Source organism: Mesorhizobium sp. WSM3626, assembly GCF_000513935.1.
Taxonomy (GTDB): Bacteria; Pseudomonadota; Alphaproteobacteria; order Rhizobiales; family Rhizobiaceae; genus Mesorhizobium; species Mesorhizobium salmacidum.
In genome coordinates, this window is record NZ_AZUY01000010.1 from 111,859 (window position 1) to 167,526 (window position 55,668).

A 55,668-nucleotide genomic window follows, 5' to 3' on the forward strand; every position below is an offset into this window, starting at 1 on the left:
GCCTACATCACCCACGGCGTGCTGTCGGGCGGCGCGGTCGCTCGCATCAGCGGCTCGAAGCTGCAGGAACTGGTGATCACCGATTCCATCCAGCCGACGCAGGGCGTGCTCGACGCCCCCAACATCCGCGTCATCTCGATCGCCGACCTGATGGGCGAAGCCATCTCGCGCACGGCGACCGAGGAATCGGTGTCGAGCCTGTTCGACTGAAAGATCAGTCACCCCTGCGGCAGGGCCGATGGCGTCGGGGTTTCTAACCGGGCCGGGGCTCGCCGCATGCCTTCGCCGGCATCGCGCGCGCCACGCATATAACCGCGCGGCGAAGAACCCAGCATGCGCTTGAACATGGTGATGAACGCCGGCACGCTGTCATAGCCGAGATCGAGCGCCACCCGGGTGATCGGCTCGCCATCGGCGAGCCTCGGCAGCGCCGCGAACAGGCAGGCCTGCTGGCGCCATGTCGACAGCGACAGGCCGGTCTGGCGCTGGAAGGCGCGCGTGAAGGAGCGCCGGCTCATGCCGACCGTATCGGCCCATTCGTCGATCGTCGCGTGCGGTGAGGGTGCGGCGACGAAACGCCGGCAGAGCGCCGCCAGTTTGGGATCCGACGGGAACGGCAGGCCGAGCGGCCGCTCCGGCAATTGCGGGATCTCATGCAGGAGAAGGTTCATGATCAACCCGCCGCGCCCTTCAAGCTCGCCGCCTTGCGGCAGCTTCTCGGATTCCACGATCAGGCTGTGCATCAGGTCGGTGATGCCGACGACGCGCATGCCCTCCGGCAGGCCCGGAATCGCCTGCGGCATGACATAGACCGAGCGCATCGAGACATCGCCCAGCATCTCGACGGAATGTTCGATGCCGGCCGGGATCCACATCGCATGGTCCGGCGGCACCATCCACCGGCCATGCCGCGTCGTCACCAGCACGACGCCGACCAGCGCATGCAGCAACTGGCTGCGGCTGTGGTGGTGGTGCGGCACGTGGTAGCCGTCCGGATATTCGGTCGGCAACACCACCGCCGGCCCGACCGCCTGCTCGAGCCACTGCCAGCGCAGCCCGTGCAATTGCTCGAGATCGGTGTGGCCGGCGCCGAAAATCTCCCTGGTTTTTGGCATTCGGTATGGCCCACTTGCGAAACTATTGGACCAAACCACGAAAGAAGTCGCTTGGCAACCGGACTATAAGGCTGCCTGCGGGAAGCGCCCGCCACACCGCCTGCGGGAAACACCGCCAAAAAGACTACGGAGCCTATCTTGACCGATACGACAGCCACCAGCGTCGCGCCGCCTGCGACCGCCAGTCACGCTTCAGCCCAGGCGACGGCCTTCACCGTCATCCTGGCGGTGAGCCTCTGCCACTCCATCAACGACATCATGCAGTCGCTGCTATCGGCCATCTATCCGCTTCTGAAAGACAATTACGGCCTCGACTTCTGGCAGATCGGCCTGTTGACCTTCACCTTCCAGGTGACGGCATCCCTGCTGCAGCCCATCATCGGCGCGGTTACCGACAAGCGGCCGATGCCTTATTCGCTGCCCTGGGGCATGGCGTCTTCGCTGATCGGCCTGGTCGTGCTGGCCTATGCCGGGCACTACTACCTCCTCCTGATCGGCGCCTCGCTGATCGGCATCGGCTCGGCGATCTTCCACCCGGAATCCTCGCGCATCGCCCGCTTCGCATCCGGCGGCCGGTTTGGCCTGGCGCAGTCGCTGTTCCAGGTCGGCGGCAATTTCGGCCAGTCCATGGGCCCATTGCTGGCCGCCTTCATCGTCGTGCCCTTCGGCCAGACCAGCATCGCGTGGTTCGCCGTCGGCTCGCTGATCGGCATCGTCATCCTGTGGCAGGTCGGCGGCTGGTACAGCCGCCTGCGCGCCGCGCAAGGCAATCGCAAGACGGTAAGCTTCGTCTCGCCCTTCCCGCGCCGCAAGGTGATGTGGGCCTTGGCGGTGCTGACCTTGCTGGTGCTGACCAAGAACGCCTACATCGCCAGCCTGGCCAGCTACTACACCTTCTATTCCATCCATAAGTTCGGCGTTTCGGTGCAGATGTCGCAGGTCATGCTGTTCCTCTTCCTCGGCTCGTCGGCGCTGGGCATCCTGCTTGGCGGTCCGTTCGGGGACCGCTATGGACAAAAGGCGATGATCTGGTTCTCGATCGTCGGCGTCCTGCCCTTCACGCTGGCGCTCCCCTACGCCAACATGGAATGGACGATGGTGCTGACCGTGCTGATCGGCCTCATCCTGTCGTCGGCTTTCTCCAACATCGTCGTCTTCGCGCAGGAACTGGTGCCGGGCCGCGTCGGCACGATCGCCGGCATCTTCTTCGGCTTCGCCTTCGGCGTCGGCGGCATCGCGGCCGCCGTGCTTGGCGTCGTCGCCGACATGAAGGGCATCGATTTCGTCTTCCAGATCTGCTCCTACCTGCCGTTCCTGGGACTGCTGACGGTGTTCCTGCCCAACATGAAGGAAGCCCGCAAGGCGCAGGCAGCCGCATAAATCATCCGAGCTGTATCCAGGCAAAGGCACCCGCCATATGGCGGGTGCCTTTGCCATTCAGGCGGGAAGGATTCAGGCCTTGAAGAAGGCCAGCAGGTCGGCGTTGATGATTTCGGCGTGGGTCGTGGCCATGCCGTGCGGAAAGCCCTTGTAGACCTTGAGCTCGCCCTTCTTGAGCAGCTTGATGGCCAACAGCGCCGAGTCGGCAATGGGGACGATCTGGTCGTCGTCGCCATGCATGACCAGCACCGGCACGTCGATCTTCTTCAGGTCTTCGGTGAAGTCCGTCTCCGAGAAGGCCTTGATGCAGTCATAGTGCGCCTTGGTGCCACCCATCATGCCCTGGCGGTACCAGTTGTCGATCACACCCTGCGAAACCTGCGCATCCGGGCGATTGAAGCCGTAGAACGGGCCGGCGGGAACATCCACGTAAAGCTGCGCGCGGTTGGCGGCGACGCCGGCGCGGAAGCCGTCGAAGACCTCGATCGGCAGGCCGCCGGGATTGGCTGGGGTCTTGAGCATGATCGGCGGCACCGCGCCGAGCAACGCTGCCTTGGCGACACGGCCGCCCGCACCATACCGGGCGACATAGCGCGCCACCTCGCCGCCGCCGGTCGAATGGCCGACATGGATGGCATCCCTGAGGTCGAGATGCGCGACAAGTTCAGCCACATCGGCGGCATAGGTGTCCATCTCGTTGCCGATATCCGTCTGCGTCGACCGGCCATGGCCGCGGCGGTCATGGGCGATGACGCGGTAGCCTTGTGACAGGAAGAACAGCATCTGGGCGTCCCAGTCGTCGCTGCTCAACGGCCAGCCGTGATGGAAGACGATGGGCTGGCCGGTTCCCCAGTCCTTGTAATAGATCTGCGTGCCGTCCTTGGTGGTGATCGTGCCGCTGCCTGAGCCTGATTTGGTCTGCGAGGTCATCTCAAATCTCCGTTTTTATCTGTATCGCGATAAACAATATCGCGATACAGATATCGCTAGCGCAGCTTGATCCCCATGTCTACAAAAATATGTATCGCGATATCATTTTTCGTAGTACATATTTTAGGCGTTTAATCGGCAAGGGAATGCGTCGTGCCTCTCCCATTGGACAATCAGCTGTGCTTCACGCTCTACGCCACCAGCATGGCGATCAATCGCACCTACAAGCCGATGCTGGACGGGATGGGCATCACCTATCCGCAATATCTCGTGCTCAACGCGCTGGGCGAGGCCGACGGCATGTCGGTCGGCACGATCGCGCACAGGCTCGCTCTGGAATCGAGCACGGTCACGCCGCTGGTCAAGCGCATGGAACAATCCGGCCTGGTGACCCGCCGGCGCAGCCAGACCGACGAGCGCCAGGTACAGGTCGACCTGACATCAGCCGGCCGCAAGCTGCTCGTCCAGTGCAATTGCCTGAACGAGACCCTGGTTGAGCGCTCGGGCATGACGCTGGCCGAGCTCGACGCCCTGAACCGGCAGGTCCAGGCACTGCGCGATGCCTTGAGCGGCGACCGTTAACGACGGCCTTCCCACCTCCGCTTGCACGCCTGCCCGCCTTCCGCTATAGAGCCGCCACCCGCGTAGACACCCTTGGAGGCAACGCGGCGGAAGGCTGCCTTCCCCTTGTGATCCCGAACAAAGATCCGCTCGCTGCGGTTTCCGGCATTCGGGCATCGAGGTCTGGCGGCTTTCGACGTTTACGGCCTGGCACATCGCCAACCGTAGGCGCTCCATAACACGCGAAAGGAAAAGCCATGAGCCACGATACTTACGAGCTCAAGGCCGAAGCGCGCGAACAGGTCGGTAAGGGGTCCGCCCGTGCAGTTCGCCGCAACGGTAAAGTGCCTGCAGTAATCTACGGTGACAGACAGCCTCCCCTGGCGATCGCGCTCACCTACAAGGACATCTACTACAAGATCCATGGCGGCGGGTTCCTGACCACGGTCGCCACGATCGATGTCGACGGCAAGAAGATCCAGGTCCTGCCGAAGGACTTCCAGCTCGACCCGGTCAAGGATTTCCCTGTCCATGTCGACTTCCTGCGCATCGGCAAGGACACCGAAGTCAACGTCGACGTTCCCGTGCACTTCATCAATGAAGACAAGTCGCCCGGCATCAAGCGCGGCGGCGTGCTCAACATCGTGCGTCACGAAGTCGAGTTCCACTGCCCGGCCAATGCGATCCCGGAATTCATCACCGTCGATCTCACCGGTGCCGACATCGGCGATTCGATCCACATCTCGGCGGTCAAGCTGCCGGCTGGCGTCAAGCCGGTCATCTCCGACCGCGACTTCACCATCGCGACCGTTGCCGGTTCGTCGGCGATGAAGCCGGAGACGGAAGAGACGGTTGAGGTTGCGGCTCCCGAAGCGGCTCCCGCCGCCGAAGAGAAGTAACTCTTTTCACGCCCGGAGGCGACGATGCTTGTCTTTGCAGGCCTCGGCAATCCGGGCGCGAAATACGCTGAAAACCGGCACAATGTCGGCTTCATGGCGGCGGACGCTATCGCCCGCCGCCACTCCTTTTCGCCCTGGTCGAAGAAGTTCCAGGGACTGATTTCCGAAGGCACGCTCGGCGGCGAAAAGATTATCCTGATCAAGCCGCAGACCTTCATGAACCTGTCCGGCCAGTCCGTCGGCGAAGCGCTGCGCTTCTACAAGCTCGACCTTTCCGCCCTCACCGTCTTCTATGACGAGATCGATCTTGCCGAAGGCAAGCTGCGTATCAAGACCGGCGGTGGCGCCGGCGGCCACAACGGCATCCGCTCGATCGACGGCCATGTCGGCAACGCCTATCGGCGCGTGCGCATCGGCGTCGGCCATCCCGGCGTCAAGGAAATGGTCCAGCATCATGTGCTCGGCGACTTCGCCAAGACCGACCGCGACTGGCTCGACCCGCTGCTCGACGCGATCGCCGACAATGCGGCGATGATCGTCAAGGGCGACGAGTCCGGCTTCATGAACAAGGCCGCCCTTGCCGTCCAGGGTAAGGCAGGCGTCGAACCGGAAAAGCCGGCGCAGAAGCAGTCGAGCCCGAAACAGCAAAGCCCGAAACAGCAAAGCCATGTCCGCCAGGCCCGCCCCCAGCAGGCGCCCGCCAAACTGCCCGAGACCGGCCCGATGGCCGCCATGCTGAAGAAACTCTTCGGCAACAAGGACTGAAGCGTAGGCGCATGTGGCCTTACAGGGCTTGACGTTGCTAACCCCTATCGCCCATAGCCCTCATCAAATTTCGCTTTTTCCCGATAGGACCGGACAAAATGGGTTTCAAATGCGGCATCGTTGGCTTGCCCAATGTCGGCAAGTCGACGCTTTTCAACGCGCTGACGAGGACGGCCGCCGCGCAGGCCGCCAACTATCCCTTCTGCACCATAGAACCGAACACCGGCGAGGTGGCGGTGCCCGATCCGCGCCTGCAGAAGATCGCCGAGGTCGCCAAGTCGAAGGAGACCATCCCGACGCGCATCTCCTTCGTCGACATTGCCGGCCTGGTGCGCGGCGCCTCCAAGGGCGAAGGGCTGGGCAACCAGTTCCTCGCCAACATCCGCGAGGTCGACGCCATCGTGCATGTGCTGCGCTGCTTCGAGGATGACGACATCACTCATGTCGAGGGCCGCATCGACCCTGTCGCCGACGCCGAGACGGTCGAGACCGAGCTTATGCTCGCCGACCTCGACAGCATCGAGCGCCGCATCGTCCAGATCCGCAAGCGCGCGGGCAGCAAGGACAAGGAAGCGACGACCATATTGCCGATGATGGAGGCGGCACTCGGGCTGCTGCAGGCCGGCAAGCCGACCCGCATCCTGCTCAACGGGATTTCGGCGGAGGACCTGCGCATCCTGCAGGGCCTGAACCTCTTGACCTCGCATCCCGTGCTCTATGTCTGCAACGTCGCCGAGGCCGATGCCGCGACCGGCAACGAGCACACCAGGGCCGTGGAGAAGATGGCCACCGCGCAGGGCGCCGGCACCGTGGTGATCTCGGCCGCGATCGAGGCCGAAGTCGCCCAGCTCTCGGACGAGGAAGAGATGGAGTTCCTGTCCTCGCTCGGGCTCGACGAGCCTGGCCTGAACAAGGTCATCCGCGCCGGCTACGACCTGTTGCATTTGATCACCTATTTCACCGCCGGGCCGAAGGAAACGCGCGCCTGGACCATCCACAAGGGCGACAAGGCCCCACAGGCCGCCGGCGTCATCCACACCGACTTCGAACGCGGCTTCATCCGCGCCCAGACCATCGCCTACAACGACTTCGTCACGCTGGGCGGCGAAGTGGCGGCCAAGGAAGCCGGCAAGGCACGCGATGAAGGCAAGGAATACGTCGTCCAGGACGGCGACGTCATGATGTTCAAGTTCAACACCTGAGGAGGTCGCCATAGAGCGACCCGCCCCTCGGTTGGACGGCACCATCCCTGCCGCATCGTGGTTGCGGGCTGGGCTGGCTCAGCAGAAAGGGCTTGACCAAAAGCCGCCCGGCCTGCATCCGGGTTTGCCGATCCAAAGGGATCGCGCATTCTACAACCGGATTTGCAGACCATGACCGGAAAGACATGGGCGTATGAGGACTTCGTCAAGGGGGCTTCGTTCGAGCTCGGCACCAAACAGGTGAGCGCGGCCGAGATCATCGAGTTCGCCAGCGAGTTCGACGCCCAGCCGATGCATCTCGACGAGGAAGCCGGCAAGGCCAGCATTCTCGGTGGCCTCTCGGCTTCGGGGTGGCACACCTGCGCCATGTTCATGCGCATGCTATGCGATGCCTTCCTGCTGGACTCCACCTGCCAGGGCGCGCCCGGCGTCGATCAAGTCAAATGGAAGAAGCCGGTGCTCGCCGGCGATACGCTGCGGGGCAACCTCGTGGTTCTGGCCAGCCGCCTGTCGAAGTCGAAGCCGCAGCTCGGCTTCGTGACCATGCGCAGCGAACTCGTCAACCAGCGCGGCGAAAGCGTCTTCGAGCTTGAGAATTCCGTCATGTTCCTGACGCGTGATGCCGCGGGAAGCCTATCATGACACTGGATGAATTCTTCCGCATCGGCACGTCCGTCACACTCGGTTCGCACACATTCGAACCCGAGGCGATCAAGGCGTTCGCCCGCAAATACGACCCGCAGATTTTTCATATCGACGAGGAGGCGGCGAGAAAGAGCGTGCTTGGCGGGCTCTGCGCCTCCGGCTGGCACACCGCGGCCACCTGGATGAAACTGAATCTGGAGACCCGCCTGGACGCCGAAGGCTGGGACGGCCCGGTGCCCGAATTCGGCCCCTCGCCCGGATTCAAGAACCTGAAATGGCTGAAGCCCGTCTACGCCGGGCAAACCATCACCTTCACGCGCACGGCGCTTTCCCACCGCCCCATCGCGTCCCGCCCCGGCTGGCGGTTGCTGGCGCTGCTCTGCGAGGCCTCCGATTCGACCGGCGGCAAGGTGCTGGAATTCGAAAGTGCGGTGCTGGTGAGGGTTGGGTGAGGCGTCTCTTCCTTTTCCCCTTATGGGAGAAGGAACAGACTCGACCCCTCAATGTCCCTCGAAGCCGATCAGCGTCCGCACCGGCACGCCGAGCGCCTCGAGCTTGGCGCGCCCGCCCAGATCCGGCAGGTCGATGACAAAGCAGGCGGCGAGAATATCCGCCCCGATCTGGCGCAGCAGCTTGACCGCCGCTTCCGCCGTGCCGCCGGTGGCGATCAGATCATCGACCAGGATCACCTTCTCGCCGGGCGCGACGCCGTCCTTGTGCATTTCCATCTCGTCCAGCCCGTATTCCAGGCTGTAGGCGACGCGCACGGTCTCATAAGGCAGCTTGCCCTTCTTGCGGATCGGTACGAAGCCGGCCGAGAGCTGGTGGGCGACGGCGCCGCCCAGGATGAAGCCGCGCGCTTCGATGCCGGCGATCTTGTCGATCTTCTGCCCGGCATAGGGATGCACCAGCTCGTCGATGGCGCGGCGGAAAGCGCGTGCGTTGCCGAGCAGCGTGGTGATGTCGCGAAACAGGATGCCGGGCCTGGGATAGTCCGGGATGGTGCGGATCGACGCCAGTAGCGTGTCTTCGAGCGAGGATTTCATGAAGCGGCTCCGGATGATCCAGCTGACAGAAGCGAAACGGCGCGGGGCCGATCGTAACCCGGCGCGACCGACAACGGCTAGCGCGATGTGACGGTCGAGACAAGCGCATCCGGCAAAGGATTTGGCGGCAAATGCCAGGCAATTTCCTTGCCGTGGGCGCAGGCCCTGGCCGACACGAAAAGGGGCGCCCGAAGGCGCCCCGCTCGAACAGATGGCTATCCGCCAGTCTTACATGCCGAGATCGGAACGAAGCTCCGCCCTGGCCACTTCGTACTCGGCCTTGAAGTCATCGCGGTTGAGCAGGACCGCGGCGATGACGCTGCCGGAAATCTTGCCCATCTCGACGTCCGACGGATAGTGGATGCCGCCGACGATGCGGTTATGGGCGAACTCGGCCGCGCGCGCCATGATCTGGGCACGCCTTTCCGGAACCATGTCGGACAGGATGATGCCCATCATCGTGCCGACGGTCGCATGGCCCGACGGCCAGGAACCGGAGCTCGACAGCTTCACCACCGGCTTCACGAGGTCGCTGAGCTGGTGCGGACGCGGGCGCTTCCAGACGTCCTTCGCCGGATCGACGACGGCGCCTTCGGTCTCCACCACGCGATCGAAGAAGGCGCTGAATTTCGGCAGCTTGTCCTTGTTGAAATTCGGTCCCATGACGTCGGCGAAACGCCAGACGTTTTCCTCGGCATCGGCGATGGCGCGGGCTTCCATTTCAGGTGTGCGCGTGACTTGCATGGTCAGCACCTCGCCAAGCTCGGCCTTGGTCTCGGCCGAATCATTTGCTGGCGGCGGCGGCAGGATCATCGTCAGGTCGACGTCCTTGTTGGTGATGAAGGGCTTTGCGTCTTCGGCGCGGGCCGTGGAACCAACGACGAGCAGCAGCAGGCCTGCCGCTAGCGGTGCGTATCTTTTCATGGGCGTGATCCTTTGATGAGAGCGCCGCAGGATCGCGATGTGTGGTGACGGCTATGTGACACCGCCGAGACGTGGCGGCGCAATCCACCCCAAAAGCGGAAAAGGACGCCTCGCGGCGCCCTTTTCTGGAATTTCTGCGGCATCGCTCAATGCGCGACGGCTTCCCACACCTTGCGCTTGGTCATGTAGACCAGGGCGCCGAACAGAAGCAGGAACACCAGCACGCGGAAGCCCATCTTCTTGCGGTCTTCCATGTGCGGCTCGGCCGCCCATGTCAGGAAGGCAGCCACGTCGCGGGAATACTGGTCGATGGTCTGCGGCGAGCCGTCGTCATAGGTCACCTGGCCGTCGGAAAGCGGCTTGGGCATCTTCAGCGACACGCCCGACATGAAATACGGGTTGTAGTGCGTGCCTTCCGGGATGACCATTCCGGCCGGGGGCGTCTGGTCATAGCCGGTCAGCAGCGAATGGATGTAGTCGGGACCACCGGCATCATACTGGGTGAAGATGTCGAAGACGAACTGCGGGAAGCCGCGCTCGACGCCGCGCGCCTTGGCCAGCAGCGACATGTCCGGCGGCGCCGCGCCGCCATTGGAGGCAGCGGCGGCTTCCTCATTGGCGAACGGCGCCGGGAAATGATCGGACGGCTTGCCGGGACGGTCGAACATGTCCCCGGCATCGTTGGGACCGTCGTGGATGGTGTATTCGGCTGACAGCGTCTTGATCTGCGCGTCGCTATAGCCGAGGTCCGACAGCGTGCGGAACGCCACCAGGTTCATCGAATGGCAGGCCGAGCAGACCTCCTTGTAGACCTTCAGGCCGCGCTGCAGCTGCGCCTTGTCATAGGTGCCTAACGGGCCGGTGAAGCTCCAGCTCATTTCCTTCGGCTCGTTGATCGGGAAATGCGTCGGTGCCGCCGCGTTGTGGGCCTCTTCGGCCGCGAACGCCCAAGTGCCTGCTACTCCGGTGCCGGCGGCCACAAGGCCGATCAGCGCCAGCGAGGTGAGAATCTTCTTCATGCCAAATCCCCTTAGATTCTCTACCGCTCAGCCCTTGGTCTCAGGTGCTGCGGTGGCGCCCACCGGATGTCCGCTGCCACCCTTGTTCTTTTCCAGCACCGCCTCGGTGATCGAGTTCGGCAGCCTGCGCGGTGTCTCGATCAGGCCAAGAACCGGCAGGATGATGAGAAAGAAGGCGAAGTAGAACAGCGTCGCCATTTGCGCCATGAACACATAGCTGCCTTCCGCCGGCTGCGAGCCCAGCCAGCCCAGCAGGACGGCATCGGCCACGAACAGCCAGAAGAACAGCTTGTACCAGGGCCGGTAGACCGCCGAGCGCACCTTGGACGTATCGAGCCACGGCACCAGGAACAGCATGACGATGGCGCCGAACATGCACAGCACGCCGCCGAGCTTGGAATTGATCGGCCCGACATTGAAGGTGATGGCGCGCAGGATCGCGTAGAACGGCAGGAAGTACCATTCCGGGACGATATGGGCCGGAGTCTTCAGCGGGTTGGCGACCGTGTAGTTGTCCGGATGGCCGAGGTAGTTCGGCAGGTAGAAGACGAAATAGGCGAAGACGAACAGGAACACGATCATGCCGAACGCGTCCTTGATGGTCGCGTAGGGGGTGAAGGCGACGGTGTCGGTCTTCGATTTGACCTCGATGCCGGTCGGGTTCGACTGGCCGACGACGTGCAGGGCCCAGACGTGCAGCACCACGACGCCGGCGATCATGAACGGCAGCAGGTAATGCAGCGCGAAGAAGCGGTTCAGCGTCGGATTGTCGACGGCGAAGCCGCCGAGCAGCAGCTGCTGGATCCAGTCGCCGACCAGCGGAATGGCGCTGAAGAAGCCGGTGATGACGGTGGCGCCCCAGAAGCTCATCTGCCCCCATGGCAGCACATAGCCCATGAAGCCGGTCGCCATCATCAGAAGGTAGATGATGCAGCCGAGGATCCACAGAAGTTCGCGCGGCGCCTTGTAGGAGCCGTAATAAAGACCGCGGAAGATGTGCAGGTAGACGGCGATGAAGAAGAACGAGGCGCCGTTGGCATGCATGTAGCGCAACAGCCATCCCGAATTCACGTCGCGCATGATCTTCTCGACCGAACCGAAGGCGAGATTGGTGTCGGCCGTATAGTGCATGGCCAGCACGATGCCGGTCAGGATCTGCGCCACCAGCATGATCGCCAGGATGCCGCCGAAGGTCCACATATAGTTCAGGTTGCGCGGCACCGGATAGGCGATGAAGCTGTCATAGACCATCCTGGGCAGCGGCATGCGGGCGTCGAACCAGCGTTCGATACCGGTCTTCGGCGTATAGGTCGAGTGTCCCTCGCTCATCGAAATATCCCCTGCCTCAACCGATAAGGAGTTTGGTGTCGGAAACGAACTTGAATACCGGAATCGCCATGTTCTCCGGCGCCGGGCCTTTGCGGATGCGGCCGGCAGTGTCGTATTGCGAGCCATGGCACGGGCAGAACCAGCCGCCGAAATCGCCTTCCTGGCCGAGCGGAATACAGCCCAGATGGGTGCAGACCTGAACCATCACCATCCAGGCTTCCTTGCCGGGCGTGGTGCGGTTGGCGTCGGTCGCCGGCGCATCGGACGGCAAATTGGCGTTGCGCGCGATCGGATCCTTGAGATCGGAGAGGCTGGCGGCCTCGCCGTCCTTCATTTCCTTCTCGGTGCGGTTGCGCACCACGACCGGCTTGCCGCGCCACTTGACGATCAGCGAGCTGCCAGGCGTCAGCGAGGAGACATCGACCTCGACCGAAGCGAGCGCCAGCGTCGAGGCGTCGGGGCGCATCTGGTCGATGAACGGCCAGGCGACGGCACCGGCGCCAACCACGGCGGCCATGCCGGTGGCGACGTAGAGAAAATCTCGACGGTTGGGATCGTGGATGTCGGTTGCGCTCACGGGTGCCTGATCCTTTCGCCTCTTCCGCGCCGGTGGCCGAGCCTTGTCCCCGCTCAATCACGCCAACCCGACAGCGCATGGCGAACAGGCTAGCGAATTCCTCCGGCATTTGGACTTCGGTTTATGCGTGAAGCCCGTTTTTGTCCAGACGGGTGAAGGCACAAGGGCAGATTGTCGCGGGGACGAAATACCCTGTCGCCGGGCGGGACGGCCAGGCGCGGCGAAAGGCGGCTAAACAGCCGGGAAACAACCGCAAATCCGATGCCTGGCTTCGCCTCGACACGGAGCATCGGCGTGATCTATCCTTGGCCGCATGGCGCATGTCATCGATCGCGAGGAATGGGCTGTTCGTTCCAACCACTGGAAGGGCGAACTGCAATGCGGCGCCTACGGCTCGAACTCCTGCCTGATCTTCAACTACCTGCCCGACGTCGGCGGCGGCCCGCGGCTGCACGCTCATCCTTATGCGGAGATCTTCATCATCCGCCAGGGTACCGCCTTGTTCACGGTCGGCGACCAGGAAATCGAGGCCACCGCCGGTCAGATCGTCATCGTGCCGCCGCACACGCCGCACAAATTCACCAATCTCGGCCCGGGTCCGCTGGAAACGACCGACATCCACGAGAACGGCAGCTTCATAACCGAATGGCTGGAGTGACCCCTGCATAGCCCTGGCGGCTTCCCGGTCGGCGCCTAGATCTACGGCATGGGAGCCAACCGGAAAGCCGCCAGGGCCAGGACATGCAAACCTCGACCATCGAAATCGAAGGACTGAGCCTTACCCTACGCGAGGCAGGCCCTGCCGGAGCACCGGCTTTCCTCCTGTTGCACGGATGGCCGCAAAGCTCCTACGCCTTCGAGCGGGTGATCGGCCGGTTGGCGGCCGACTACCGGGTCGTCGCCCCTGACCTGCCCTGCATCGGCGGCTCGCAAGGCCTGCCCGGGGCTGGCGACAAGAGAACCCTGGCGAGACTGATGAGAGGCGTCGCAGAGACTTGCGGACTACGCCAGCTCGTGGCCGCCGGCCATGATGTCGGCGGCCAGATCGTGTTTGCCTTGTTGAGAGACCATCCGGACATCCTTTCCGGCGCGGCGATCATGGATGTCGTCATTCCAGGCGTCGCGCCGTGGGAGAAGGTCATTCGCGATCCGCGGATCTGGCACTTCGCCTTCCATGCCGTCCCGGCCTTGCCGGAAACGCTGGTCAGCGGCCATCAGAGCGCTTATTTCGACTTCTTCTTCAATGTGCTTTCGAAGGATCGAGCCTCGATCCCTGACGACGCTAGGGAAATCTACGCCAAGGCCTATTCACGGCCGGAAAGCCTCCAGGCGGGGTTCGACTGGTATCGTGCTTTTCCCGAGGATGCCAAGGTCAATGCCGCGCGGCCCGCGAAACCGATTGCGGTTCCGGTGCTGTATCTGAGGGGTGCGGCCGAGTCCGGCGCCATCGGCGACTATGTCGATGGCCTGCGCGCAGCCGGGCTCTCAAATGTCGAGGGCGACATCATAGCCGGCAGCGGACACTTCGTTGCCGATGAAAATCCCGAAGCGCTTGCCGCCCGCCTGGCGCGCTTCCACAGGGAAATCAGCTCGGCAAACTCCAACTCTACATGGCGCCAAGCCTGACCAGCACGGCTTTCGGGATGTTGTATTCGCGGATCACGGCGTCATGCTTGCGAAAGCCGCACAGTTCGCGCTGGATGAAATAGCCATGCACCGCGGCGGCCGCCTCCTTGAGCAGACGGGGGCGCAACTCGTCGTCGCCATTGTCGCGCAGCCGGGCCAAGGTGTCTTCCACGCGATGCCCCGCGCGACCGAGTGCCGCCGCCTTCTCGGCGAGGATTTCATGGCCAAGGGCGTCGAAGGCCGCTTGGGCGGCCGACGCGGCGGCAAGATGAGATGGCGGACGCAAGGACATTTCAGTTCTCCTTCCCGAACACCATGCGGTGGGTGACGAATTCTTCGCCTTCCACGCGCTGAAAACCAAGCCGTTCATAAAAACCGAAGGCTTCCGGCGGCGCGCGGGTGTTCAACACAGCGAAATATTGGCCGGCCCGGCCGATCACGGTCTCGACCAGCATGCGGCCAAGGCCGTTGCGGCGGTGGCGCGCACTGACGAACAGGTGCCGGACCCGGCCCTGGTCCCTGCCCTCGAAATAGGGATCGATGTTCAGCCCGCACACGCCGGCGAGTTCCCGGCCATGCCACATCCCGAACAGTCCCTCGCCCCGCTTCAGGAACTTGTTGCGGCCGCTTGCCCAGCCATCCCCCAGGCGCACCAGCATCCAGTAGCCTTCCAGCCGGCTCTCTTCCTTCAACGCGTCGAAGGCCGCCACGGTTGGTCGCAAACGCTTGAGGACATAGCCGATCTCTGGGCCGATCTGCGGGCCTTCCTCCGGCGATCCACCCATGCGCCTACTCCGCCGGCCGCGTCTCTTCCAGCACGCTTTCCTCGTGATAGAGGAAGCCGCCGGACTGGCGCTTCCACAGCCGGGCATAGAGCCCGTCGAGCGCCACCAGTTCGTCATGCGTGCCTTGCTCGACGATGCGGCCGCCGTCGAGTACCACAAGGCGATCCAAGGCCGCGATCGTCGACAGCCGGTGCGCGATGGCGATCACGGTCTTGTTCTCCATCAGCCGCGTCAGATTCTCCTGGATCGCCGCCTCGATGTCGGAATCGAGCGCCGACGTCGCCTCGTCGAGAATCAGGATCGGCGCGTCCTTGAGGAAGACGCGGGCGATCGCCACGCGCTGGCGCTGGCCGCCCGACAGTTTGACGCCGCGCTCGCCGACGAAGGCCTCGTAGCCCTGGCGATCCCTGTTGTCGCGCAAGGTCAGGATGAATTCATGGGCCTCGGCCTTCCTGGCCGCCGCGATCACCTGCGCGTCGGTCGCATCGGGCATGCCGAGCTTGATGTTGTCGCGCAGCGACCGATGGAACAGAGCGGTGTCCTGGCTGACGACGCCGATATTGGCGCGCAGCGAATTCTGCGTCACACCGGAGACGTCCTGGCCGTCGATGGTGATCCGGCCGCTTTCGAGATCGTAGAGGCGCAGGATCAGGTTGGCCAGCGTCGTCTTGCCGGCGCCCGAAGGCCCGACCAGCCCGACCTTCTCGCCCGGCTTGACGACAAGGTCGATGCCGTTCAGCACGCCAAACCCCTTGCCGTAGTGGAATTCGACATTCTTCACGTCGATGCGTCCGCCCGTCACCACCAGCTCTTTCGCGCCCGGTGCGTCAGTCAGGCCGAGCGGCTGCGAGATCAGCGCCTTGGAGTTCTCCAGCACGCCAAGGTTTCGCAAGATACCGTTCATCTGCATCATCAGCCGGCCGAGCAGCATGTTGAGGCGAAGCACCAGCGACAGCGTGAAGGCGACGGCGCCGACGGTGATCGAGCCCTCGACCCAGAGATAGACGGCAAAGCAGCCGATCGCCGTGATCATGATGCCCGACAGCGTCGTCAACGCCATGCGCACGCCAGTCAACCGGCGGGTGAAGGGACGCAATGCGTCGAGATAGATGTCAAAGCCGTTCCTGATGTAGCGGTCGTCGCCGTCGGCCGCGAACAGTTTCAGTGTCTGTACATTGGAATAGGAATCGACGATGCGGCCATTGATCATCGAGCCCGCCTCGGCCGTCGCTTCGGCGTGCCTGCGGATAGCCGGCAGATAGAGCTTGGCCAGAAATCCGAAGGCGGTGATCCAGATCACCACCAGCACCGCGAGCCTGAGGTCGAGCCCCGCGACCAGCGCCAGCGTCGTCACCGTATAGACGATCATGAACCAGACGACCTCGATGAAGCTTTCCATCAGGTCGCCGGTCGCCTGCCCGGCCTGCCAGACTTTCGTCGCGATCCGGCCGGCGAAATCGTTCTGGAAGAAGGCATAGGACTGGCGCGAGACGTGCCGGTGCGCCTGCCAGCGCACCAGATTGTAGAAGCCGGGCGTGATCGTCTGTTCGTCGACCAGCGCCGACAGCCCGACGACCACGGTGCGGATGACCAGCACCACCGCGACCATGAACATAAGTTCGGGGCCGGCGGCGGTCCACAGCGCGTGCCAGCTCCGCTCGCCGGGCAACTGGTCGAGAATATCGACCAGCCGTCCGACGAAATAGAACAGGCCGGCCTCGACCAGCGGCGCGATGCCGCCGATGACCAGCATGGCGAAGAAGGCGAACTTCGCCTGCCCGACATAGTGCCGGAGGAAGCCGGCGACGCTGGCCGGTGGCCGAAGATTCGCCGGCTCCCTGAACGGGTAGACCCAGGTCTCGAACCAGCGGTAGACGGCTGTCATCATGCGGCGGCCATCATTCTGCGGCTTGTCCCTTTACAACTGCGTCGTTGGCGGCGTCGATGGGGCCGTCTTCGAGCAGGAATCCACCCGACTGGCGCTGCCAGAGCTGCGCGTAGAGCGCGCCCCTGGCGACCAGTTCCTCGTGCGAACCCTCCTCGATGACGCGGCCCTGGTCCATCACGACGAGCCTGTCCATCGCCGCGATGGTCGACAGCCGGTGCGCGATGGCGATGACGGTCTTGCCCTGCATAAGCCTGTAGAGATTCTCCTGGATGGCGGCTTCCGCTTCGGAATCGAGCGCCGACGTCGCCTCGTCAAGGATAAGTATGGGCGCGTCCTTCAACATAACGCGAGCAATGGCGATGCGTTGCCGCTGGCCGCCGGACAGTTTGACGCCACGGTCGCCGACATAGGCATCGAAGCCATGGCGGCCGCTATGGTCCGAAAGCGCCGATATGAAATCCAGCGCCTCTGCCCGCCGCGCTGCCTCGACAAGCATGTCGTCGCTGGCATCGGGCCGGCCATAAAGGATGTTCTCGCGCACCGAACGATGGAGCAGCGAGGTGTCCTGCGTGACCATGCCGATCTGGGCGCGCAGCGAATCCTGCTTCACGCCGGCGATCTCCTGGCCGTCGATCAGGATCCGGCCGGACTCCAGATCGTAGAAGCGCAAGAGGAGATTGACCAGCGTCGACTTGCCGGCACCCGAGCGTCCGACAATGCCGACCTTTTCGCCCGGCTTCACCGTCAGCGACAGGTTTTCGATGATGCCCTTCTGCTTGCCGTAGTGGAAGCGGATGTCCTCGAAGCGGATATCGCCTTTGGAAACGCTGATCTCCTTGGCATCCGGCCTGTCCTCGACGAGGCGCGGCAGCGAGATGGAGGCAATGCCGTCCTGCACCGTGCCGATATTCTCGAACAGGCCCGACATTTCCCACATGATCCACTGCGACATACCCCACATCCGGAGCACCAGGCCGATGACCACTGCAACCGCGCCGATCGTCACCGCTTGCCCCATCCACAGCCACAGCGAGATGGCGGTGACCGAGAACAGCAGCAGCGCGTTCAGTATGTAGAGCGAGCCGAACAGCACCGTCACCAGCCGCATGGACCGGTAGACCGTGTCGAGGAAGCCCATCATGCCTTCCCTGGCGAAGGCGGCCTCGCGGCGCGAATGGGAAAACAGCTTGACCGTCTGGATGTTGGTGTAGCTGTCGACGACGCGGCCGGTCATGGTCGAGCGCGCATTGGCCTGCTCCTCGCCGACCTTGCCCAGGCGCGGGATGAAAAAGCGCAGCAACAGGATGTAGCCGACCAGCCAGACGCCGAGCGGCGCCGCCAGCCGCCAGTCGGCCGAACCGACGATCAACAGCATGCCGAGGAAATAGACGATGACGTAGTTCAGGACGTCGATCACCTTGATGACGCATTCGCGCACGGCGAGCGCGGTCTGCATCAGCTTGGTGGCGATGCGGCCGGCGAATTCGTCCTGATAGAAGCTCATCGATTGCTTGAGCAGGTAGCGATGCACCTGCCAACGGATGCGCATGGGATAATTGCCCATCAGCGTCTGCTGGTTGAGCAGCGAATGCAGCCAAACCGTGCCGGGCAGCGCAAACAAGACGATGAAGGCCATGCCGGCGAGCTTCCAGGCCTCCGTCTGCAGGAAGGTCTCGCGGTTCTGCCCCGACAGCCAATCGACAATGCGGCCGAGGAAGCCGAACATCCACACTTCCGCGATGGCGATGGCCGCCACCAACACCGCATCGACAAGGATATAGGGCCATGCCCCGTGCGTATAATGCAGGCAGAAGGCAACCAGCGTCTTGGGCGGCTCGACCGGTTCCGCGGCCGGGAACGGATCGAGCCTTCTTTCAAACCAGCTAAACAACAACATAGGGCATGCCTGTAAAATCTGTTTTCCGCTTACGCGGCTTGGCGACGTACAAAGTCCTCGGACCGCATGGCGTCGAGGGCCGACGCTCCGGAATCATCCGGAGCGTCGGCCCTGCTTCGCGCTATATAGGGGCTCGCCGGCTTTTCGCCGACAGGCACCTTTGTCGATCCTGACGACACGGCGCCACCAGTCCGGTTCTTCGCGCCCGGCCGGATCAGCCGGACGATCCGGCGCACCAGCGACGGCCGGCTCGGATCGGGAACCGCGTGCGAGAAATCGACATCCGGCAGCATGCCGCGATGCGGACGCCGGCGCACTTCGGCATGAACCGCCGACGAATAGGTCTCGCCGATCAGCAGCGCCCAGGTCGGCAGCCGGTGGATATGCAGGCTCCTCGAGCCCGGTATTCTGTAGGGATCGAACATCGGTCCGTCCTCCGTGTGAAAATAGAGATGAAAAGGATGATCGACATCGTGCCGCGGGATCGGCGGCGGATCAGTCGGGACGCGTTGGGACGGGGCCATCGGCCCCTTCGGCAGCTTGAAAAACATCGCAGGATTCCTTCGAAGACCAGGGTATGGTTTCGGCGGAAATCGGTGCGGAAGTGTCTAAAAGATCAGGAGAAACGTCGTACCGAAACCGCCAGGGCGCAAGTAAGCCCACGGGTGGGGCGCTGGATGTGCATGGCCATCATGAATTACCCCTCCATCGGTTCGGGTTGACAATGCTGGTCGTATACTCGACTTCGCAGAAAATGGCCACCCGCAGGTCCAGGAATTTCCAAAACCGCGAAGCAGCTGTGGCCGATCTGCCACTTATTAGAAGGACGCGAAAGTGAACCGTGGTCTCCGCATCGCGCTCTACCAGCCTGACATCGCCGGCAATACCGGGACAATCCTGCGCTTCGCCGCGTGTCTCGGGCTTGGCGTCGACATAATCGAGCCTGCCGGCTTTCCGCTCTCCGACAAGGCGCTCAAGCGCGCCGGCATGGACTACCTCGAAATGGCTGCCCTGACCCGGCATGTCGACTGGCACGCCTTCGAGGAGTGGCGCAAGGCGCGCGCGGATCGGCTGGTGCTGCTGTCGACCAAGGCTACGACCCCCTACACCGACTTCAGCTTCACCGACCGCGACATCCTCCTGTTTGGCCGCGAATCCGCGGGCGTGCCGGATCCAGTCCATCAGGCGGCGGATGTTCGGCTGACCATCCCGATGCGGCCCACCGCGCGCAGCCTCAACGTCGCCCTTTCCGTGGCCATGGTGGCGGGCGAAGCCATCCGGCAACTCGGCTAGGGGATCGGCGGCAGCGCGGTCCGCGGTGATTTTTGCCCAGGCGCACATCCGCCTCTCCTTCGTTTGCACATCCAGGCTTTCTTGGCTACAAGCTCAACTTAACTTGAGGTCAAGCGGAAAATTGCGAGATGGCACCAGCGTTGGAATTGACGGTCGGCCAGGTGGCTGCGCGCAGCGGTGTGGCGGTGTCGGCGCTGCATTTCTATGAAGCCCGCGGGCTGATCCGCTGCCACCGCACGTCAGGCAACCAGCGCCGCTACGGCCGCGACGTGCTGCGGCGGGTGGCGATCATCAAGGTGGCGCAGGAGGTCGGCATCTCGCTGGCCGAGATCGGTGAGGCATTGGCATCCCTGCCCGAGGGCCGGACGCCGACACGCGACGACTGGAACCTTTTGTCGACAGCCTGGCGCGACGGGCTCGATCACAAGATCGCCCAGTTGAAGAAACTGCGCGACGGGCTGACCGACTGTATCGGCTGCGGCTGCATGTCGATCGACAAATGCCCGCTGCGCAATAAGGAGGATCGGCTGGCCCGGGAGGGAACTGGCGCGCGGCGGCTGGTTCTTCCTTCTTCCCGTGCACGGGAAGAAGGTGCCTGAAAGGCGGATGAGGGGCAGTGCCAGCACTCGAAGGTTCGCGCCGCCCTCACCCGCCTACCGGCATCCTCTCCCCGCAAACGGGGCGAGGAAATCCTAATCCGCCGCCGGCAGCCGTCTTATCGTAAACTCGATCAAATCCCCCGGGCGCTCGAACCAGCTTTCGATCTCGGTCCAGTAGGCCTGCTTGGGGAAGCGTTCGAACCATTCCTTGGCCTTGAGGCGGGCATCCGAGCGCGGCAGGACGAAGGTCTCGCGCAGGAAACCGTCGCGCGGCATGCGCGCGCGCTCGGCCCGGCTTTGGTCGAGCCTTTTCTTCAGCCCATCCAGCGGCGGTCTTGCCGGGGTGCGCACGAAACAACTCCTTGCACCTGGCGCATGACCCCGAAATCGGAATCGAGGTTCGGAAAGGATCATGCGCGAAACCAAAGTGACTTGACCCTGTCCCTTAAGAGATTAGGGATCGCGCCCGGAAAAGACGAGTCTTTTGTCGACTCACCGCCCCGCAACCGGAGACGGCACTTGGAACGACCTGAAATACCGGCGGGGCTGCCCGCCGACATCGAAGAAAAGAAGATGAAGGCCCGGCTTTGGTTCGAGGCGCTGCGCGAGCGCATCTGCGCCACCTTCGAGCAGATCGAGCAGGATCTCGGCGGGCCGCTGGCTTCGTGGTCGCCGGGCCGTTTCGAAAAAACGCCGTGGGAGCGCGATCAGGGCAAGGGCGGCGGCGGCACCATGTCGATGATGCATGGCCGCGTCTTCGAGAAGGTCGGCGTCCACACTTCGACCGTTTATGGCGAGTTCTCGCCCGAATTCAGGAAGCAGATGCCTGGCGCCGAGGAAGACCCGCGTTTCTGGGCATCGGGCATTTCGCTGATCGCGCACCCGTGGAACCCGAACGTTCCGGCCGTGCACATGAACACGCGCATGGTCGTCACATCCAGGCATTGGGTCGGCGGCGGCGCCGACCTGACGCCGGTGCTCGACCGCCGCCGCACGCAGGATGATCCCGACACCACAGCCTTCCACCGTGCCATGCAGTTCGCTTGCGAGAAGAACGCCGGCGTCGCCGACTATCCGAAATTCAAGGCGTGGTGCGACGAGTACTTCTTCCTGCCGCATCGCAATGAGCCGCGCGGCACCGGCGGCATCTTCTTCGACTGGCTGCATTCGACGGAGGAGAAGGGCGGCTGGAACGCCGATTTCAATTTCGTCCAGGACGTCGGACGTTCGTTCCTCGTCGTCTACGGCCATTTGGTGCGCGCCAACTTCAACGAGAACTGGACCGATGGCGACCGCGACGAACAGCTCATCCGCCGCGGCCGCTATGTCGAATTCAACCTTCTTCACGATCGTGGCACCATCTTCGGGCTGAAGACCGGCGGCAATGTCGCCTCGATCCTGTCCAGCCTGCCGCCGGAGGTGCGCTGGCCGTAACAAGATGGTGAGCGCGACGTGAAGCCGCATTGATGTCCCATTTGTCGAAAATGGGCGCGGAATGTGACGCCAGGAATATCTTTTTCGTCTAATATCCATCTGAAAAAATTGGGTTATTTGTCGCATTTGGGTCGGGAAGCGCCGGTGGTTTGCCTGAGGGCAATTCCAGGAAATGCAACCGCTTTCCCTTCGGAATTGCGTCGGAACAAGGCGGGCCGCGACTCGACGCGACCGGACGGCCCAAAGACGATGCGGATCATCTTCGTGAAAAAGGATGCCCGCTCTTCCAGGAGTATCAGCATGAGAAAGATCATTGTTTCCGCCGCCGCGGCCGCCCTTCTTGCTTCCGGTTCGGTGGCGTTCGCCGCCGTCAAGCATACCACCGGAACGATCAAGACCTTCGATACGGCGTCCAAGAGCCTGGTTCTCGACAATGGATCGTCTTTTACGCTTCCCGAGACTTTCAAGGATCCTGGCCTGAAGGTCGGCGAGAAGGTCAGAATTTCGTGGGACATGAGCGGCAAGAACAAGGTTGCCGAGGCAGTCAAGATCGTGAAGTGATGGCCTGCCCGCAGGGCTAGCGTAAAGAGGGCGGAGCAGCGCTGCTCCGCCTTTTCACCGTTGACCGCAACCAATACCACCCCATCTGTGTTATGGTCTTCACCCTGCCCGTGGTCCGGTTCCGAGGCCGCACAGCGGGCCAAGAAGATGCGGAGCTCCGGCCTGTCCCTACGGGGCAGTCGATCCGGCTCCATGGAGGAAGAGGAGAAATCCCATGAAGCAGTTCCACTGCGGATCGCTGGTTCCCGGCTGCGACTGGCACACCCGTGCCGACGAGGAAGCCGAGGTCATGCGCCGTGCCGTCGAGCATATGCGCGAAACGCATGGCGAGACGATCATCCGCGAGACGATGATCGAGGCTATCCGCTCCCGAATTGAGAAGGCCCGCGACGCGGCGTAGGGCGCGGCGGGGGCTGTCGGTACTAGCAAAAGAACCGCGGTGGCGCTCGGGTAATGCGCGTCGCATCGGTTTCTTTCGACGCATGGCCTGCGCCTCGAAAAATCATATTTGTTCCAGCTAAAATAAACCGTGCGGTAACCGAACCCGTGCGATCGTCAGACTGATATCCAGACTACGGGGGCTGCCAGAGAAGCCCGTCGCCGTCAGGCACTGGTCCGGAATCGGTGGGGCGAGGTGTTTCGCGGATGCGCGGAAAGTTCGGCAATCGTGCGAGTTTGTGCGCAACGGCGCTCCTGCCGTGGGCGCTTCTCGGCGCGCCGCCGGCGGTTGCCCAGGAATGGGCGACATCGCTCATCGACATCCACCAGGGCTCGCCGCTCAGCGACAAGGCGAGAGGCCTGGGTGACGGCGGGTATGAGTTGCAGACCGGAAGCCGGATATCGTTCAATCAGTGGTACCAGACAAACTGGGTCGACATGCATGTGGACCTGATGACGCAGATCACGCAGGACACCGGTATTCTTTGGGGGTTTGGCACCGGGGAACAAGGCGAGAAGTATCGGATCGAGCCCAGCCTCAAGCTTGGTTTCCTCACACAGCTGCATCCGAGTGCGAACAGCATACTGTCCCTGTCGTTCACCACGACCTTCGGCGGTAAGCTCACCGAAAAGCCCTGCCAGGCCGATTATGGCGATCTGGGCACCTACAGCGTCAATTGCCGGCTCGCCGCCAGCGAGATGGCGCCCGAGGAAACCTTGAAATATCTGGTTAACGCTAAACCGGAGAGCCAGCATCTCTGGCTGAATTACCGTGTTACTTTCTGATAGCGAGGGGCCGGGCACGAGATGTGGCGTGGCCGCCGGAGATTCGCGGCCGTCCGTCCTAGATTCCGTTTGAACCGGGGTAAGATCATGTCAAATACGCGTTGGAAGTTCGGTATCGCCACGGCCCTCGCCCTTCTGCCGGCCTCCATGGCGGCGGCTCAAGAAGCTGGCGGTCCGGATCCGCTATCCACGCTCTGCCGGGGCGGTCAGTCGAACGCTTCCATATGCCTGAGCGCAACCTTGCCGGCGGCTACATCGCAGATTTTGCAGGGCTGGATGAACCCGGATGTCGGAGCCGCATGGCGTGCCGGTTACAAGGGCCAAGGCGTCACCATCACGATCGTCGACGATTTCTCCAGCACATCGAAGTTCAGCGGCAATTTCGGTATCGGCACGCAGACCCAGCGCCACGGCGAATGGACCCGCGAAGAAGCCAGCATGGTTGCGCCCTTGGCAACCATAAGGTCGAAAGACTTTTCCACCAGCTCATCGGTCGCGCTGTCGCCGGGCCTGAACGTGCTCAATCTGAGCTATGGCATGTACACCAATGCGGGTTACAGCCCCAGCCAGATCGGATGGAGCGCCGAGGAAGCCTCCATCATCTCCTATGCCACCAAGGGAACGGCCGTGGTTTCGAAGGCCGCGGGCAACGACGCGGTTGCCGTGGGCGGTGTCACCAGCGGCCAGCAGGACTATCTTGACCTCGCCCTGGTCGGAAAGGCATCCGCGATTTTCGTCGGCGCGCTCAACAGCAACGGCACGACGTCGAACAAGGCCAGCATGGCCTGGTACTCGAACATCGCCGGCTCCAACCAGGCTGTGCAGAGCCATTTCCTGGTCGTGGGTGTCACCGGGGACAAGACCGGCCTTTACGGCACCTCTTTCGCCGCGCCGATCGTTGCCGGCTACGCTGCCATCGTGGGCAGCAAGTTCACCAGGGCAACGCCGACCCAGATCACCAACCAGTTGCTGAATACGGCCCGTACCGACACGCTGGCCAACTATAGCGCCTCCGTCTATGGCAAGGGCGAGGCAAGCCTTTCGCGTGCCCTGGCTCCGCTGTCGATCAAGTAGCGGCACGGAACCGCAGGGTGGCACCGGCGGAGACCCAGCGGTTCTGGCCTACGTTTCAAGGGCCTGCGCGGCGCGTTCGAGCAGCGCGTCGCGATCAGGCGCAAATCCCGCTTCGATCCATTCCGCCTCGATATTTTTCAGGATTTCGCCGAGCTTCGGCCCTGGCGTTGCGCCGAGCGCGGTCAGATCGGCCCCACGCAGCGGAAATTCGGGCCTTTCCCATTTGAGCGCAAAGGCAAGCAGGCGCGAAAAGCCGCCCGCTTGAAGCAATGCATTATTGTCCTCGACAGCGCGCACCCGCGCCGCGGCAAGCGCAAGCCGCAAGCGATCGACAAACCCTTGCCGGTCGCCGCGATAGAGTTTTTTCGCCAGTTCGCCCTCGGTCGTCTTCGGCTCGATGGCCGTGGAGAGCGCCCAGTGGAGCATGCGGTCGGCTTCGGCGGTCGAGAACCTGAGCCTCTCGGCCAGCGTCTTCATGCGCGCTGCATCCGGCGGCACGATTGCCTCCAGCCGCAGCATCGGATCCACCGCCCAGCTCAGGTCCTTCTCGGCCTTGGTCAACCCGTGGATCGCATCGATACCCCATTTCTCGCTTTCCGACAGCGCGGCGGTCAGGACACCGGCCTGTCGCATCCAGAGCAGCGCCCGCGATGGATCGGGCGCCGACAAGAGCTTCTTCAGTTCGGACCAGATGCGTTCCGCCGAGAGTTGGCCGAGGCCCTCCTTCAGCCGGGCGCAGGCCTTCAGTCCCTCGGCGTCCGGCCGGCCATCGCCATACCAGGCAAAGAAACGGAAGAAGCGCAGGATGCGCAGATAATCCTCGCGGATGCGGGCCTCCGGATCGCCGATGAAGCGCAGCCGGCGCGCCTCGATGTCGGCAATGCCGCCGACAAGGTCGACAACCCTGCCGTCGGCCTCCGCGTAGAGCGCGTTGATGGTGAAATCGCGCCGCTCGGCGTCGAGCTTCCAGTCGCGTCCGAACGACACCTTGGCGCGGCGGCCATCGGTCTCCACATCGGCGCGCAAGGTGGTGATTTCGTAGGGTTTGCCGCCGGCGACCACCGTGATGGTGCCGTGCTCGATACCGGTCGGCACCGCCTTGAAGCCTTCCGCCACGGCGCGACGAATGGTTTCCTGCGGCAGGCAAGAAGTGGCGATGTCGATGTCGGTGACATGCTGGCCCATCAGCACGTTGCGCACGGCGCCGCCGGCGATGCGTGCCTCTTCACCGCCTTCGGTAAGCACGCCCAGCAGGCGCTGCAAATGCTTGTCGGAGAGCCAGTCGGCCCTGCCCGCGATCGAAACACTCACGCATAGAGCCTTTCATAGAGCGTACGGATGATACCGGCGGTGACGCCCCAGATACGCCGGTCGCCATAGGGCATGTCGTAGAAGAACCATTCGAGATCGTTCCACATGCGGCTGTCGCGCTTGTGATTGGCGGCGTCCATCAGGAAGCGCAGCGGCACTTCGAAGGCGGCATCGACCTCGTCGACGTTCAGAGCCAATTGGAAACCCGGCCGCACGATGCCGAGCACCGGCGCGATGCGATAGCCGCTGCCGGCAACGTAATCGGGCATGCGGCCGATGATCTCGATGCGATCCGGGGCAAGGCCGATCTCCTCGAAGGTCTCGCGCAGCGCCGCCGCCTCCGGGCTCGCGTCGGTCGCATCGATCGTGCCGCCCGGGAAAGCCACTTGCCCGGAATGGCTGCGCAGTCTTTCGGCCCGTTTGGTCAGGAGAACCGTCGCCTCGCCGTCATGGTCGACCACCGGAATCAGCACCGCCGCGTTGCGCAGTGGCTTGCCCGGATTGAGGCGCGGATGGCCGGGATTGAAGCGGTGATCGCCATAGTCGTCGCCGGCATGCGCGTCCGGCTGCGCGGCAAAGCGCGCGCGAAAATCCGCCGATGAGAACGGTGCCGGCGACACCTGGTCCATCATGCGCTCAACCGCTCCAACTGATCCGCCGGCATGATCGGAAACACGGCGTTCTTCGAGCGCACCGAAAACATCGCCCTGCCGTCGATCTCGATCTCCTCGCCGTGCCCGACCAGTTCGTACATGACCGGCCGCGCCACCAGCGCCTCCAGCCTGCCGCGCACCAGCAGATAGGGCTTCAAGCCGCCGGTCTCGTTCTCGTCGACGAAGCGCAGCGGCCGCTCCGGTCCGGCCTCGACCACGTCGCCGACATTGGTGCGGAAGGTGATGACCTGATCCTCGCCTTCGCCCGAAACATCCATCTCGACGGCAATGAACGGCGCATCGGCGACGCGGATGCCGACCTTTTCCACCGGCGTCACCAGATAGGTCCTGCCGTCGGCGTCCTTGCGCAGCACGGAAGAGAAAAGCTGCACCAACGGCATGCGGCCGATCGGCGTGCCCAGGTAGAACCAGGTGCCGTCGGCCTTGATCTCCATGTCGAGATCGCCGCAAAAGTCGGGATTCCAGCGCTCGACCGGCGCCGCGCCCTTGCCGGCACGGGCCGCGCGCGAGATCAGCGCCTCGAGGCCTCGAGCCTCGGTGGCCTGCGTAAGGCTTTGTTGGCGATGTTCGTGGTGTTCCGTCATCGTCACGAAATAGTCACTGTTGTTCCGCTTGTCAGCCTAAGTCTGTGATTTAAGTTCAACCATAGGCGCTCCGCGAGGCCGAATCGCGGCAGTCTATGGTATGGTGCGGACCAGTATTTCCAAACCATGGCATTCCAACCAAAGGGATCGATGCGGCATGAGCGTGATGGTCAAGGAAAGTCCGATCAGCGAAACGGACATGATCGCCGAGGCCGAGAAGGCGCTTGCCGACATCTCCAGGATCCGCGACGGGGTTGGCCGGGTGATCTTCGGCCAGGAAAACGTCGTCGAGCGCACGCTGGTGGCGCTGCTGGCCGGCGGACATGCGCTGCTGGTCGGCGTGCCGGGCCTGGCCAAGACCAAGCTGGTCGAGACGCTGGGCGTCGTGCTCGGGCTTGATTCACGCCGCATCCAGTTCACGCCGGACCTGATGCCGTCCGACATCCTCGGCTCCGAGGTCATGGAGCAGGACGAGACCGGCAAGCGCTCCTTCCGCTTCATCTCCGGCCCGATCTTTGCCCAGCTGCTGATGGCCGACGAGATCAACCGCGCCTCGCCGCGCACGCAGTCGGCGCTGCTGCAGGCGATGCAGGAATATCATGTCACCATTGCCGGCGCGCGCTACGATCTGCCCTCGCCCTTCCATGTGCTGGCGACGCAGAACCCGCTGGAGCAGGAAGGCACCTATCCGCTGCCCGAAGCCCAGCTCGACCGCTTCCTGATGCAGGTCGACATCCTCTACCCCGAAATCGAGGCCGAGCGCCGCATCCTTCTGGAAACCACCGGCGTCGAGGACGCGAAAGCCCAGAACGTGCTGCAGCCGGCACGGCTGAAGGAGATCCAGACGCTGATCCGCCGCATGCCGGTGCCCGAAAGCGTCGTTGAGGCGATCCTCACCCTGGTGCGTTCGGCGCGTCCGGGCCAGGGCAATGCCGACACCGACAAGCATGTCGCCTGGGGCCCAGGTCCGCGCGCCAGCCAGGCGCTGATGCTGTGCACCAGGGCACGCGCGCTCTACGACGGACGGCTGGCGCCCTCGGTCGACGATGTCAGGGCGCTGGCCGAGCCGGTGCTGCAGCACCGCATGGCGCTGACCTTCGCCGCCCGTGCCGAGGGCACCAGCGTGCGCGACGTCGTGGCGAAACTCGTGAAAGGCGTTTAGGGTCGGGACCCGCTAATATGATCGAAATGGCGCCTGAAATGGCAAAAAGATGCGAGGAGAACCGCGAAGGTCGGGGTCTTTCCCCCGGCCAAGCGGTTCGACGACGCAGCTTGCAGCCATTTCGGCGTCCAGAGGATGTGGTCCATCTGCCCGCCTACTTTGTCGCGAAGGACTTGAAAGCCGAATGGCTTCCTGCGCCTTCGCTCCGCGTATCCGAACAGATGGCCTCACACCATTTAGATCATATTAGCGGGTCCAGACCCTAATGGCGCGTATCGGCGAGGTCCAGGCTCCGGCAGCGACGCGCGACGCGCTCGCCCGCGGCCGGTTGCGGGCTTCGCTTGTGCCCGACCTGCTGGTCGAGGCGCGCCGTATCGTCAACACCGTGATCGCCGGCTGGCATGGCCGCCGCAAGCGCGGCATCGGCGAGAATTTCTGGCAGTTCCGGCCCTATGTCGAAGGCGATTCCTCGCGCATCGACTGGCGCCGCTCGGCCCGCGACGATCACACCTATGTGCGGGATCGCGAGTGGGAAGCCGCTCATACCGTCTGGCTGTGGGCCGACCCCTCGCCGTCCATGCTCTACAAATCGACGGGTGCCGGCGTTTCCAAGCAATCGCGCGCGCTGGTGCTGACACTGGCCATGGCCGAGCTCCTGTCACGCAGCGGCGAGCGCATCGCCTGGCCGGGGCTGACCGATCCGTTCACCGCCCGCAACGGCGCCGAGCGCATCGCGGCCCAACTCATGCACGCCGGCGAGATGCCGGCAAAACCCGATCTGTCCGACATCAGGCGCTTCTGCGACATCGTCATCGCCAGCGATTTTCTCGATCCGGTCGAGGAAACCATGGCCTGGCTTGACGTGCTCGCCCGCCACGGTGTGCGCGCGCATCTGATCGAGGTCGCCGACCCGGCCGAGGAAACTTTCCCCTATGCCGGCCGCACCGAGTTCACCGATCCCGAGACCGGCGACAAGCTGACCGCCGGCCGCGCCGAGATGTTGGCCGACGAATACCGCTTGCTCTACACCGCCCGCCGCCAGGAACTGGCCAGTTGGTGCAAGCGGCTCGGCTGGAGCTTTACCGTCAACCACACCGACCGGCTGGCTTCCGACGCACTGGTGCGCCTGCACATGGCAATGACCGCCGATGGCGGGCATGCCGGGCTGACCTCTGGTCATGCCGGGCCGAGCGCCACTCCCGGCATGATTGCCGGTGGAAATCAGCCTGGCATTACCGCCGGTGGCGGCAAGCCTGACATTACCGCCGGTGGCGGTAAGCCTGGGAAGACCGTCGCATGAGCTGGCTGCCGCTCTCCTTCGGCGCTCCCATGGTGCTGTGGGGCCTGCTGGCGCTGCCGGTGATCTGGTGGCTGCTGAGGTTGACGCCGCCCAAGCCGCAAACCGAGGTGTTCCCGCCACTGAAGATCCTGGCCCGTGTGCTGAGACGGGAGGAGACCCCGCAGCGTAGCCCGTGGTGGCTGACGCTGCTCAGGCTGCTGATGGCGGCCCTCGTCGTCGCGGCATTGGCCGAACCTGTGTTCAACCCGCGCGAAAAGCTGCCGGCCGAGGGCGCCGCCCTTGCGCTGGTCATCGACAATGACTGGGCCAGCGCCGCCGACTGGAACAAGCGCATCGCCACCGCCGAGCGGCTGATCAACGACGCCGGCTCGAACGGCGTGCCTGTTATCATCGCCTTCACCGCCGAAAAGCCCAATGCGGAGATCGGCCCCTTCGACGCCGCCGCAGCGCTCGACCGGCTGCGCGCCGCCAAGCCGCGGCCGATCCCGACCGACCGGCCCACCGTCTATGCCCGCGTCGCCGGTGTGCTGGAGAGCTTGCCCGGCGCCAGCGTCGCCGTGCTGGCGGATGGCCTGGCGGCCAAGGGCGACGAGGCCGCTTTCAACACGCTGTTGTCGAAAAATGCCGCCCGCGTTGTCTGGGCGGTGGCCGACCGGCTTTCCCTGACCGGCCTGAGATCAGCCGAAAACCAGGTCGACGGCTTTGGTCTGACCGCCGTCCGCGCGCCCGGCGATCCCGCCCCGGCGCAGGTCACCGCCGGCGCCTTCGACGACAAGGGCCGCCGCATCGCCGATGCGACCCTGACCTTCGCGCCGGGCGAGGCCACGGCCACCGGCACCATGGCGGTGCCGTTCGAATTGCGCAACGACTTCGCCTCGATCGCGCTCGATGGCGAACGCCATGCGGGCGCCGTGCGCGTGCTCGACGAAAGCTCCAAACGCCGCCGCGTCGGGCTGTTGTCGCAAGCCGAGGCCGACCAGGCGCAGCCGCTTCTGTCGCCGCTCTACTACATCAGGCGCGCGTTGCAGCCCTTCGCCGATCTGGTCGAGCCCTCCAGCGCCGATCTCGCCGACGCCATCCCGCAGATCCTCGACCAGAAGCCGGCGATGATCGTCATGGCCGATATCGGCACCATTCCCGCGCAGGTTCGGCAAAGGCTGGTCGACTGGGTCGACAATGGCGGCACGCTGGTGCGGTTCGCCGGCTCACGGCTGGCGGCCGCCGGCAATGACGACGATTTGCTGCCGGTCCGCCTGCGCACCGGCGAGCGCTCGCTCGGCGGCGCGCTGTCATGGACCTCGCCGCAGCCGGTGACCGAATTTCCCAAGGCCGGCCCCTTCGCCGATCTGGCGCCGCCGACCGAGGTCACGGTGACCAGGCAGGTGCTGGCCGAGCCGACGCCCGACATCGTCGAGCGCACCTGGGCAGCCCTTGCCGACGGCACGCCGCTGGTCACCGGACTGAAGAAGGGCAAGGGCACGCTGGTGCTGTTCCATGTCACGCCGGAGGCGACATGGTCGAACCTGCCGATCTCGGGCAGCTTCGTCGAGATGCTGCGCCGCATCGTGCAGCTGTCGCGCAACCAGGGCGCGGCGATCGCCAATGCCGAAGCCGCCGCCACGTCGCTGGCGCCCTATCGCATGATCGCGGCCGACGGTTCGCTGGTGCCGCCGACACCGGATGCGCGGCCGCTGGTGCCGGGCGCCGGCGCACTGCCGGTCACCTTCGAGAACCCGCCCGGCCTCTATGGCTCGGAGACCGGCGTCTACGCCCACAATCTGCTCGACGCCGCAAGCACGTTCGAGCCACTGGCGCGCCCGCAAGTGTCGGTGCCGGTCACCACGGTCCAGTATGCCTTTGATGAATCGCGCAACCTGAAGGGTGCGCTGGTCGCGGCGGCTCTGCTGCTGATGCTGCTCGACACGCTGGCGGTGTTGTGGATGGGCGGCCTGTTTTCGCGGCGGCCGCGCCGGGCTGGTGCCACGGCAACCGCAGCCGCTGTATTGATCGCGCTTGGCCCACTGTTCGGCCATGCCGATGTCGCGCGCGCCGACGATGCCAAGCCGGGCGACCAGGTCGCTATCGAGGCGATCTCAAAAACCCGCATCGCCTATGTGCTGACCGGCGTGCCGGGCGTCGATTCGATCAGCCGCGCGGGGCTCGAGGGCCTGACCCGTTTCCTGATCGAGAAGACGGCGCTCGAACCGGGCGCGCCGGCCGGCGTCGACATTTCGAAGGACGAGCTGTCCTTCTATCCGCTGATCTACTGGCCGATCGACCCGTCGGCACCGATGCCGAGCCAGGCGGCGATCGCCCGCATCGACGCCTATATGCAGCAGGGCGGCACCGTGCTGTTCGACACGCGCGACCAGTTCGCCAACGGCATCGGCGCCGATTCCACCAGCCCGGCGACCGAGCGGCTGCGCGACATCCTCGGCAACCTCAACGTACCGCCGCTGGAGCCGGTGCCGTCGGACCATGTGCTGACCAAGTCCTTCTTCATCCTGCCCGAATTTCCCGGCCGTTTCGCCGGCAGCCCGCTCTGGGTCGAGGCATCGCTCGACGCAAGCAATGCCGACAACCGGCCGGTGCGCACCGGCGACGGCGTGTCGCCGATCATGATCACCGCCAATGATTTCGCCGGCGCCTGGGCGGTCGACGAGAATGGCGATCCGCTGCTGCCGACCGTGCCGGCCGACCCCATGCAGCGGGTCTACGCGCTGCGCGCCGGCGTCAACATCATGATGTACATGCTGACCGGCAACTACAAATCCGACCAGGTGCATGTTCCCATCCTGCTCGAACGGTTGGGGCAGTAGGATGATGCGTTTTCTTGGACCCCTCACGATGTTCGATCCTCCCCCGATGCAGGAGGATAAGGCATGAACTGGTCGATCTCGTTCGAACCGCTGATCTCCTGGCCGCTTATGGCCCTGGTGCTGGTGCCGTTGGCGTTGCTCGCGCTCATAGGCCTGTGGTTTCGCCAGCGCGGCGCGGTCCTGCGCTTCGTCGCCCTGCTGGCGCTCGCCGCCGCCCTCTTCAATCCGGTGTTCCTCAATGAGGAGCGCGAGCCGCTGAAGAGCGTCGTCGCGCTGATCGTCGACCGCAGCCAGAGCCAGGACATTGGCGACCGGACCAAACAGACCGACGAGGCCGTGGCCGGGCTGCAGCAGCGTCTTGGCCGCTTCAAGCAGTTCGACGTCCGCGTCGTGGAGGCCGGCAAGTCCGACGCCGCCGAGGAGCGCACCGAAACGCGGCTGTTCGGCGCGCTGGAAGGCGCCTTCCGCGACGTGCCGCCCTCGCGCATCGGTGGCGCCATCATGATCACCGACGGCGAGGTGCATGACACGCCTTCGAGCACGCCCGATTTCAACGCCCCGCTGCATGCCCTCATCACCGGCAACGAGCACGAGAAGGACCGCCGCATACGTTTCGAGAACGCGCCGCGTTTCGGCCTTGTCGGCAAGCCGCTCGACATGACATACCGCGTCATCTCGACCGAAAACGAAACCGGACCGGTCGATGTCCGCGTCTCCGTCAACGGCGAGCAGGTTGCGGTCGAGCATGCCACCGTCGGCCAGACCATGCCGCTGCAGGTGACCATCCCGAGTGCCGGCCGCAACATCATCGAACTCGCCATCGACCGCGAACCGGGCGAACTGACCGATGCCAACAACCGCGCCATCGCGCTGGTCGACGGCATCCGCGAAAACCTGCGCGTGCTGCTCGTATCGGGTGAACCGCATGCGGGCGAGCGCACCTGGCGCAATCTGCTGAAATCCGACGCCTCGGTCGATCTCGTCCATTTCACCATCCTGCGGCCGCCGGAGAAGCAGGACGGCACGCCGATCAATGAATTGTCGCTGATCGCCTTCCCGACCCGCGAGCTGTTCGTCGAGAAGATCAAGGATTTCGACCTCATCATCTTCGACCGCTACCAGCACCGTGACGTGCTGCCGATCCTCTATTACGATTACATCTCCGAATATGTCGAAAAGGGCGGCGCGCTGCTGATCGCCGCCGGCCCCGAATATGCCGGCGAGGCTTCGATCGCGCGCACGCCGCTGATGTCGGCCCTGCCGGCCATGCCGACGGGCGAAGTGGTCGACAAGGCGTTCTACCCGCGCCTGACCGAACTCGGCCAGCGTCATCCGGTGACGCGCGGCCTCGACGGTTCGGCCACCGAGCCACCGCACTGGAGCCGCTGGTTCCGCACCATCGGCGTGCAGAACCCGCAAGGCGAAGTGGTGATGAAAGGTGCCGACAACCGGCCGCTGCTGCTGCTCGACCGCAAGGGCGAAGGCCGCGTCGGCATGCTTCTGTCCGATCAGGGCTGGCTGTGGGCGCGCGGCTTCGAGGGCGGCGGTCCGCATGTCCAGCTCTACCGGCGCATTGCCCACTGGCTGATGAAGGAGCCCGAGCTCGAGGAAGAACGGCTGACCGCCGAGGGACGCGGCATGGTGCTGGAGATCCGCCGCCAGACGATGGCCGACGATCCCGGCCCGGCGCAGATCATCACCCCGTCCGGCAAGACGCTCACCGTCAAGCTCGACAAATCCGAACCCGGCGTCTTCCTCGGCAGTGTCCAGACGAGCGAGATCGGCCTCTTCCAGGTTGCCAATGGCGATCTCACCGCGCTCGCCCATGTCGGACCGGTCAACGCGCCGGAATTCGCCGACGTCGTCTCCACGCAGGAGCGGCTGAAGGCGCCGGCGGAAGCCACCGGCGGCAGCGTGCGCCGGCTGGCCTCGTCGACGGCCAGCGACGTGACGCTGCCTTCCATCGTACCGGTGCGTTCGGCCGGCGAAGCGTCGGGCAGCGACTGGATCGGCCTGCGCACCACCGACGACAGCGTCTTGAAGGCCGTGTCGCGCGTACCGCTGTTCGGCGGCTTCCTCGGCCTCGGCCTGCTGCTTCTGGCAATGGGCTCGATGTGGTACCGCGAGGGACGGTAGCGGGGCGCACTTCCCTTCTCCCCTTGTGGGAGAAGGAAAAAGCGCCCTGCTCCTGCCCTCCGCTATGGCTCCGGGCGTTCGTCGCTTTAGTCGACAAATCGTTGTCGACTAATCGCCCTGCGGGCGACCGCTCCTCACTCCTCCGGTTCCGTCGTGAACAACAGCGGATAGCCCTTGGCCTTGCCGGCGTCGGTGGCCCGTGTCGCCTTGGTCTCGGCGACATCCCTGGTGAAGACCGCGACCACGCAGACGCCGCGCTGGTGCGCGGTGATCATGACCCGGTGCGCCTGGTCCTCACTGAGCTTGAACTCGCCCTTCAGCACCGTCACCACGAATTCGCGCGGGGTGAAATCGTCATTGATGAGGATGACCTTGTAGAGCTTCGGCCGCTCTGTCTGCGGCTTCACCTTGACGCGCGGTTTTGTGGTGATTTCAGGCATTCGAACCGACTGTTTCGCGATCAAACTTAAGCCCGCATTTTGCCACGGGTGGCAGCGACCGTCCATTTGCGGACCGTCGGCGGGCACGCCCGGTCCTTCACGATCATGTGGGAAATGGTCTGTCGCGGTTCAACGGCCCTGACGGCCGAAGATCCGGCGACTTGCGTCGGCATCCGCCCGGCGTTCCAGCCATGCGGCGATCGGCCATCCGGCAACGCAGATCAGCGTCACGCCGGCGAGTACGATCAAAAGCCACGCCTGCACGGGCGTGATGTAATCCCAGTTGCTGGAAATCGCCGGCGCGAACAGCGAAGGCTCGGTGCGCCCGCTTGCAGGGTCCGGCACGGGGCTGGCGGTGAGCAGAATCAGCACCCTGGCGACGCCGGTGGCAACCAGGCCGCCGATCACCATGGAGCGAAAAATGGACGAAAGCCGCTTCTTCATGCGGATTGTCCTACAGGGCCGGCATTGCAAACGGGTTAAGCATGATCGAGATGCGTGGCTGGAAGCCGCCGGGTGTTCAGCTTATCGACCGTGCCCTTGGCAGAAGGCCGTCCCAGCCGGTTTGCGGCTGGGGCGGCCTTAGTTGAACTAACCTCGAAGCCGATCAGGGCTTCTTGGGAGCAGCCTTCGCAGGGGCCGCCTTCGCGGGAGCAGCCATCGCGGGGGCCTTCTTGACCGGGCACTTGTGCGTCTTGGTCACCTTGCAGACGGTCTTCTTGGCGACCTTCTTCGGAGCAGCCTTGGCCGGAGCGGTGGTCATCGCGGCAGCAGCCGGAGCGGTGGTCGTGGTGGCGGCAGCCGGGGCAGCGGTCGTGGTGGCGGCTGCGTTGCCGAGAACCGGCATCGAGAAGGCGAGAGCGACGGCGAGACCAAGGGCGGACAGGATGGACTTGTTCATGGCTTCATTTCCTTTTTTCTGCGGGTCGTTTTTGAGTGTCACTGGACCGGGTCGTTCGGTGTCACTCCAAGCAGCTTCAAAGCATTGGCGAGCATCCGGATGCCCTGCGCCTGTTTCTTGGCGGCGCAGTACCGGTTGCCCTTTCTCTGAAGTGCCTTTGCCGCGGTGACCTGCGTTGCCGTGGCATGGGTTTCGAGGGCTTCATCAAATTGGTGGCTGAGATTGGCGCACCGTTCGCTCCGGGTGAGCGGCGCCTTTGCATCCGATTGGTCGACAGCGGCAGTGAGCAGGCCAAGGCCTAGCAGAACTCCCAACAAACTGATCGACAATCTTGGCATTGGTTAATCCGTAAACCCGGAGACTAGCGTCGCAGCCGATGACCTGACCGCCACGGCACCGTTATGCCGGCCTACTTTTTCAGGAGTTTTTCCCGATTGTAGAATTTTGTTTCTGGATTGTGTCTGGCCAGGCCACGCCAAGACCGTCGCCATGTGGAGAAGGCGGAATTCATTCTCCCTTGAAAAGCAAGGTACTGGCCAACATATGGCCCGAATTCTATCGTGTGGCTGACTAGCCAATCATGGCTTGGCCGGCAACCGGGACAGCGCACCTGTGAAATCCGAGACACACATACTGATCGTCGACGACGACAAGGGCATCCGCGACCTGCTTCAGGAGTTCTTCCAGAAGCGGGGCCTGCACACCTCGGTTGCCGCCGACGGCGCCGAGATGGAGGCCGTCCTGCGCCGTTCCCAGGTGGATCTCATCGTGCTCGACGTGATGCTGCCCGGCAGGAGCGGGCTGGAACTGTGCCGCGACCTGCGCGCCCAGTATACGACACCTATCATCATGCTGACCGCCGTCACCGAGACAACGGACCGTGTCGTCGGCCTCGAGATGGGCGCCGACGACTATGTGCCCAAGCCCTTCGACCCGCGCGAGTTGCTGGCGCGCATCCGCGCCGTGCTGCGGCGCAACGGCGCCGCCGAGCCGAAGCGCGCCACCACAAAGCAGATTTACCATTTCGCCGGCTGGACCATGGACTGTTCGCGCCGCCGGCTGACCGCGCCCGACGACGTCAGGGTCGAACTGACCATGGCCGAGTTCAACCTCCTGCAGACCTTCGTCAAGAGCGCTCAGCGCGTGCTGACCCGCGACCAGCTCATCGAACTGTCCGGCGGCGACAGCGACTATTCCTTCGACCGCAGCATCGACATCCTGGTCAGCCGGTTGCGGCGCAAGATGGAAGATGATCCCAAGACGCCCAAACTGATCCTCACCGTGCGCAGCGGCGGCTACCAGTTCCTGCCCGAGACGACCTCCGAATGAGACGTTTCCTGCCGCAGACCTTGCCTGTCTGGGTGCTGCTGATCGTCATTGCCGGCCTGCTGATCAGCCAGGTCGCGACGCTTTACATCGTGTCGCGCGACCGCGCCGCCGCCAATGACGTGGTCGACCTCTACCGTCTCAACGACCGCGCCTTCTCGCTCGTGCAGTTGATGAGTGGCGCCACGCCGGAGGAGCGCAAGGCGACCGCCGCGGGCCTGTTCAACTCGACATACGCGCTCACCGTCTCGGACACGCCCGCCGTCACCTCTTCGATCGCCGGCGACGACGAACTGGCCGAGCTCGAGGATATCCTCGTCGGCCGGCTGTCGAAGTTCGGCATCACCGACGCGCGCGTGCGCCGCGATCCGGCGACGCGCGAAGCAGACGATGCCAGCGGCGCGGCGCCGGGGCCCGATATCGGCCAGGTCGAGCGGGACCTTCTGGTGCTGGCCGCCGATTTCGCCCAGAGCGACAAGCTGACGGCCTCGCTGCGCTTCGCCGACGGCCAATGGCTGAACTTCACCGAACCGATCACCCCCGTCGGCCCGATCCTGAGCGTCGACAGCCTGCCGCTCTATGCGCTGATCGCGGGGCTGGTGGTGATCATGTCGATCTGGTCGCTGCGCCGGCTGACCGCGCCCTACCGGATGATGGAAACCGCCGTGAACAGGATCGGCAAGGACCTGAAGAGCCCGCCGATCGCCGAGAGCGGCAGCCGTGAGGTGCGTGCCGCCGCCAGGGCGATCAACGCCATGCAGACCAGGCTGCGCGAATATGTCGAGGACCGCGAACATCTTGCCGCCGCACTCGCGCATGACCTGCGCACGCCGATGACGCGCATGCGGCTGCGCCTGGAGCTGTTGCGCAAATCGGCGGTTCGCGAGGCGCTGGCGCATGATCTCGCCGATGTCGAGAGCATCGCCAGTTCGGTGATCGACTTCGCCACCTTCGAGGTGAACGAGGAAAAGAGCGAACGCATCGACTTCTGGTCGCTCGTGGAATCGATCGCCGACGCCTATCCGGACGTCTCGTTCGACAATGACGACACCCGCTCACGCGGCCTGATCTGCATGGCGCGGCCGGTGGCGCTGAAGCGCTGCGTCACCAATCTGGTGCAGAACGCCGTCACCTATGGCAAGAAGGCGCATCTCAGCCTGCGCCGCTCCGACGGCACGATCACGCTCGCCATCCGCGACGAGGGGCCGGGCATACCCCAGGCCCAGATCGACGCCGTGTTCGGCTCCTTCGTGCGCCTCGAACAGTCCCGCAACCGCCAGACCGGTGGGCTCGGGCTCGGGCTGACCATCGCCCGCAACATCGCGCGTGCGGCGGGCGGCGAAGTCCGCCTGTCCAACCATCCGGACGGTGGCCTGCTGACGGAGCTGCGCCTGCCGCTGGCGGCTTGAGGACTGATCAGGCCGCATCGAACGTCAACTTGTCGCGATGATCTTCCAGGCCAACAGCGCGATGATGACCGCCGCCGTGAGCATTGTTGCCCAGCGGTGCCGCCCGGATGCATGCAGAACGAGAACGGCCAGCGCCGCGATCGACGCGGCAAGGCCCCCTTCGACATAGAAGAGCTGTGCGCCGTCAATCGGCCCGCCGCTTGCGCCTCCGACACGGAAGAACTCCAGGATCGACCGGATCGCGATCACGATCAGCAAGCCGAGCGCCGCCTGCGCCGCACGCGCCGTCGACAGCCAGTTCAATATCCGTTTCAAGGCGCCTCCCGATGCGACCCGAAAGCCTTCGGTTGACGTTGCCGGCCTACCGCCGCAGCACCGCGCTCAGCACGTCGCGAATGCCGATGGCGCCGACGAAGCGGGACTGATCGTCGAACAGCGCTACCGGTGCCGTCTGCGAGCGGTGCATGGCAAGCATCACGGTCTTCAGCGAGGTGCCGGGATTGGCCCAGAACACCTGCGCCAGCTCCTCCGGCTGGCCCTCGACATCGGCGCAGGACACCCATACGGCCGGCTTGCCGTCGCGCTCGGCCGCCGCCACCAGCCCGTGCTCGTCGATCTTGAAACGCGTCGTCTTGCGCCGGTCGAGCCACACCCAGCCATTGTCGCCATGCTCGAGGTCGCGACGGTCGCGCATGACGTTCCAGGCGGTGAGCACCGAGAGCGGGTTCACATTGGCGATGAAGTCGCGGACATAATCGTTGGCGGGGCGCAGCACGATGTCTTCCGGCGCGCCCGTCTGGACGATACGGCCGCCCTCCATGATGGTGATGTGGCTGCCGATCTTCAGTGCCTCCTCGAGGTCGTGGCTGACGAAGATGATGGTCTTCTTCAGCTCCGCCTGCAGCTGCAGAAGTTCGTCCTGCAGCTTGGTGCGGATCAGCGGATCGAGGGCCGAGAAGGGCTCGTCCATCAGCAGGATAGGCGCCTCGGTGGCGAAGGCGCGCGCCAGGCCGACGCGCTGCTGCATGCCGCCCGAGAGCTCATGCGCGTATTTGTTCGACCATTGGTCGAGGTTGACCAGCTTGAGCTGCCTGTGCACCCGCTCCTTGCGCTCGGCATCCGGCACGCCGGCGAGTTCGAGGCCGAGGCCGACATTCTCCTCCACCGTGCGCCACGGCAACAGGCCGAACTGCTGGAAAACCATCGCCACCTGCTTCTGCCGCAGCCGCCGCAAGGTCGGCTCGTCGCAAGTGACGACATCGACCGTGCGGTCGCCGTCCTTGACCAGCACCTGGCCGCGCGACACCACGTTGAGCCGGTTGACCGCCCGAAGCAGCGTCGACTTGCCCGAACCGGACAGGCCCATCAGCACCGAGATTTCCCCCTCATGCACGGTCAGGCTGGCTCCGGCGCAGCCGAGCACATTGCCGGTCTTCTCGAGTATCTCGGCCCGGGTAGCGCCCTTGTCGATCATCGCCAGCGAGCCGGCCTGGTCGGCGCCGAAGACGATATCGACATTCCTGAAATCGACGGCGACGGTCATTTCTTGCCTCCAACGCCAATGCGGGTCATCCGGTCGAGCACGATGGCGAGCACGACGATGGCGAGACCGGCCTCAAGGCCAAGGTCGATGCGGCGCGAACCGAGCGCCCGGTTGATTTCCGTGCCCAGCCCGCCGGCGCCGATCAGGGCGGCGAACACCACCATCGACAGTGACAGCATGATCGACTGTGTCAGGCCCGCCATGATGGTGGGCAGCGCCGAGGGCAGCTCGACCTTCCACAACAGCTGGCTCTTGGTGGCCCCGAAGGCCTCGCCGGCCTCGATGATCGATTTCGGCACCGAGACGACGCCGAGATGGGTCAGCCTGACCGCGGTCGGGATGACGAAGATGATGGTGACGATAAGGCCGGGCGCGTTGCCGAGGCCGAACAGCGTCAGCACCGGGATCAAGTAGACGAAGGTCGGCAGCGTCTGCATCAGATCGAGCACCGGCAGCATGATGCGATAGACCTTCGGCTTGTGCGCCGCCCAGATGCCGAGCGGCACGCCGATGGCCATCGCCGCCGCGGCGGCCGCGACCACCAGCACCAGCGTCTGCACCGTCTGCTTCCAGAGGTTCTGGTTGATGATGAAGATCAGGCCGAGGAAAACCGCGATGGCGAGTGGCCGCGAGCGCTGCAGCAGCCAGGCAATGACGGCGATCACCAAAGCGAGCAGCACCGGCGGTACCATCAGCAGGATGTCGACCAGGCCGTCGAGCAGGAAATTGAGGCCGTTCGAAAAAGCCCTGAACACGGTATCGAAATTGTCGGTGAGGAAGCCGAAGAACGCCTTTCCCCAGGCGCCGATCGGGATCTTGTGATCGACCATGAATTTGGAAATCGGATCCATCTCACCCCTCGTTTGCCAGAGCTCTGCCTTCGGCCCCGTATTGTCGCAACGTCATCTTGTCACAGGATACGAAAAAGGGCAGCCTTTCCACAATGGCTGCCCTCTGTTTCGGTCACGCCGAAATCAAAGTCGGCTCAGCTCCCGAGCGCGGTCTTGACCGCCGCCGCCGCGTCGCCGCCGTCGAAGGTGGTCACGCCGGCAATCCAGGGCTTGACCGCATCTGGATTTTTCTTCAGCCAGTCGGTTGCCACCGTGTTTGCATCGCTGCCTTTCAGGATGGCGTCCATCATCTGCCCTTCCATATCCAGATTGAATTTCAGGTTGGCGATGAACTTGCCGACATTCGGGCACTCGGTCATGTAGCCCTTGCGCACATTGGTCGAGACGGTGGCCGCGCCAAAACCGCTGTCGCCCATGCCGTCGAGATAGGTGATCTTCATGGCGCCCATCACAGGATGCGGCGTCCAGCCGAGGAAGGCGATCCACTCATTGTTCTTCATCGACTGCTCGGCCTGCGTCAGCATGCCGGCCTCCGAGGATTCGACCAGTTCGAACCCGTCGAGATTGTCCTTCGGGTTCTTGATCATGTCGAGGATGATGCGATTGCCGTCATTGCCGGCCTCGATGCCGTAGATCTTGCCGTTGAACTTGTCCTTGAACTTGCCGAGATCGGTCAGCGACTTGACGCCGGCATCCGCGACATAGGTCGGCACGACGATGCCGTAACCGGCACCGGCCAGGTTCTGGCTGACGGTCTCGACCGAACCGTCGGCCGTGTAATCCTTGATGTCGTTGGTCATCGACGGCATCCAGTTGCCGAGGAAGACATCGAGGTCCTTGTTCTTCAGCGACGCATAGGTCACCGGAACCGAGAGCTGGATCACCTGCGGCTCGTAGCCGAGCGCGGTAAGCAGCACGGAGGCCAGCCCGGTGGTAGCCTGGATGTCGGTCCAGCCGACGTCGGAGAGGCGAACCGTCTTGCAGCTTGCCGGATCGCCGGCGAAGGCCGCGCCCGTGGACAGGAAAGCCGCCAAGCCTAGGCCGGCGACGAAGGAATTCATACGCGACATCTGTATTCTCCCATTTCGATTTCTTTGGCGAAGCGAAGTTACGGTTTTTGTGCCCGCCTTGTTTCGTCAGCCAAACACCATTCTGAAGTGGTTTCAAGCACTAAGACAATCACGATCAACGGCGCTGGCTGGCCAATCAGCGACACCGCTGACGCTTTCCGTGCCAGGCCCAAGCGCAATCTGCCTCGGCAGTGGCGGCTTTTTCAGGGGAATGCGGCCGCGGCCCCTCCCCGCGCGGCGGCAAGTCGGCTTAAAAGGGCGGCATGGCCAAGCTTTACTTCCACTACGCGACGATGAACGCCGGCAAGACGACCATGCTGTTGCAGGCATCGTACAATTACCGCGAACGCGGCATGACGACGATGCTGTTCGTCGCCGGTCACTACCGCATGGGCGACACCGGCTTGATTTCGTCGCGCATCGGGCTGGAGGCGGAAGCCGAGATGTTTCGCGATGGCGACGACCTGTTCGCCCGCGTCGCCGAGCATCACCAGCACACGGCGGTGCATTGCATCTTCGTCGATGAGGCCCAGTTCCTGGAGGAAGAACAGGTCTGGCAGCTTGCCCGCATCTCCGACCGGCTCAACATCCCCGTCATGTGCTACGGCCTGCGCACCGATTTCCAGGGCAAGCTGTTTCCCGGCTCGCGCGCGCTGCTGGCGATCGCCGATGATCTGCGCGAGGTGCGCACCATCTGCCGCTGCGGCCGCAAGGCGACCATGGTCGTGCGCCTCGGTCCCGACGGCAAGGTGGCCCGCCAGGGCGAACAGGTGGCAATCGGCAAGGACGTCTATGTCTCCCTCTGCCGCCGCCATTGGGAAGAGGAAATGGGCCGCGCGGCACCCGACGACTTCATCGGCTTTGTCAGCGGCTGAAACGAGGGCCCGCTTGACGCCGGCATCGGGCAGTTGGCTGCCATCTCTTGCAGCCGCGCCATTCCATGTGCCTTTGTTAAGGTCGGCGCCCTATTTTCCCGCCACAGCCAGAACTCCCCGGGGTCAGCCATGCTTCGAGCCGTCTTGTCCGCCAGCCTTCTTCTCCTGGCCACTTCCGTTGCCGTCCAGGCCGGAGGCGATCCTGTGCTGGGCAAACATGTTTTCAACCGGTGTATGACCTGCCATGAGGCGGCCACGGACCGCGACAAGGTCGGCCCGCATCTTATGGGCGTCGTCGGTCGCACGGCCGGGACCGCCGAAAGCTTCCTCGGTTATTATTCCGAGGCGATGAAGAGCGCGGGCGCTGCCGGTCTCGTTTGGGACGAGGCAAATCTTGCCGAATACCTCAAATCGCCCAAGCTGAAGGTGCCCGGCAACAGGATGGCCTTCAGCGGGCTGAGCAATGACGACGACATCGCCAACGTCATTGCCTATCTGAAGGCCGATCCCAAGCCCTGAGCAGACGCCGTCCGGAGTGGACTGGCTTGCGCCCGCCTGTGGGGCTGGAAGGGTCAGTTATTGTCAAGTTTCGGAGCCATCTGCTTCGGCGTGGACTGATTGCTTTGCCGACATGAAAGTTCAAAATCAGCTGAACCAGGCTTGGCCGGCCAGTTGATCACGCCATGACCACGGCTCCATTGCCTTTCAAGGGTTCGGCCGAATATTTGTTTCGCGCAGCGCACTGTTTTCACGTCTTTCAATCCCCTGATACCCCACATATATTCGCCGCTGTTCGCAACCAGCGAGCGGAAGCCGAAGCGGGAGGCCCCTATGGCGACATTGCAGAATTTCGATGCCGAAATTGCCAAGACCAAGCAGGTCGTCCAGGATATGCGCACCAAGATCGAGCAATCCGGCACCGTGCTCGACACGCTCGCAACCGCCGACAAGAAGATCGGCGACGCCAATTTCGACATCGAGAACGCCCGCATCGAGGATGTGCTGAAGCAGCAGAAGGTGATGGAAGGCAACATCGCCGACCTGATCATCGGCCTCGAGGACGCCACCAATGTCTTCGGCGCCGAGTTCGAGAGCATGAAGAACTATACCGGCTGGGAAAACTTCGTCGGCGTCTTTTCGGCGCAGCGCAAGCAGCGCATGCGCACCGACCGCGTGCGCAACATGTCGCTCGCCGGCAATCTGCAGGAACTGCTGGCCAAGTCCGACACCATCGTCGGCATATTGAAGGCGCAGAAGGAAGTTCTCGACCAGCGCTACAAGACCTCCGAAGCCAGCCTGTCGCAGGTTATCGAGCGCCGCAAGACCACGATGACGAACCTCGAAGCCGTGCAGAAGCGCATCGAGGAGCTCAATCCGATGCTGCTCGACATCGAAAACAAGATCGCCGCCTCGACCAGCCAGAAAGACCGCACGCAGCTCGAGGGCGAACGTTCCAAGCTCGCCACCGAATACAATGAAAAGCAGGCCAAGGAACAGGAGCTGCTGGCCGAAAGCCAGACGCTGGAGCGCTACACCTCGATGTTCCAGACCTTCGTCGATTCGCTCAACAACCAGATCGCCGCCCAGTCGACGCTGATCAACAAGCTGACCATCGATACCGAGCAGCGCATCGTGCTCTACAAGGCTTTGGAAGATTCTTTGAAGACCGCCGCGCAGCAGGACGTCGCCCACAAGATCAACACGCTGGGCAGCCAGGTCGACAACACGGCCGAGGAAACCATGGCCGGCATCGGCGCAGCCTCGCAGAAGCACATCGGCGACCTGCTCGAAATGCACGAGAAGAACATGGTGGCCAGCGCCGACATCCAGCGCCGCAAGAAGCTGGCCGACGATGCCTTCGCCCGCCGCTTCGACGAGGTGCTGAAGAAGCACAATTCGGCCAACTACGTGCAGTCATAATTGCCGCGCGCACCGGTGCGACAATCGCAGGGCTGACAGCATGACACCCGAAAACGACGCGGCGGCGCGGTATTTCTCGGCAATCACGGCCGCGCTCGGCGGCCTTGAAGTGTTCATGCGCGACGACCGCTCGCCGCTTTACCGGCATGGCATCGTCGCCAAGATCGTTGCCGAATACATCGCCCGGCTCGACAAGTCCTTTTCGTGCTGGCGCAACCGGCTGGGCTTTATGGACACGTTCCGCATTTCGCGCGCCGAAAGCGGCTACCCGGTGTTCCAGAACCTGCTCGAACTGGAAAACGACCGCCGCCAGGCCGACGGCCGGCTCGCCAACATTCCCCAGGCCGGCGAGCTGCGCGAGGAGATGGCCGACTTCATCCTGCGCCACAAGCAGTTCCCCGACGCGCTGCAGAAATCGATGGCCGAGCGGCTCTATCTCGAGGACGTCAAGAGCGAGCAGACCTTCGGTCCGTTCACGCTGGCGCAGACTGCGAAGGTTTCCGTCAATCCGAAGACGGCGCGGCCCTATTATCTGGTCCACTGGGCGACCTTCGACGGCAGCGCCAACCTGCCTTTGGTCTACATGGTGACGGTGGAGGATTCATCGGACAGCATGGTCAGCCAGCTTGTCGACCGGAGCGGCAAGCTCAACGACAAGGTCGACATTCCGCTGCCGGTCGACGGCCTGCTCAACCCCGAACTTGCCCATCGTTTCGACGATTTCACCGAGAAAAATTCGGCCTATACGCTGTCGCCGGCGACCATCGCCGTCAACCTCGACAAAGACTTCGAGCCACTGCACCCCAAGCAGCTGAGGCGGGTGGTGCTCGGTCCCTTCTACTCGGCAGGCATCACCGACAACAATTCGACGGTGACGGAAGTGCTGGCCAAGGTGCGCAAGCCCGAAAACGCCTGGCTTTTGACCTGGACCATCCAGGAAGTCTATTCCAAGGGCGAGAAGCCGGGCCGCAAGGGCCTGTTCTCAAGCGAGAAGACGACGCAGGAATTCTTCATCAACACCGATGACCTCGAGGCCGCTCGCCAGGGCGTGTCGAGCTACGAAAACCACGCGCTGATCCCGCACGAGGCTTATCAGGCGCTTTACGCCGCGGGCGAAGCACAAAAGATATTTGCCGGCTACAAGGTTCACATCCTGTCGAATGGGCAGGTGATATCGGATGTCTAGGAACCTGCTTTGCGTCATTAAAAGCCACGCAGCACTGAGGCGCCAGCAATGACCGGCGAAGCTAATATCTCCAGCAAGAAGCGGCAGCTCGATGCGCTGAAGAGGAGAGTTCGGCCCGGCGCCCTGGAAGGCTTGGAACACAGCCAGCGTATCGACATAACGTACACGTCGAACGCGATCGAGGGAAACACACTGACGGCGGGCGAGACGGCCCTGGTTCTGGAAAAAGGCATCACGATCAGTGGCAAGCCGCTCAAGGATCATCTCGAGGCAATCGACCACGCACGCGCATTGAGTTGGGTACTCGAAATCGCATCTAAAGACGACCATCCGATCATGGAGGCGGACATCCGCAATCTTCATCATCTGGTCGTGGCGAACTCCAAGCCGGAGATAGCTGGCCAATACGCCGACAGCGCCCGTTACGTGAATACCAATGTCGGCGTATTCAATTTTCCCGCCCCTGTGGAGATTCCAGCGCTGATGGAAGTTTTTTGCCGGTGGTTGAGCGCGGCGCCAAGCACGCCACGAACTGCGTTCGAGGCTCATCGGCGTTTCGTCGCCATTCACCCGTTCAATGACGGCAACGGGCGTACAGCACGCCTTTTGATGAATCTGGTGCTGGCGCGAGGTGGATACCCGCCGGTAGCGATCCGTCCCGAAGATCGCCCCGATTACATTGCCGCGCTCGAGATCGACCAGGGCGGCGGAGGGCACGTCGCTTTCGACAAGCTGCTTTTCGAAAGGCTGGACCAGACTTTGGACATCTATCTGGACGCAGCGCGTCAGGCGCAGGATCGTTCTGCGGAAGGCGGGAAAGTAATCCCGATAAGGAGCTGATCATGGACACCGGCCTGACCACCATCCCGGAAGCGGCTATCGAAAAGCACCGCGCCACCGCGCAAAGCTTCATCACCCGCATCGTCGTGCTGGAAGATCCCTCGCGCGAATCCGGCACCGCGCTTGCCGGCACCAACCGGCGCTTCGTTTCCACCGTCTCGGTCGGTTCGGTGCGGCGCACGCGCGAGGTCGAGCTGTCGAAGACCGTCGGCGCCGTCCATCCCGACGACCAGTTGCTGACCATCGCGCAGCACACGCTGCTCTTTCGCGCCCGGCGCGGCACGGCGCTCGCGCTGGCGGTATCGGACGTGTTCGCCGAAGGCTCCGATCTTGAAAGCCTGCAGGCCAGGAACACCCGCGCTCCGCTCGAAGGCGACGAGGCGTCCACCTTCAAGAAACTGCTGTCGGCCTCGGCCTATATCTCAGCTTTCAGCCTTGCCTCCTACCTGTTCCAGCTCATCGACAGTGACGGCGAGGCGCCGAACGACATACCAGAACCGGACTTCCTGTTCGACACGCCGCAGGACGCGGTGAAATCGATCCTGGCCGGTCTCGACAAGGCGATATCGGGCTCGACAGACGATACCGACCTGATGACCCGCGCCCGCGCCTTCGCCCGCGTCGCCATCGACGGACTTCTGGCGCGCAAAGGCCGCTTCGACGGCATCGGCCCGTTCGAGAACGCCCATATCCGCATCGACGCCGACGACTTCACCCTCGACGGCTTCGACGTCGCGCCGGGCAAGCGCTCCAAGCCGCTGGTGATGACCTTCAAGACGCCGGAAGAGGTCGTCGGCAATCACATCGCCAAATACCAGTCGGTCAAACTCGCCAAGATGCTGATGGCCTACGACTTCGAGCGCGAGCTGAACCCGTTCGTCGAGCTTGGCGGCTTCCTGTTCACCTTCATCGGCGACGGGGCGCCCGGCACCGGCAAAACGACGCTGATCCAGATGATCGCCGGCCTCGTCAACGGCTATTGCCAGGTCGCCGGCTATCCCTTCGCCTACGAGAACTTCGGCGTCGACCAGATCTCGTCCTACCAGGGCAAATCAGGCCAGAACTGCCGCCAGTTCATCAACAATGTCTTGAACCCGCGCGTCATCGGCTTCGGCACCATCGACGACATCGACCAAGTGGCCGCTAGACGCTCCGACGACCGCGCCTCGGCCGGCCAGCAGGAGATCACCGGCGTGCTGATGGATGCCTTCGCCGGCGCCGCCACCGTGGTGCGCGGCAATTGCTCGTTCGGCATGTTTTCCAACTATCCGGAGAATGTCGACGACGCACTGCGCCAGCGCGCCGGCGCCCGCTGGCTGGTCGACGGGCCTCAGACCCGCGACGACTATATCGACATTTTCGTGCTGCTCGCCGGCAAGAACCACGAGATCCCCCTGGGCAAGCACGAGCTCTACGCCGCGCAGGAAATCCAGCGCGCCGTGACCGAAGCTTATGAGGAGCATGAAAAGCCGCAGGAGGACGGGCTGATGCGGGTCTATGAGCGCTACATGAAGGAAAACGGCGCGCCCAAGACCATGGCCGACATCGGCAGCTACCTGCACCTGATCAAGGACGCCGAACCGCGCTTCACCGGCCGCGCCATCAAGAACGTCACCGACGCCATCAAGATGCGCGCCATGGACATCGAGCTTCCAGACGATTGGTTCGAAAAGCCGGAAGCTTTCATGCACAAGAGCTACGACGACAAGAAAGCGATGATCGAGGAACTGCGCGGCCCGTTCTCGATGGACATGGTCATGCAGGAGATCAACCGCTACGCCGATTCCGAATTCCGCTATTCCGACAAATCGGACGACGCCGCGGTGGAGAAGCTGCTGCGTGACGCAAGGCTGCGCGAACGCGCTGCGCGCGAAATGGAGGAGATGAAGAAGAAGGGTCTGTGGAATGCGTGAGGCGCGCCAGCCTTCCCTTCTCCCCTTGTGGGAGAAGGTGTCGCCGAAGGCGACGGATGAGGGGTGCTCCAGCTTGGCAAGGAGGGCGATCCTTCGCGCACCCCTCATCCGTCTCGGCGCTGCGCGCCGATCCACCTTCTCCCACAAGGGGAGAAGGAAGAGCCGCGCCCCTCATCCGCCCTTCGGGCACCTTCTCCCCGTAAACGGGGAGAAGGAAGATTGACCCACGCCCGCAAACCCGACCTCCTTCGCGACAACGAGCTCATCTACGGCCGTTTGCTCACCGTCGACGAGGCGCATCTCATCCAGCGTTACAACAAGGCGCTGGCTGCTTTCGGCCTCAAGCCCACCAGGCTAAAGAGCTTCCAGATCGACCGCACCGGCTTTTCGCCCGAAGTGGCCGAGGAGTGTGGCGACTACGACTATCTCGATCCCAACGAGGTCAACCGCCGCTTCATCATCCTGACGCCGTCGCAGATCGACCTGCCGGTGGTGCACACCGCCTTCTCCAACACCTCGCAGCTGATGTTCGAGTTCATGTCCAGGAACCAGCGCGCCATCGACGCGCTGACCATCAAGGACGTCATCTACGGCGAGATCGAGGATTCCGTTCCCAAGGTCAACGACATCGAGGACCTGCTGTCGATCAGCCAGGTCGAATTCAAAGTGCTGTCGGCGGAAGACGTGCTGGGCAAGGCCGCCGAACTCGGCAAGCTCGTCGACCGGCTGAAGCAGGAGCCCGACGCCTGGCGCGACGATGCCATGCTGACCCGCATGGTGGAACTCGCCAAGGTCTGCGGCGACATCCGCGAGAACGCGCTGGTGCCGGACCAGGTGATCTTCCGCCACAATGCCTACTGGACCAGCCATTTCGGCGGGCTCTATGTCTTTGTCGATCCCGACATGACGACGGTGATCAGCGATCCGGCCGCCCCCGGTTTTCGCCGCTCGCGGCCCTGGCAGGTGAGCTATCTCTCGATCAAGGACGCAGACAAGGTGTTCAAATTCCTGGCTGCCACCGGCCGCATCGAACTGCCGCGCGCTTCCTGGATCGAGGCCTCGGGCTATCTCGAGCATCGCGCCGAAATGGTGGTGCGCGCGCTGATCCGCGACGCCGAGCCGGACCGCAATTTAACCGATGTCGACAAGGTCTGGCTGCAGACATGGATCCAGAGCCATGCCGACCTGATCACCTCGGACGGGAATTTTCCTTTCCTCAACGCCGCCAAACGCGAGATCGCCCAGCTCGGCCATCTCAAGGTCGAGGATGCCTTCCCGCAGCAGCGTTTCCTGGTGGTCCGCGCCAAGCCCGACCATCCCGACGCCTGGCTGACCAACCGGCTGATCTCGGATTTCGTGCCGTCGGACTTCGTCTCGCGCTACATCTTCAACAAGGACGGCTTCTATAACGACTATGACGGCTTCAGCGACGCCTGGCGATCGCATGTTGTGGACGTTCTGAAAACCACATATTTGAAGGACAAGGTGGCGTTTCGCACACGCCTCTACGGCCTGACCGACTAGAACGAATGCACCGTCATTCCGTTCTAACTTGTTGTTTTGGTGCATGACGCTATCCAAAAAGTCTGCAACTTTTTGGCATCATGTTGAGGGGGTGATACAGCCATGCTCGATCCGATCGTGAATTTCTTCACCCGGATTTTCCAGTGGATCGGTCGCGGCATCGGCCTGTTGATCGGCGTGATCCTGTGGCCCTTCATGTGGGCCGGCCGCTGGTACACGCAGCGCGGCTGGATCCTCAAGGCGATAGTCGGCCTCGCCGTGCTGGTGCTGATCGGCCTCTACGCCAACTTCTTCTACGCCACCCAGTGGTGGAACAACTTCAACCCGAACTACCCGGACACCTATACTTTCGAGAAGCGCAACGTTTCCGCCGGTGAGCAGGTAGCCGCCGGGGCCGGCACCGACACGGCCAAGACCTGCGGCAACTCCGGCATCGCCCAGGTGGCGGCCGACCTGACCGACTTCAACGTCAACCAGAACGCCTGGATCTCGTCGATGATCCTCTACAAGCTCGGCCTGTTCGGCATAGACTGGGACAACACCCCGTGGATGGACAACAAGGCCTCTTTCCAGCGCGGCATCAATCAGGCGGTGCGACGTACGGCGACCGAGCTTGCCGACAATCTCGGCCGCGTGCGCACGACTTCGCAGATCGATGCCGACCTGCAGGACGCGCGCGGCAACCTGCAGTTCGACGAGTATACCTGGTACTTCGGCGTGAGCCCGTTTGGACCGAAGACGCCGACGCCGAGCTACTATCGCGACGCGGTGCGCAAGCTGCGTTCGTTCAATGCCCGGCTTGCCACCTGCCAGGCCACTTTCGATGCCCGCGCCGACAATTTGAAGCAGTATATCGACCGCATCGCCAGTGACATCGGCTCGACGTCCGCAATCCTCAAGGAGCGCGCCGAGAACCACAACAATGGCTGGTTCGACACCCGCGCCGACGACCGCTACTGGTTCGCCTATGGCCAGCTCTATGCCTATTACGGCCTGATGAAAGGCGCCCAGGCCGACTTCGAGAACGTCATCAAGGAAAAGCACCTGCAGAGCCTTTGGGATACGATGGACGCGCAGTTCGTGTCGGCCCTGCGTATCCAGCCCTTCATCATCGCCAACGGCCGCGAGGACGGCTGGCTGCTGCCGACCCATCTGACGACGATGGGCTTCTACGTGCTTCGGGTGCGCTCCAACATGGTCGAAATCAGCAACGTGCTGACGCAGTAGCGCTGTCCCACCGCAACACCAGCGATGGCGAATTTGCGCCGTCGCGTCTGTCGCATTCCGTGCATTGTGCGGCTGTTTTGAGACGGCGGAAGCGCCCCTGCTCTGGCTTCTATACGGCGCGGCAAGCGGAGCCATAAAGAACCGGGAATAGGTTGGCCCGCCGCAGAGGAATTTTCTCTATAGGAAACATAGTTGCATGAAAGTTGACTCCGCCGCAGCGACAGGGTTAGATGCCCCGCGCGTCCGGCTCCAGCCTTCTTGCGAGTGAGATCACCCCCCCTCCACCGTCCAATCCAGAGGAACGCCGTCATGGCCGAAGTGAAGTCCGACATCGAGATCGCGCGTGGCGCCAGGAAAAAGCAGATCCAGGAGATCGGGAAGAAGATCGGCATCCCGACCGAACATCTGCTGCCCTACGGCCACGACAAGGCCAAGATCTCCGCCGAATTCATCAAGTCGGTGAAGGGCAACAAGGACGGCAAGCTGATCCTCGTCACCGCCATCAACCCGACGCCGGCCGGCGAAGGCAAGACCACCACCACCGTCGGCCTCGGCGACGGCCTGAACCGCATCGGCAAGAAGGCGATCGTCTGCATCCGCGAAGCTTCGCTCGGCCCGAATTTCGGCGTCAAGGGCGGTGCCGCCGGCGGTGGTTACGCGCAGGTGGTGCCGATGGAGGACATGAACCTCCATTTCACCGGCGACTTCCACGCCATCACCACGGCGCACAACCTGCTCTCGGCGCTGATCGACAACCACATCTACTGGGGCAATGAGCTCGGCATCGACACCCGCCGCGTCGTGTGGCGCCGCGTCATGGACATGAACGACCGGGCACTGCGCGAGATCATCTGCTCGCTCGGCGGCGTCGCCAACGGTTTTCCGCGCGAGGCCGGCTTCGACATCACCGTCGCCTCGGAAGTGATGGCCATTTTGTGCCTTGCCACCGACCTGAAGGACCTGGAAAAACGCCTCGGCGACATCATCGTCGCCTACCGCCGCGACAAGTCGCCGGTCTATGCCCGCGACCTCAAGGCCGACGGCGCCATGGCCGTCCTGCTCAAGGACGCCATGCAGCCCAACCTCGTGCAGACGCTGGAGAACAACCCGGCCTTCGTGCATGGCGGCCCGTTCGCCAACATCGCGCATGGCTGCAACTCGGTCGTCGCCACAACGACGGCACTGAAATTGGCGGACTATGTCGTCACCGAAGCCGGCTTCGGCGCTGACCTGGGCGCGGAAAAGTTCTTCGACATCAAGTGCCGCAAGGCGGGCCTGAAGCCGGCGGCCGCCGTCATCGTCGCCACCGTGCGCGCCATGAAGATGAATGGCGGCGTCAAGAAGGAAGACCTTGGCAAGGAAAACGTCGAGGCGGTGAAAAAGGGCTGCGCCAATCTTGGCCGCCACATCGAGAACATCAGGCAGTTCGGCGTGCCGGCGGTGGTTGCCATCAATCACTTCTATTCCGACACCGATGCCGAGATCCAGGCGATGAAGGACTATGTCGCCTCGATGGGAGAAGAGGCGATCCTGTGCAAGCACTGGGCCAGGGGCTCGGCGGGCATCGAGGACCTCGCCAACAAGGTGGTGGCGCTGGCCGAATCCGGCGCCTCGCAGTTCGCGCCGCTCTATCCCGACGCCATGCCGCTGTTCGAGAAGATCAACACAATCGTCCAGCGCATCTATCGCGGCACGGAAGCGATTGCCGACAAGTCGGTGCGCGACCAGTTGCACGCCTGGGAGCAGGCCGGCTACGGCAACCTGCCGGTCTGCATGGCCAAGACCCAGTATTCCTTCTCGACCGACCCGAACCTGCGCGGCGCGCCGACCGGCCACACCGTGCCGGTGCGTGAGGTCAGGCTTTCGGCGGGCGCGGGCTTCGTCGTCATTATCTGCGGCGAGGTCATGACCATGCCCGGCCTGCCCAAGGCGCCATCCTCGGAAAAGATCTTCCTCAACGAGGCCGGTCAGATCGAAGGCCTGTTCTGATCTTTTGTCCCGACAACGAAGAAGGGCGCCGCATCGCTGCGGCGCCCTTTTGTTTGCCGATCGTCCTACGCGGCGCTGCGCGCCAGCGCCCGCTGGTTGGACGCATGGATCGTGTCGCGTTCCGGCAGCGCGCCGGTCTTGAGGCAGTCGATCCATTCGGCGGTCTTGAGCACGGCGGCGAAGCGCGACTGCAGGATGATGCTCACCACGCGATGGATCTCCTCGGCAGAGGCATAGCCGGCTCTGTTGGCGTAGGGCACCGAGCCGGTCGCGTCGGACAGGAACTCGACCGCGAAGCCCATATGCACGGCGTGGATGATGGTCGACAGATCGCAATTATGCGTCATGTAACCGATGACCGCGATCGTATCGACGGCATTGGCGCGCAGCCAATCCTCGAGGTCGGTGCCGGTGAAGGCGCTCGGCAAATTCTTCTCGACATAATGGTCGCGGCCACGCTTGGCGATCTCCGGATGCAGTTCGCCGCCATGGCTGCCCTTGGCGAAGATCGGCGACGTCTCGGGCGCCATCTGCTTGACGACCACCACCTTGATGCCGGCAGCGGCTGCGGCATCCATCGCGCGCGCCACGTTGATGACGCTGTCGCGGAACGGCGGATGCTGGATGGCCAGATTGCCGCCGTCATAGTCGTTCTGGACGTCGATGACGACGAGCGCGCGGCGCGGCGCGGTGTTGGCTGGGTCAGACATGATGTTTCCTTTCGGGCTTGAATGCGATGGGCCGAAAATAACCTGCTGGGTTGCGCATCAACAGTGGCCCGATTGACACCATTCGAAAGAATTGGGACAATCCACCCTCACACTGGAACGCCCCATGACCGCTCCCATCATCGCCGTCCTCGCCTTCGACGGCATCAGCCCGTTCCATCTCTCCGTGCCTTGCCTGGTGTTCGGCGCGGATCGCACCAACCTCGGCCTGCCACGCTTCGACTTCCGTGTCTGCGGGGTCGAGGAAGGGCTGATCCGGACCGATGCCGGGCTGAGCATCCTGGTCCCGCACGGGCTTGCCGCGCTCGAAGACGCGGATATCGTCATCATCCCGAGCTGGAAGGATCTCGAAGCGCCTCTGGCCAAACCGCTCGAGGAAGCGCTTCGCCGCGCCCACCGGCGCGGCGCGCTGATCGTCGGCCTGTGTCTCGGCACCTTTGCCCTCGCCGCAGCCGGCCTGCTCTCGGGACGGAAGGCGACCACGCATTGGGCCTATTCTGACCAGTTGCAGGCCCTTCATCCCGACATTTCAGTCGATGCCGACGTGCTCTACGTCGACGACGGCGACATCGTCACCTCCGCCGGCGTCGCGGCCGGGCTCGACTGCTGCCTGCACATCGTGCGTGCCCGCTATGGCGCCGAGGCGGCACTGCGGCTTGCCCGGCACGTCGTGCTTTCACCGCACCGGCAGGGCGGACAGGCGCAGTTCATCGAGCGTCCCGTGGCAAAAAGCGCCAATGCTGACCGTTTCACCGAGGCGCTCGACGCGGTTCGCGCGACATCGGGCGAAACGCACAGCCTCGACAGCGTCGCCGACGCCGCAGGCCTGACACGGCGCACTTTCACCCGCCGTTTTCAGAAATCGATCGGCACCAGTTTTGGCGATTGGCTGACCGGCCAGCGGATCGAACTGGCGCAACAGCTGCTGGAAGCCACGGACAAATCGATCGACGTCGTGGCCTTCGAGGCCGGCTTCGGCAGCGCCACATCGCTGCGCCAGCACTTTTCCGCGCGGCTCCGGACCTCGCCCGCGCAATACCGGCGTGAATTTTCCAGGCGGGCCGATGTCGGCGAGCGCATGGCGCATCTCCCGGCTGCATTGATTGGGCACGTAAGCGAACTCAGCCCCGACTGACCACCCGCGCCGGATTGCCGACCACCGTCGTG

Annotated in this window: 60 protein-coding genes (2 of these 60 cut by a window edge); 33 read left to right on the forward strand and 27 right to left on the reverse strand. The window is 63.6% G+C overall.

The features are described 5' to 3' along the window. Positions 1–210, forward strand: partial view of a ribose-phosphate pyrophosphokinase gene (locus M653_RS0110700; RefSeq protein ID WP_019860650.1) — the 3' portion only. 726 nt of this gene lie to the left of the window's left edge; the window shows 210 of its 936 coding nt (coding positions 727–936); the start codon falls outside the window, past its left edge; the stop codon is at positions 208–210. An 8-nt stretch (positions 211–218) separates the two neighbouring features. Here the strand turns inward: M653_RS0110700 and M653_RS0110705 are convergent, their stop codons facing one another. Then, positions 219–1,115, reverse strand: coding sequence for a helix-turn-helix transcriptional regulator (locus M653_RS0110705; RefSeq protein ID WP_027143355.1), 897 nt, complete (start codon positions 1,113–1,115; stop codon positions 219–221). A 138-nt stretch (positions 1,116–1,253) separates the two neighbouring features. Here M653_RS0110705 and M653_RS0110710 point away from each other — a divergent pair, with 138 nt between their 5' ends. Beyond that, entirely contained in the window at positions 1,254–2,495 is a 1,242-nt protein-coding gene (locus M653_RS0110710; protein ID WP_027143356.1) for an MFS transporter, read from the forward strand. Positions 2,496–2,567: 72 nt separating this feature from the next. Here the strand turns inward: M653_RS0110710 and M653_RS0110715 are convergent, their stop codons facing one another. Beyond that, complete coding sequence (locus M653_RS0110715; RefSeq protein WP_027143357.1) at positions 2,568–3,425, reverse strand: alpha/beta hydrolase; 858 nt, start codon at positions 3,423–3,425, stop codon at positions 2,568–2,570. A 153-nt stretch (positions 3,426–3,578) separates the two neighbouring features. Between M653_RS0110715 and M653_RS0110720 the strand changes: the two genes are divergently transcribed. From M653_RS0110720 to M653_RS0110745, 6 genes are all read left to right on the forward strand, one after another. After that, the gene (locus tag M653_RS0110720; RefSeq protein WP_027143358.1) at positions 3,579–4,007 is read left to right on the forward strand and encodes a MarR family transcriptional regulator; all 429 of its coding nucleotides are present in this window, start codon (positions 3,579–3,581) and stop codon (positions 4,005–4,007) included. Between the two features lie 236 nt (positions 4,008–4,243). Beyond that, positions 4,244–4,885, forward strand: coding sequence for a 50S ribosomal protein L25/general stress protein Ctc (locus tag M653_RS0110725; RefSeq protein WP_027143359.1), 642 nt, complete (start codon positions 4,244–4,246; stop codon positions 4,883–4,885). Positions 4,886–4,909: 24 nt separating this feature from the next. After that, entirely contained in the window at positions 4,910–5,650 is a 741-nt protein-coding gene (pth, locus tag M653_RS0110730; RefSeq protein ID WP_027143360.1) for an aminoacyl-tRNA hydrolase, read from the forward strand. A gap of 98 nt (positions 5,651–5,748) precedes the next feature. Further along, positions 5,749–6,852 (forward strand): redox-regulated ATPase YchF, encoded by a 1,104-nt coding sequence (gene ychF, locus M653_RS0110735; protein ID WP_027143361.1) that lies wholly within the window; start codon positions 5,749–5,751, stop codon positions 6,850–6,852. Positions 6,853–7,023: 171 nt separating this feature from the next. Further along, entirely contained in the window at positions 7,024–7,494 is a 471-nt protein-coding gene (locus tag M653_RS0110740; protein ID WP_027143362.1) for a MaoC family dehydratase, read from the forward strand. After that, positions 7,491–7,949, forward strand: coding sequence for a MaoC family dehydratase (locus tag M653_RS0110745; protein ID WP_027143363.1), 459 nt, complete (start codon positions 7,491–7,493; stop codon positions 7,947–7,949). Before M653_RS0110740 ends, M653_RS0110745 begins: the two co-directional genes overlap by 4 nt. Before the next feature lie 48 nt (positions 7,950–7,997). Here M653_RS0110745 and M653_RS0110750 read toward each other — a convergent pair whose 3' ends face one another. From M653_RS0110750 to petA, 5 genes are all read right to left on the reverse strand, one after another. After that, the gene (locus M653_RS0110750; RefSeq protein WP_027143364.1) at positions 7,998–8,543 is read right to left on the reverse strand and encodes an adenine phosphoribosyltransferase; all 546 of its coding nucleotides are present in this window, start codon (positions 8,541–8,543) and stop codon (positions 7,998–8,000) included. Between the two features lie 228 nt (positions 8,544–8,771). After that, on the reverse strand, positions 8,772–9,467 hold the full coding sequence (locus M653_RS0110755; protein ID WP_027143365.1) for a phosphatase PAP2 family protein: 696 nt from the start codon (positions 9,465–9,467) through the stop codon (positions 8,772–8,774). A gap of 146 nt (positions 9,468–9,613) precedes the next feature. Beyond that, entirely contained in the window at positions 9,614–10,486 is an 873-nt protein-coding gene (locus M653_RS0110760; protein WP_027143366.1) for a cytochrome c1, read from the reverse strand. A 27-nt stretch (positions 10,487–10,513) separates the two neighbouring features. Continuing rightward, positions 10,514–11,815, reverse strand: a complete 1,302-nt coding sequence (locus tag M653_RS0110765; protein ID WP_027143367.1) for a cytochrome b N-terminal domain-containing protein — start codon at positions 11,813–11,815, stop codon at positions 10,514–10,516. Between the two features lie 16 nt (positions 11,816–11,831). Next, positions 11,832–12,392, reverse strand: a complete 561-nt coding sequence (petA, locus tag M653_RS0110770) for a ubiquinol-cytochrome c reductase iron-sulfur subunit (protein WP_027143368.1) — start codon at positions 12,390–12,392, stop codon at positions 11,832–11,834. A 313-nt stretch (positions 12,393–12,705) separates the two neighbouring features. Here petA and M653_RS0110775 point away from each other — a divergent pair, with 313 nt between their 5' ends. Both M653_RS0110775 and M653_RS0110780 read left to right on the forward strand, forming a co-directional pair. Continuing rightward, complete coding sequence (locus M653_RS0110775; protein ID WP_027143369.1) at positions 12,706–13,050, forward strand: cupin domain-containing protein; 345 nt, start codon at positions 12,706–12,708, stop codon at positions 13,048–13,050. Positions 13,051–13,133: 83 nt separating this feature from the next. Then, on the forward strand, positions 13,134–14,018 hold the full coding sequence (locus M653_RS0110780) for an alpha/beta hydrolase (RefSeq protein ID WP_027143370.1): 885 nt from the start codon (positions 13,134–13,136) through the stop codon (positions 14,016–14,018). Here the strand turns inward: M653_RS0110780 and M653_RS0110785 are convergent. Genes M653_RS0110785 through M653_RS0110805 form a run of 5 tightly spaced genes read right to left on the reverse strand, consistent with a single transcriptional unit; the run spans position 13,999 to position 19,139 of the window. Continuing rightward, positions 13,999–14,310 carry a DUF6665 family protein gene (locus tag M653_RS0110785; protein ID WP_027143371.1) on the reverse strand — a complete coding sequence of 104 codons (312 nt, stop codon included), beginning with the start codon at positions 14,308–14,310 and terminating at the stop codon, positions 13,999–14,001. The two genes, M653_RS0110780 and M653_RS0110785, sit on opposite strands and share 20 nt — an antisense overlap. Position 14,311: 1 nt before the next feature. Next, positions 14,312–14,803: a GNAT family N-acetyltransferase gene (locus tag M653_RS0110790; RefSeq protein WP_051442644.1), complete on the reverse strand. Its 492-nt coding sequence runs from the start codon at positions 14,801–14,803 to the stop codon at positions 14,312–14,314. Between the two features lie 4 nt (positions 14,804–14,807). Next, positions 14,808–16,691: an ABC transporter ATP-binding protein gene (locus M653_RS0110795; protein ID WP_027143373.1), complete on the reverse strand. Its 1,884-nt coding sequence runs from the start codon at positions 16,689–16,691 to the stop codon at positions 14,808–14,810. Between the two features lie 10 nt (positions 16,692–16,701). Continuing rightward, positions 16,702–18,588, reverse strand: a complete 1,887-nt coding sequence (locus M653_RS0110800; protein ID WP_032935193.1) for an ABC transporter ATP-binding protein — start codon at positions 18,586–18,588, stop codon at positions 16,702–16,704. 29 nt (positions 18,589–18,617) lie between these two features. Further along, entirely contained in the window at positions 18,618–19,139 is a 522-nt protein-coding gene (locus tag M653_RS0110805; protein WP_027143375.1) for a hypothetical protein, read from the reverse strand. A 283-nt stretch (positions 19,140–19,422) separates the two neighbouring features. Here M653_RS0110805 and M653_RS0110810 point away from each other — a divergent pair, with 283 nt between their 5' ends. Together M653_RS0110810 and soxR are read left to right on the forward strand one after the other, a co-directional pair. Then, positions 19,423–19,881 (forward strand): tRNA (cytidine(34)-2'-O)-methyltransferase, encoded by a 459-nt coding sequence (locus tag M653_RS0110810; RefSeq protein WP_027143376.1) that lies wholly within the window; start codon positions 19,423–19,425, stop codon positions 19,879–19,881. A 128-nt stretch (positions 19,882–20,009) separates the two neighbouring features. Then, a complete protein-coding gene (gene soxR, locus M653_RS0110815; RefSeq protein ID WP_027143377.1) occupies positions 20,010–20,480 on the forward strand; it encodes a redox-sensitive transcriptional activator SoxR in 471 nt (156 codons plus the stop codon). A gap of 93 nt (positions 20,481–20,573) precedes the next feature. On the opposite strand, the gene M653_RS0110820 is transcribed toward soxR, so the two are convergent. Next, positions 20,574–20,831, reverse strand: coding sequence for a hypothetical protein (locus M653_RS0110820; RefSeq protein WP_023770299.1), 258 nt, complete (start codon positions 20,829–20,831; stop codon positions 20,574–20,576). A gap of 168 nt (positions 20,832–20,999) precedes the next feature. On the opposite strand from M653_RS0110820, the gene hemF reads away from it, so the two are divergent. The 5 genes from hemF to M653_RS1000000135445 all read left to right on the forward strand — a co-directional run bounded on the left by hemF (position 21,000) and on the right by M653_RS1000000135445 (position 24,773). Beyond that, positions 21,000–21,914, forward strand: a complete 915-nt coding sequence (gene hemF / locus M653_RS0110825) for an oxygen-dependent coproporphyrinogen oxidase (protein ID WP_027143378.1) — start codon at positions 21,000–21,002, stop codon at positions 21,912–21,914. A gap of 300 nt (positions 21,915–22,214) precedes the next feature. After that, positions 22,215–22,475 (forward strand): DUF1344 domain-containing protein, encoded by a 261-nt coding sequence (locus tag M653_RS0110830; protein WP_027143379.1) that lies wholly within the window; start codon positions 22,215–22,217, stop codon positions 22,473–22,475. Positions 22,476–22,689: 214 nt separating this feature from the next. Continuing rightward, positions 22,690–22,875, forward strand: a complete 186-nt coding sequence (locus tag M653_RS0110835; protein WP_027143380.1) for a DUF1059 domain-containing protein — start codon at positions 22,690–22,692, stop codon at positions 22,873–22,875. A 245-nt stretch (positions 22,876–23,120) separates the two neighbouring features. Further along, entirely contained in the window at positions 23,121–23,699 is a 579-nt protein-coding gene (locus tag M653_RS0110840) for a hypothetical protein (protein ID WP_032935194.1), read from the forward strand. Positions 23,700–23,786: 87 nt separating this feature from the next. Continuing rightward, positions 23,787–24,773: a S8 family serine peptidase gene (locus M653_RS1000000135445; RefSeq protein ID WP_084636585.1), complete on the forward strand. Its 987-nt coding sequence runs from the start codon at positions 23,787–23,789 to the stop codon at positions 24,771–24,773. Positions 24,774–24,821: 48 nt separating this feature from the next. Here M653_RS1000000135445 and M653_RS0110850 read toward each other — a convergent pair whose 3' ends face one another. Genes M653_RS0110850 through M653_RS0110860 form a run of 3 tightly spaced genes read right to left on the reverse strand, consistent with a single transcriptional unit; the run spans position 24,822 to position 27,342 of the window. After that, a complete protein-coding gene (locus M653_RS0110850) occupies positions 24,822–26,084 on the reverse strand; it encodes a CCA tRNA nucleotidyltransferase (protein ID WP_027143383.1) in 1,263 nt (420 codons plus the stop codon). Beyond that, positions 26,081–26,713 carry a CoA pyrophosphatase gene (locus M653_RS0110855; protein ID WP_027143384.1) on the reverse strand — a complete coding sequence of 211 codons (633 nt, stop codon included), beginning with the start codon at positions 26,711–26,713 and terminating at the stop codon, positions 26,081–26,083. The genes M653_RS0110850 and M653_RS0110855 overlap by 4 nt, the downstream gene beginning before the upstream one ends. Continuing rightward, positions 26,713–27,342 (reverse strand): DUF1285 domain-containing protein, encoded by a 630-nt coding sequence (locus tag M653_RS0110860; RefSeq protein ID WP_027143385.1) that lies wholly within the window; start codon positions 27,340–27,342, stop codon positions 26,713–26,715. The genes M653_RS0110855 and M653_RS0110860 overlap by 1 nt, the downstream gene beginning before the upstream one ends. Positions 27,343–27,499: 157 nt before the next feature. On the opposite strand from M653_RS0110860, the gene M653_RS0110865 reads away from it, so the two are divergent. The 4 genes from M653_RS0110865 to M653_RS0110880 all read left to right on the forward strand — a co-directional run bounded on the left by M653_RS0110865 (position 27,500) and on the right by M653_RS0110880 (position 34,759). After that, a complete protein-coding gene (locus tag M653_RS0110865) occupies positions 27,500–28,504 on the forward strand; it encodes a MoxR family ATPase (protein WP_027143386.1) in 1,005 nt (334 codons plus the stop codon). A 265-nt stretch (positions 28,505–28,769) separates the two neighbouring features. After that, positions 28,770–29,804, forward strand: a complete 1,035-nt coding sequence (locus M653_RS0110870) for a DUF58 domain-containing protein (protein WP_027143387.1) — start codon at positions 28,770–28,772, stop codon at positions 29,802–29,804. Next, positions 29,801–32,623 carry a DUF4159 domain-containing protein gene (locus M653_RS0110875; RefSeq protein WP_027143388.1) on the forward strand — a complete coding sequence of 941 codons (2,823 nt, stop codon included), beginning with the start codon at positions 29,801–29,803 and terminating at the stop codon, positions 32,621–32,623. The genes M653_RS0110870 and M653_RS0110875 overlap by 4 nt, the downstream gene beginning before the upstream one ends. 63 nt (positions 32,624–32,686) lie before the next feature. Beyond that, positions 32,687–34,759 carry a membrane protein gene (locus tag M653_RS0110880; protein ID WP_027143389.1) on the forward strand — a complete coding sequence of 691 codons (2,073 nt, stop codon included), beginning with the start codon at positions 32,687–32,689 and terminating at the stop codon, positions 34,757–34,759. Positions 34,760–34,893: 134 nt separating this feature from the next. On the opposite strand, the gene clpS is transcribed toward M653_RS0110880, so the two are convergent. The 4 genes from clpS to M653_RS0110900 form a co-directional block, all read right to left on the reverse strand. Beyond that, complete coding sequence (gene clpS / locus M653_RS0110885; RefSeq protein ID WP_027143390.1) at positions 34,894–35,199, reverse strand: ATP-dependent Clp protease adapter ClpS; 306 nt, start codon at positions 35,197–35,199, stop codon at positions 34,894–34,896. Between the two features lie 129 nt (positions 35,200–35,328). After that, positions 35,329–35,643 carry a hypothetical protein gene (locus M653_RS0110890; RefSeq protein ID WP_027143391.1) on the reverse strand — a complete coding sequence of 105 codons (315 nt, stop codon included), beginning with the start codon at positions 35,641–35,643 and terminating at the stop codon, positions 35,329–35,331. Between the two features lie 163 nt (positions 35,644–35,806). Next, a complete protein-coding gene (locus M653_RS0110895) occupies positions 35,807–36,100 on the reverse strand; it encodes a hypothetical protein (protein ID WP_027143392.1) in 294 nt (97 codons plus the stop codon). 38 nt (positions 36,101–36,138) lie between these two features. Next, entirely contained in the window at positions 36,139–36,438 is a 300-nt protein-coding gene (locus M653_RS0110900; RefSeq protein WP_015316050.1) for a hypothetical protein, read from the reverse strand. A gap of 274 nt (positions 36,439–36,712) precedes the next feature. Between M653_RS0110900 and M653_RS0110905 the strand changes: the two genes are divergently transcribed. Beyond that, on the forward strand, positions 36,713–37,429 hold the full coding sequence (locus tag M653_RS0110905) for a response regulator transcription factor (protein ID WP_027143393.1): 717 nt from the start codon (positions 36,713–36,715) through the stop codon (positions 37,427–37,429). Then, positions 37,426–38,835, forward strand: a complete 1,410-nt coding sequence (locus M653_RS0110910) for an ATP-binding protein (protein ID WP_027143394.1) — start codon at positions 37,426–37,428, stop codon at positions 38,833–38,835. The genes M653_RS0110905 and M653_RS0110910 overlap by 4 nt, the downstream gene beginning before the upstream one ends. Positions 38,836–38,859: 24 nt before the next feature. On the opposite strand, the gene M653_RS0110915 is transcribed toward M653_RS0110910, so the two are convergent. From M653_RS0110915 to M653_RS0110930, 4 genes are all read right to left on the reverse strand, one after another. Further along, the gene (locus tag M653_RS0110915; RefSeq protein ID WP_027143395.1) at positions 38,860–39,138 is read right to left on the reverse strand and encodes a hypothetical protein; all 279 of its coding nucleotides are present in this window, start codon (positions 39,136–39,138) and stop codon (positions 38,860–38,862) included. A 58-nt stretch (positions 39,139–39,196) separates the two neighbouring features. Then, positions 39,197–40,378 carry a choline ABC transporter ATP-binding protein gene (gene choV, locus M653_RS0110920; protein ID WP_027143396.1) on the reverse strand — a complete coding sequence of 394 codons (1,182 nt, stop codon included), beginning with the start codon at positions 40,376–40,378 and terminating at the stop codon, positions 39,197–39,199. Continuing rightward, positions 40,375–41,229, reverse strand: coding sequence for a choline ABC transporter permease subunit (gene choW, locus M653_RS0110925; protein WP_027143397.1), 855 nt, complete (start codon positions 41,227–41,229; stop codon positions 40,375–40,377). The genes choV and choW overlap by 4 nt, the downstream gene beginning before the upstream one ends. A gap of 134 nt (positions 41,230–41,363) precedes the next feature. Then, on the reverse strand, positions 41,364–42,299 hold the full coding sequence (locus tag M653_RS0110930; protein ID WP_027143398.1) for a choline ABC transporter substrate-binding protein: 936 nt from the start codon (positions 42,297–42,299) through the stop codon (positions 41,364–41,366). A 263-nt stretch (positions 42,300–42,562) separates the two neighbouring features. Here M653_RS0110930 and M653_RS0110935 point away from each other — a divergent pair, with 263 nt between their 5' ends. Further along, entirely contained in the window at positions 42,563–43,174 is a 612-nt protein-coding gene (locus M653_RS0110935) for a thymidine kinase (protein WP_027143399.1), read from the forward strand. 129 nt (positions 43,175–43,303) lie between these two features. Next, positions 43,304–43,693 (forward strand): cytochrome c family protein, encoded by a 390-nt coding sequence (locus tag M653_RS0110940; RefSeq protein ID WP_027143400.1) that lies wholly within the window; start codon positions 43,304–43,306, stop codon positions 43,691–43,693. 53 nt (positions 43,694–43,746) lie between these two features. Here the strand turns inward: M653_RS0110940 and M653_RS1000000136655 are convergent, their stop codons facing one another. After that, positions 43,747–43,926, reverse strand: a complete 180-nt coding sequence (locus M653_RS1000000136655; RefSeq protein WP_156938182.1) for a hypothetical protein — start codon at positions 43,924–43,926, stop codon at positions 43,747–43,749. 79 nt (positions 43,927–44,005) lie between these two features. On the opposite strand from M653_RS1000000136655, the gene M653_RS0110945 reads away from it, so the two are divergent. The 7 genes from M653_RS0110945 (at position 44,006) to M653_RS0110980 (ending at position 53,773) form a co-directional block, all read left to right on the forward strand. Further along, complete coding sequence (locus M653_RS0110945) at positions 44,006–45,094, forward strand: hypothetical protein (RefSeq protein WP_027143401.1); 1,089 nt, start codon at positions 44,006–44,008, stop codon at positions 45,092–45,094. Between the two features lie 40 nt (positions 45,095–45,134). Then, positions 45,135–46,280 (forward strand): hypothetical protein, encoded by a 1,146-nt coding sequence (locus M653_RS0110950; RefSeq protein ID WP_027143402.1) that lies wholly within the window; start codon positions 45,135–45,137, stop codon positions 46,278–46,280. A 48-nt stretch (positions 46,281–46,328) separates the two neighbouring features. After that, positions 46,329–47,120, forward strand: coding sequence for a Fic family protein (locus M653_RS0110955; protein ID WP_027143403.1), 792 nt, complete (start codon positions 46,329–46,331; stop codon positions 47,118–47,120). Positions 47,121–47,122: 2 nt separating this feature from the next. After that, on the forward strand, positions 47,123–49,033 hold the full coding sequence (locus M653_RS0110960) for an ATP-binding protein (RefSeq protein WP_032935195.1): 1,911 nt from the start codon (positions 47,123–47,125) through the stop codon (positions 49,031–49,033). Between the two features lie 219 nt (positions 49,034–49,252). Further along, a complete protein-coding gene (locus M653_RS0110970) occupies positions 49,253–50,557 on the forward strand; it encodes a DUF6638 family protein (RefSeq protein WP_027143406.1) in 1,305 nt (434 codons plus the stop codon). Positions 50,558–50,659: 102 nt separating this feature from the next. After that, positions 50,660–51,784, forward strand: coding sequence for a DUF2333 family protein (locus M653_RS0110975; RefSeq protein WP_027143407.1), 1,125 nt, complete (start codon positions 50,660–50,662; stop codon positions 51,782–51,784). A gap of 309 nt (positions 51,785–52,093) precedes the next feature. Continuing rightward, positions 52,094–53,773: a formate--tetrahydrofolate ligase gene (locus M653_RS0110980; RefSeq protein WP_027143408.1), complete on the forward strand. Its 1,680-nt coding sequence runs from the start codon at positions 52,094–52,096 to the stop codon at positions 53,771–53,773. A gap of 65 nt (positions 53,774–53,838) precedes the next feature. Here the strand turns inward: M653_RS0110980 and M653_RS0110985 are convergent, their stop codons facing one another. Next, a complete protein-coding gene (locus M653_RS0110985) occupies positions 53,839–54,483 on the reverse strand; it encodes a cysteine hydrolase family protein (protein WP_027143409.1) in 645 nt (214 codons plus the stop codon). A 124-nt stretch (positions 54,484–54,607) separates the two neighbouring features. Here M653_RS0110985 and M653_RS01000000132350 point away from each other — a divergent pair, with 124 nt between their 5' ends. After that, positions 54,608–55,636 (forward strand): helix-turn-helix domain-containing protein, encoded by a 1,029-nt coding sequence (locus M653_RS01000000132350; protein WP_051442645.1) that lies wholly within the window; start codon positions 54,608–54,610, stop codon positions 55,634–55,636. Here M653_RS01000000132350 and M653_RS0110995 read toward each other — a convergent pair. Next, positions 55,623–55,668, reverse strand: partial view of a sugar O-acetyltransferase gene (locus tag M653_RS0110995; protein ID WP_027143410.1) — the 3' end only. The gene runs 509 nt beyond the window's last position; the window shows 46 of its 555 coding nt (coding positions 510–555); the start codon falls outside the window, past its right edge; its stop codon occupies positions 55,623–55,625. The two genes, M653_RS01000000132350 and M653_RS0110995, sit on opposite strands and share 14 nt — an antisense overlap.

Excerpts from the sequence above, each read along its gene's own strand:
- M653_RS0110705 (WP_027143355.1), bottom strand. The coding sequence starts at position 1,115 with ATGCCAAAAACCAGGGAGATTTTCGGCGCCGGCCACACCGATCTCGAG.
- M653_RS0110715 (WP_027143357.1), bottom strand. The coding sequence starts at position 3,425 with ATGACCTCGCAGACCAAATCAGGCTCAGGCAGCGGCACGATCACCACC.
- M653_RS0110725 (WP_027143359.1), top strand. The coding sequence starts at position 4,244 with ATGAGCCACGATACTTACGAGCTCAAGGCCGAAGCGCGCGAACAGGTC.
- pth (WP_027143360.1), top strand. The coding sequence starts at position 4,910 with ATGCTTGTCTTTGCAGGCCTCGGCAATCCGGGCGCGAAATACGCTGAA.
- ychF (WP_027143361.1), top strand. The coding sequence starts at position 5,749 with ATGGGTTTCAAATGCGGCATCGTTGGCTTGCCCAATGTCGGCAAGTCG.
- M653_RS0110740 (WP_027143362.1), top strand. The coding sequence starts at position 7,024 with ATGACCGGAAAGACATGGGCGTATGAGGACTTCGTCAAGGGGGCTTCG.
- M653_RS0110745 (WP_027143363.1), top strand. The coding sequence starts at position 7,491 with ATGACACTGGATGAATTCTTCCGCATCGGCACGTCCGTCACACTCGGT.
- M653_RS0110750 (WP_027143364.1), bottom strand. The coding sequence starts at position 8,543 with ATGAAATCCTCGCTCGAAGACACGCTACTGGCGTCGATCCGCACCATC.
- M653_RS0110755 (WP_027143365.1), bottom strand. The coding sequence starts at position 9,467 with ATGAAAAGATACGCACCGCTAGCGGCAGGCCTGCTGCTGCTCGTCGTT.
- M653_RS0110760 (WP_027143366.1), bottom strand. The coding sequence starts at position 10,486 with ATGAAGAAGATTCTCACCTCGCTGGCGCTGATCGGCCTTGTGGCCGCC.
- M653_RS0110765 (WP_027143367.1), bottom strand. The coding sequence starts at position 11,815 with ATGAGCGAGGGACACTCGACCTATACGCCGAAGACCGGTATCGAACGC.
- M653_RS0110775 (WP_027143369.1), top strand. The coding sequence starts at position 12,706 with ATGGCGCATGTCATCGATCGCGAGGAATGGGCTGTTCGTTCCAACCAC.
- M653_RS0110780 (WP_027143370.1), top strand. The coding sequence starts at position 13,134 with ATGCAAACCTCGACCATCGAAATCGAAGGACTGAGCCTTACCCTACGC.
- M653_RS0110785 (WP_027143371.1), bottom strand. The coding sequence starts at position 14,310 with ATGTCCTTGCGTCCGCCATCTCATCTTGCCGCCGCGTCGGCCGCCCAA.
- M653_RS0110790 (WP_051442644.1), bottom strand. The coding sequence starts at position 14,803 with ATGGGTGGATCGCCGGAGGAAGGCCCGCAGATCGGCCCAGAGATCGGC.
- M653_RS0110795 (WP_027143373.1), bottom strand. The coding sequence starts at position 16,691 with ATGATGACAGCCGTCTACCGCTGGTTCGAGACCTGGGTCTACCCGTTC.
- M653_RS0110800 (WP_032935193.1), bottom strand. The coding sequence starts at position 18,588 with ATGTTGTTGTTTAGCTGGTTTGAAAGAAGGCTCGATCCGTTCCCGGCC.
- M653_RS0110805 (WP_027143375.1), bottom strand. The coding sequence starts at position 19,139 with ATGTTTTTCAAGCTGCCGAAGGGGCCGATGGCCCCGTCCCAACGCGTC.
- soxR (WP_027143377.1), top strand. The coding sequence starts at position 20,010 with ATGGCACCAGCGTTGGAATTGACGGTCGGCCAGGTGGCTGCGCGCAGC.
- M653_RS0110830 (WP_027143379.1), top strand. The coding sequence starts at position 22,215 with ATGAGAAAGATCATTGTTTCCGCCGCCGCGGCCGCCCTTCTTGCTTCC.
- M653_RS0110835 (WP_027143380.1), top strand. The coding sequence starts at position 22,690 with ATGAAGCAGTTCCACTGCGGATCGCTGGTTCCCGGCTGCGACTGGCAC.
- M653_RS0110840 (WP_032935194.1), top strand. The coding sequence starts at position 23,121 with ATGCGCGGAAAGTTCGGCAATCGTGCGAGTTTGTGCGCAACGGCGCTC.
- M653_RS1000000135445 (WP_084636585.1), top strand. The coding sequence starts at position 23,787 with ATGTCAAATACGCGTTGGAAGTTCGGTATCGCCACGGCCCTCGCCCTT.
- M653_RS0110855 (WP_027143384.1), bottom strand. The coding sequence starts at position 26,713 with ATGGACCAGGTGTCGCCGGCACCGTTCTCATCGGCGGATTTTCGCGCG.
- M653_RS0110860 (WP_027143385.1), bottom strand. The coding sequence starts at position 27,342 with ATGACGGAACACCACGAACATCGCCAACAAAGCCTTACGCAGGCCACC.
- M653_RS0110865 (WP_027143386.1), top strand. The coding sequence starts at position 27,500 with ATGAGCGTGATGGTCAAGGAAAGTCCGATCAGCGAAACGGACATGATC.
- M653_RS0110870 (WP_027143387.1), top strand. The coding sequence starts at position 28,770 with ATGGCGCGTATCGGCGAGGTCCAGGCTCCGGCAGCGACGCGCGACGCG.
- M653_RS0110875 (WP_027143388.1), top strand. The coding sequence starts at position 29,801 with ATGAGCTGGCTGCCGCTCTCCTTCGGCGCTCCCATGGTGCTGTGGGGC.
- M653_RS0110880 (WP_027143389.1), top strand. The coding sequence starts at position 32,687 with ATGAACTGGTCGATCTCGTTCGAACCGCTGATCTCCTGGCCGCTTATG.
- clpS (WP_027143390.1), bottom strand. The coding sequence starts at position 35,199 with ATGCCTGAAATCACCACAAAACCGCGCGTCAAGGTGAAGCCGCAGACA.
- M653_RS0110890 (WP_027143391.1), bottom strand. The coding sequence starts at position 35,643 with ATGAAGAAGCGGCTTTCGTCCATTTTTCGCTCCATGGTGATCGGCGGC.
- M653_RS0110895 (WP_027143392.1), bottom strand. The coding sequence starts at position 36,100 with ATGAACAAGTCCATCCTGTCCGCCCTTGGTCTCGCCGTCGCTCTCGCC.
- M653_RS0110900 (WP_015316050.1), bottom strand. The coding sequence starts at position 36,438 with ATGCCAAGATTGTCGATCAGTTTGTTGGGAGTTCTGCTAGGCCTTGGC.
- M653_RS0110910 (WP_027143394.1), top strand. The coding sequence starts at position 37,426 with ATGAGACGTTTCCTGCCGCAGACCTTGCCTGTCTGGGTGCTGCTGATC.
- choV (WP_027143396.1), bottom strand. The coding sequence starts at position 40,378 with ATGACCGTCGCCGTCGATTTCAGGAATGTCGATATCGTCTTCGGCGCC.
- choW (WP_027143397.1), bottom strand. The coding sequence starts at position 41,229 with ATGGATCCGATTTCCAAATTCATGGTCGATCACAAGATCCCGATCGGC.
- M653_RS0110930 (WP_027143398.1), bottom strand. The coding sequence starts at position 42,299 with ATGTCGCGTATGAATTCCTTCGTCGCCGGCCTAGGCTTGGCGGCTTTC.
- M653_RS0110935 (WP_027143399.1), top strand. The coding sequence starts at position 42,563 with ATGGCCAAGCTTTACTTCCACTACGCGACGATGAACGCCGGCAAGACG.
- M653_RS0110940 (WP_027143400.1), top strand. The coding sequence starts at position 43,304 with ATGCTTCGAGCCGTCTTGTCCGCCAGCCTTCTTCTCCTGGCCACTTCC.
- M653_RS0110945 (WP_027143401.1), top strand. The coding sequence starts at position 44,006 with ATGGCGACATTGCAGAATTTCGATGCCGAAATTGCCAAGACCAAGCAG.
- M653_RS0110950 (WP_027143402.1), top strand. The coding sequence starts at position 45,135 with ATGACACCCGAAAACGACGCGGCGGCGCGGTATTTCTCGGCAATCACG.
- M653_RS0110955 (WP_027143403.1), top strand. The coding sequence starts at position 46,329 with ATGACCGGCGAAGCTAATATCTCCAGCAAGAAGCGGCAGCTCGATGCG.
- M653_RS0110960 (WP_032935195.1), top strand. The coding sequence starts at position 47,123 with ATGGACACCGGCCTGACCACCATCCCGGAAGCGGCTATCGAAAAGCAC.
- M653_RS0110975 (WP_027143407.1), top strand. The coding sequence starts at position 50,660 with ATGCTCGATCCGATCGTGAATTTCTTCACCCGGATTTTCCAGTGGATC.
- M653_RS0110980 (WP_027143408.1), top strand. The coding sequence starts at position 52,094 with ATGGCCGAAGTGAAGTCCGACATCGAGATCGCGCGTGGCGCCAGGAAA.
- M653_RS0110985 (WP_027143409.1), bottom strand. The coding sequence starts at position 54,483 with ATGTCTGACCCAGCCAACACCGCGCCGCGCCGCGCGCTCGTCGTCATC.
- M653_RS01000000132350 (WP_051442645.1), top strand. The coding sequence starts at position 54,608 with ATGACCGCTCCCATCATCGCCGTCCTCGCCTTCGACGGCATCAGCCCG.